At 71.9% G+C, this 55,846-nt stretch carries 50 protein-coding genes (2 of these 50 only partly in view); 20 read left to right on the top strand and 30 right to left on the bottom strand.

Annotated features, from left to right (window positions below):
• The 5 genes from AB0M76_RS17425 to AB0M76_RS17405 form a co-directional block, all read left to right on the top strand.
• Window positions 1–461, top strand: partial view of an urease subunit alpha gene (locus AB0M76_RS17425; RefSeq protein ID WP_365953639.1) — the final stretch only. 1,261 nt of this gene lie to the left of the window's left edge; 461 of the gene's 1,722 nt are visible here — the last part of the coding sequence; its start codon lies off the left edge, out of view; the stop codon is at window positions 459–461.
• Between the two features lie 30 nt (window positions 462–491).
• Window positions 492–1,166 (top strand): urease accessory UreF family protein, encoded by a 675-nt coding sequence (locus AB0M76_RS17420; RefSeq protein ID WP_365953638.1) that lies wholly within the window; start codon window positions 492–494, stop codon window positions 1,164–1,166.
• 52 nt (window positions 1,167–1,218) lie between these two features.
• Window positions 1,219–1,905: an urease accessory protein UreG gene (ureG, locus tag AB0M76_RS17415; RefSeq protein ID WP_365953637.1), complete on the top strand. Its 687-nt coding sequence runs from the start codon at window positions 1,219–1,221 to the stop codon at window positions 1,903–1,905.
• Window positions 1,906–2,015: 110 nt separating this feature from the next.
• Window positions 2,016–2,744 (top strand): urease accessory protein UreD, encoded by a 729-nt coding sequence (locus AB0M76_RS17410; RefSeq protein WP_365953921.1) that lies wholly within the window; start codon window positions 2,016–2,018, stop codon window positions 2,742–2,744.
• A gap of 255 nt (window positions 2,745–2,999) precedes the next feature.
• Window positions 3,000–4,601, top strand: coding sequence for an alpha/beta hydrolase (locus tag AB0M76_RS17405; protein WP_365953920.1), 1,602 nt, complete (start codon window positions 3,000–3,002; stop codon window positions 4,599–4,601).
• Between the two features lie 81 nt (window positions 4,602–4,682).
• Here the strand turns inward: AB0M76_RS17405 and AB0M76_RS17400 are convergent, their stop codons facing one another.
• The 6 genes from AB0M76_RS17400 to AB0M76_RS17375 form a co-directional block, all read right to left on the bottom strand.
• Window positions 4,683–5,393 (bottom strand): lysophospholipid acyltransferase family protein, encoded by a 711-nt coding sequence (locus AB0M76_RS17400; RefSeq protein WP_365953636.1) that lies wholly within the window; start codon window positions 5,391–5,393, stop codon window positions 4,683–4,685.
• A 235-nt stretch (window positions 5,394–5,628) separates the two neighbouring features.
• Window positions 5,629–5,787: a hypothetical protein gene (locus AB0M76_RS17395; protein WP_030300142.1), complete on the bottom strand. Its 159-nt coding sequence runs from the start codon at window positions 5,785–5,787 to the stop codon at window positions 5,629–5,631.
• Between the two features lie 32 nt (window positions 5,788–5,819).
• On the bottom strand, window positions 5,820–6,782 hold the full coding sequence (locus tag AB0M76_RS17390) for a cytochrome c oxidase assembly protein (RefSeq protein ID WP_365953635.1): 963 nt from the start codon (window positions 6,780–6,782) through the stop codon (window positions 5,820–5,822).
• A 108-nt stretch (window positions 6,783–6,890) separates the two neighbouring features.
• The gene (locus tag AB0M76_RS17385) at window positions 6,891–7,916 is read right to left on the bottom strand and encodes a 6-phosphofructokinase (RefSeq protein ID WP_365953634.1); all 1,026 of its coding nucleotides are present in this window, start codon (window positions 7,914–7,916) and stop codon (window positions 6,891–6,893) included.
• Between the two features lie 215 nt (window positions 7,917–8,131).
• Window positions 8,132–8,860, bottom strand: a complete 729-nt coding sequence (locus AB0M76_RS17380; RefSeq protein WP_365953633.1) for a glutamine amidotransferase — start codon at window positions 8,858–8,860, stop codon at window positions 8,132–8,134.
• A 28-nt stretch (window positions 8,861–8,888) separates the two neighbouring features.
• Window positions 8,889–10,127: a MurT ligase domain-containing protein gene (locus AB0M76_RS17375; RefSeq protein WP_266669266.1), complete on the bottom strand. Its 1,239-nt coding sequence runs from the start codon at window positions 10,125–10,127 to the stop codon at window positions 8,889–8,891.
• 123 nt (window positions 10,128–10,250) lie between these two features.
• On the opposite strand from AB0M76_RS17375, the gene def reads away from it, so the two are divergent.
• Window positions 10,251–10,814, top strand: coding sequence for a peptide deformylase (def, locus tag AB0M76_RS17370; RefSeq protein WP_365953632.1), 564 nt, complete (start codon window positions 10,251–10,253; stop codon window positions 10,812–10,814).
• A 34-nt stretch (window positions 10,815–10,848) separates the two neighbouring features.
• On the opposite strand, the gene AB0M76_RS17365 is transcribed toward def, so the two are convergent.
• Entirely contained in the window at window positions 10,849–11,493 is a 645-nt protein-coding gene (locus AB0M76_RS17365; protein WP_365953631.1) for a TetR family transcriptional regulator, read from the bottom strand.
• A gap of 192 nt (window positions 11,494–11,685) precedes the next feature.
• Between AB0M76_RS17365 and AB0M76_RS17360 the strand changes: the two genes are divergently transcribed.
• Window positions 11,686–12,915 (top strand): acyl-CoA dehydrogenase family protein, encoded by a 1,230-nt coding sequence (locus AB0M76_RS17360; RefSeq protein ID WP_266669272.1) that lies wholly within the window; start codon window positions 11,686–11,688, stop codon window positions 12,913–12,915.
• A 29-nt stretch (window positions 12,916–12,944) separates the two neighbouring features.
• Here AB0M76_RS17360 and AB0M76_RS17355 read toward each other — a convergent pair whose 3' ends face one another.
• Window positions 12,945–13,697, bottom strand: coding sequence for a hypothetical protein (locus tag AB0M76_RS17355; RefSeq protein WP_365953630.1), 753 nt, complete (start codon window positions 13,695–13,697; stop codon window positions 12,945–12,947).
• Between the two features lie 368 nt (window positions 13,698–14,065).
• Between AB0M76_RS17355 and AB0M76_RS17350 the strand changes: the two genes are divergently transcribed.
• Window positions 14,066–14,251: a DUF5999 family protein gene (locus tag AB0M76_RS17350; protein ID WP_030300124.1), complete on the top strand. Its 186-nt coding sequence runs from the start codon at window positions 14,066–14,068 to the stop codon at window positions 14,249–14,251.
• Window positions 14,252–14,395: 144 nt separating this feature from the next.
• Here AB0M76_RS17350 and AB0M76_RS17345 read toward each other — a convergent pair whose 3' ends face one another.
• Together AB0M76_RS17345 and AB0M76_RS17340 are read right to left on the bottom strand one after the other, a co-directional pair.
• On the bottom strand, window positions 14,396–16,498 hold the full coding sequence (locus tag AB0M76_RS17345) for an NB-ARC domain-containing protein (protein ID WP_365953629.1): 2,103 nt from the start codon (window positions 16,496–16,498) through the stop codon (window positions 14,396–14,398).
• Window positions 16,499–16,582: 84 nt separating this feature from the next.
• On the bottom strand, window positions 16,583–17,539 hold the full coding sequence (locus tag AB0M76_RS17340) for a fibronectin type III domain-containing protein (protein ID WP_365953628.1): 957 nt from the start codon (window positions 17,537–17,539) through the stop codon (window positions 16,583–16,585).
• Between the two features lie 347 nt (window positions 17,540–17,886).
• On the opposite strand from AB0M76_RS17340, the gene AB0M76_RS17335 reads away from it, so the two are divergent.
• The gene (locus AB0M76_RS17335) at window positions 17,887–18,081 is read left to right on the top strand and encodes a hypothetical protein (protein ID WP_053790200.1); all 195 of its coding nucleotides are present in this window, start codon (window positions 17,887–17,889) and stop codon (window positions 18,079–18,081) included.
• A gap of 215 nt (window positions 18,082–18,296) precedes the next feature.
• The gene (locus AB0M76_RS17330; RefSeq protein ID WP_365953919.1) at window positions 18,297–19,808 is read left to right on the top strand and encodes a hypothetical protein; all 1,512 of its coding nucleotides are present in this window, start codon (window positions 18,297–18,299) and stop codon (window positions 19,806–19,808) included.
• 42 nt (window positions 19,809–19,850) lie between these two features.
• Here AB0M76_RS17330 and AB0M76_RS17325 read toward each other — a convergent pair whose 3' ends face one another.
• From AB0M76_RS17325 to AB0M76_RS17315, 3 genes are all read right to left on the bottom strand, one after another.
• The gene (locus tag AB0M76_RS17325; RefSeq protein WP_365953627.1) at window positions 19,851–20,489 is read right to left on the bottom strand and encodes a cytochrome b/b6 domain-containing protein; all 639 of its coding nucleotides are present in this window, start codon (window positions 20,487–20,489) and stop codon (window positions 19,851–19,853) included.
• Window positions 20,473–21,138 carry a molybdopterin-dependent oxidoreductase gene (locus AB0M76_RS17320; protein ID WP_365953918.1) on the bottom strand — a complete coding sequence of 222 codons (666 nt, stop codon included), beginning with the start codon at window positions 21,136–21,138 and terminating at the stop codon, window positions 20,473–20,475. The genes AB0M76_RS17325 and AB0M76_RS17320 overlap by 17 nt, the downstream gene beginning before the upstream one ends.
• A 181-nt stretch (window positions 21,139–21,319) precedes the next feature.
• A complete protein-coding gene (locus tag AB0M76_RS17315; protein WP_365953626.1) occupies window positions 21,320–21,988 on the bottom strand; it encodes a DUF6445 family protein in 669 nt (222 codons plus the stop codon).
• 144 nt (window positions 21,989–22,132) lie between these two features.
• Between AB0M76_RS17315 and AB0M76_RS17310 the strand changes: the two genes are divergently transcribed.
• Window positions 22,133–22,804, top strand: a complete 672-nt coding sequence (locus AB0M76_RS17310) for a DUF2278 family protein (RefSeq protein WP_365953625.1) — start codon at window positions 22,133–22,135, stop codon at window positions 22,802–22,804.
• A gap of 396 nt (window positions 22,805–23,200) precedes the next feature.
• Here AB0M76_RS17310 and AB0M76_RS17305 read toward each other — a convergent pair whose 3' ends face one another.
• The gene (locus AB0M76_RS17305; protein ID WP_365953624.1) at window positions 23,201–23,602 is read right to left on the bottom strand and encodes an LPXTG cell wall anchor domain-containing protein; all 402 of its coding nucleotides are present in this window, start codon (window positions 23,600–23,602) and stop codon (window positions 23,201–23,203) included.
• A gap of 178 nt (window positions 23,603–23,780) precedes the next feature.
• Between AB0M76_RS17305 and AB0M76_RS17300 the strand changes: the two genes are divergently transcribed.
• The 3 genes from AB0M76_RS17300 (at window position 23,781) to AB0M76_RS17290 (ending at window position 26,493) form a co-directional block, all read left to right on the top strand.
• The gene (locus AB0M76_RS17300; protein WP_365953623.1) at window positions 23,781–25,028 is read left to right on the top strand and encodes a histidine kinase; all 1,248 of its coding nucleotides are present in this window, start codon (window positions 23,781–23,783) and stop codon (window positions 25,026–25,028) included.
• On the top strand, window positions 25,016–25,669 hold the full coding sequence (locus AB0M76_RS17295; RefSeq protein ID WP_266669289.1) for a response regulator transcription factor: 654 nt from the start codon (window positions 25,016–25,018) through the stop codon (window positions 25,667–25,669). Before AB0M76_RS17300 ends, AB0M76_RS17295 begins: the two co-directional genes overlap by 13 nt.
• 71 nt (window positions 25,670–25,740) lie before the next feature.
• Window positions 25,741–26,493, top strand: coding sequence for a hypothetical protein (locus AB0M76_RS17290; protein WP_365953622.1), 753 nt, complete (start codon window positions 25,741–25,743; stop codon window positions 26,491–26,493).
• A 64-nt stretch (window positions 26,494–26,557) separates the two neighbouring features.
• Here AB0M76_RS17290 and AB0M76_RS17285 read toward each other — a convergent pair whose 3' ends face one another.
• Entirely contained in the window at window positions 26,558–27,388 is an 831-nt protein-coding gene (locus tag AB0M76_RS17285; RefSeq protein ID WP_365953621.1) for a hypothetical protein, read from the bottom strand.
• Entirely contained in the window at window positions 27,388–28,665 is a 1,278-nt protein-coding gene (locus AB0M76_RS17280; protein ID WP_365953620.1) for a VWA domain-containing protein, read from the bottom strand. The genes AB0M76_RS17285 and AB0M76_RS17280 overlap by 1 nt, the downstream gene beginning before the upstream one ends.
• 151 nt (window positions 28,666–28,816) lie before the next feature.
• Between AB0M76_RS17280 and AB0M76_RS17275 the strand changes: the two genes are divergently transcribed.
• On the top strand, window positions 28,817–29,095 hold the full coding sequence (locus tag AB0M76_RS17275) for a hypothetical protein (RefSeq protein WP_365953619.1): 279 nt from the start codon (window positions 28,817–28,819) through the stop codon (window positions 29,093–29,095).
• Between the two features lie 83 nt (window positions 29,096–29,178).
• Here the strand turns inward: AB0M76_RS17275 and AB0M76_RS17270 are convergent, their stop codons facing one another.
• Complete coding sequence (locus AB0M76_RS17270; RefSeq protein WP_365953917.1) at window positions 29,179–32,676, bottom strand: M28 family peptidase; 3,498 nt, start codon at window positions 32,674–32,676, stop codon at window positions 29,179–29,181.
• A gap of 159 nt (window positions 32,677–32,835) precedes the next feature.
• On the opposite strand from AB0M76_RS17270, the gene AB0M76_RS17265 reads away from it, so the two are divergent.
• Window positions 32,836–33,795, top strand: coding sequence for a LysR family transcriptional regulator (locus AB0M76_RS17265; RefSeq protein WP_365953618.1), 960 nt, complete (start codon window positions 32,836–32,838; stop codon window positions 33,793–33,795).
• 40 nt (window positions 33,796–33,835) lie between these two features.
• Here AB0M76_RS17265 and AB0M76_RS17260 read toward each other — a convergent pair whose 3' ends face one another.
• From AB0M76_RS17260 to AB0M76_RS17245, 4 genes are all read right to left on the bottom strand, one after another.
• On the bottom strand, window positions 33,836–34,465 hold the full coding sequence (locus tag AB0M76_RS17260) for a TetR/AcrR family transcriptional regulator (RefSeq protein WP_365953617.1): 630 nt from the start codon (window positions 34,463–34,465) through the stop codon (window positions 33,836–33,838).
• Between the two features lie 100 nt (window positions 34,466–34,565).
• Window positions 34,566–36,629 carry a discoidin domain-containing protein gene (locus AB0M76_RS17255; protein WP_365953916.1) on the bottom strand — a complete coding sequence of 688 codons (2,064 nt, stop codon included), beginning with the start codon at window positions 36,627–36,629 and terminating at the stop codon, window positions 34,566–34,568.
• A gap of 288 nt (window positions 36,630–36,917) precedes the next feature.
• On the bottom strand, window positions 36,918–38,111 hold the full coding sequence (locus tag AB0M76_RS17250) for an aromatic amino acid transaminase (RefSeq protein ID WP_365953616.1): 1,194 nt from the start codon (window positions 38,109–38,111) through the stop codon (window positions 36,918–36,920).
• Complete coding sequence (locus AB0M76_RS17245; protein WP_365953615.1) at window positions 38,104–39,084, bottom strand: DMT family transporter; 981 nt, start codon at window positions 39,082–39,084, stop codon at window positions 38,104–38,106. The genes AB0M76_RS17250 and AB0M76_RS17245 overlap by 8 nt, the downstream gene beginning before the upstream one ends.
• A 127-nt stretch (window positions 39,085–39,211) precedes the next feature.
• On the opposite strand from AB0M76_RS17245, the gene AB0M76_RS17240 reads away from it, so the two are divergent.
• Window positions 39,212–39,670: an Lrp/AsnC family transcriptional regulator gene (locus tag AB0M76_RS17240; RefSeq protein WP_365953614.1), complete on the top strand. Its 459-nt coding sequence runs from the start codon at window positions 39,212–39,214 to the stop codon at window positions 39,668–39,670.
• Window positions 39,671–39,735: 65 nt separating this feature from the next.
• On the opposite strand, the gene AB0M76_RS17235 is transcribed toward AB0M76_RS17240, so the two are convergent.
• Window positions 39,736–40,161: a hypothetical protein gene (locus AB0M76_RS17235; protein WP_365953613.1), complete on the bottom strand. Its 426-nt coding sequence runs from the start codon at window positions 40,159–40,161 to the stop codon at window positions 39,736–39,738.
• A gap of 250 nt (window positions 40,162–40,411) precedes the next feature.
• Between AB0M76_RS17235 and AB0M76_RS17230 the strand changes: the two genes are divergently transcribed.
• Complete coding sequence (locus AB0M76_RS17230; protein WP_365953612.1) at window positions 40,412–41,431, top strand: serine/threonine-protein kinase; 1,020 nt, start codon at window positions 40,412–40,414, stop codon at window positions 41,429–41,431.
• A gap of 37 nt (window positions 41,432–41,468) precedes the next feature.
• On the opposite strand, the gene AB0M76_RS17225 is transcribed toward AB0M76_RS17230, so the two are convergent.
• The 5 genes from AB0M76_RS17225 to AB0M76_RS17205 all read right to left on the bottom strand — a co-directional run bounded on the left by AB0M76_RS17225 (window position 41,469) and on the right by AB0M76_RS17205 (window position 52,188).
• The gene (locus tag AB0M76_RS17225; protein ID WP_266669313.1) at window positions 41,469–41,699 is read right to left on the bottom strand and encodes a helix-turn-helix transcriptional regulator; all 231 of its coding nucleotides are present in this window, start codon (window positions 41,697–41,699) and stop codon (window positions 41,469–41,471) included.
• A gap of 207 nt (window positions 41,700–41,906) precedes the next feature.
• Window positions 41,907–44,342, bottom strand: coding sequence for a SpoIIE family protein phosphatase (locus tag AB0M76_RS17220; protein ID WP_365953611.1), 2,436 nt, complete (start codon window positions 44,340–44,342; stop codon window positions 41,907–41,909).
• Between the two features lie 129 nt (window positions 44,343–44,471).
• Window positions 44,472–45,188, bottom strand: a complete 717-nt coding sequence (locus AB0M76_RS17215) for a 4'-phosphopantetheinyl transferase superfamily protein (RefSeq protein ID WP_365953610.1) — start codon at window positions 45,186–45,188, stop codon at window positions 44,472–44,474.
• 11 nt (window positions 45,189–45,199) lie between these two features.
• A complete protein-coding gene (locus AB0M76_RS17210) occupies window positions 45,200–49,855 on the bottom strand; it encodes an aminotransferase class I/II-fold pyridoxal phosphate-dependent enzyme (protein WP_365953609.1) in 4,656 nt (1,551 codons plus the stop codon).
• Entirely contained in the window at window positions 49,852–52,188 is a 2,337-nt protein-coding gene (locus tag AB0M76_RS17205; RefSeq protein ID WP_365953608.1) for an MMPL family transporter, read from the bottom strand. The genes AB0M76_RS17210 and AB0M76_RS17205 overlap by 4 nt, the downstream gene beginning before the upstream one ends.
• 315 nt (window positions 52,189–52,503) lie before the next feature.
• Between AB0M76_RS17205 and AB0M76_RS17200 the strand changes: the two genes are divergently transcribed.
• Window positions 52,504–52,929: a hypothetical protein gene (locus AB0M76_RS17200; protein WP_365953607.1), complete on the top strand. Its 426-nt coding sequence runs from the start codon at window positions 52,504–52,506 to the stop codon at window positions 52,927–52,929.
• 81 nt (window positions 52,930–53,010) lie between these two features.
• Here the strand turns inward: AB0M76_RS17200 and AB0M76_RS17195 are convergent, their stop codons facing one another.
• Window positions 53,011–53,763: a hypothetical protein gene (locus AB0M76_RS17195; RefSeq protein ID WP_365953606.1), complete on the bottom strand. Its 753-nt coding sequence runs from the start codon at window positions 53,761–53,763 to the stop codon at window positions 53,011–53,013.
• 378 nt (window positions 53,764–54,141) lie between these two features.
• On the opposite strand from AB0M76_RS17195, the gene AB0M76_RS17190 reads away from it, so the two are divergent.
• Window positions 54,142–54,564, top strand: coding sequence for a hypothetical protein (locus AB0M76_RS17190; protein ID WP_365953605.1), 423 nt, complete (start codon window positions 54,142–54,144; stop codon window positions 54,562–54,564).
• Between the two features lie 78 nt (window positions 54,565–54,642).
• On the opposite strand, the gene AB0M76_RS17185 is transcribed toward AB0M76_RS17190, so the two are convergent.
• A complete protein-coding gene (locus AB0M76_RS17185; RefSeq protein WP_365953604.1) occupies window positions 54,643–55,119 on the bottom strand; it encodes a VOC family protein in 477 nt (158 codons plus the stop codon).
• A 201-nt stretch (window positions 55,120–55,320) separates the two neighbouring features.
• A protein-coding gene (locus AB0M76_RS17180) for a class I SAM-dependent methyltransferase (RefSeq protein ID WP_365953915.1) crosses the window boundary here: on the bottom strand, window positions 55,321–55,846 show its 3' portion. Its footprint extends 230 nt past the window's final position; the window shows 526 of its 756 coding nt (coding positions 231–756); its start codon lies beyond the right edge, outside the window; the stop codon is at window positions 55,321–55,323.

The following is a 55,846-nucleotide window of genomic DNA, read 5'->3' as shown; positions in this document are numbered from 1 at the left end:
AGGGCCTCGCGCGAGAGATCGGCTCGGTGGAGACCGGCAAGCTCGCCGACCTGGTGCTGTGGACTCCGGCCTTCTTCGGGGTCAAGCCCGAAGTCGTCATCAAGGGTGGCCAGATCGCGTACGCGCAGATGGGTGATGCGAACGCCTCCATCCCCACCCCGCAGCCGGTGCTGCCCCGCCCGATGTTCGGCGGCCACGGCCGGGCCCCCGGGCTGAACTCGGTCAACTTCACCGCGCAGGCCGCGCTCGACGACGGGCTGCCCGAACGGCTCGGACTCGGCAAGCAGTTCGTGGCCATAGAGAGCACCCGCAAGGTGAGTAAGGCGGACATGCGCAACAACGACGCCATGCCGAGGGTCGAGGTCGACGCCGACACCTTCACGGTCACCATCGACGGGGAGGCCGTGGAGCCCGCGCCCGCGGCGGAACTGCCCATGGCCCAGCGCTACTTCCTGTTCTGACATGGGGCCTCTTGCGACGGGCGCAGCCCGATGAGCCTCGCCGCACTGCTCGTGCTCGCCGACGGCCGCTTCCCCGCCGGCGGGCACGCCCACTCAGGCGGGGCCGAAGCCGCCTGCAAGGCCGGCCGGATCCACGACGCCGCCACCCTCGAGGAGTTCTGCCGCGGCCGGCTGCACACGGCCGGACTCGTCTCCGCCGCACTCGCGGCCGCCGCAGCCCTCGGGCTCGACCCGGCGGTCCTCGACACCGCCGCCGATGCCCGCACCCCGTCGCCCGCGCTGCGCACCGCGGCGCGGCGGCTGGGCCGGCAGCTGCTGCGGGCGGCCCGGGCCACCTGGCCCGCAGCCGAACTCGACGCGCTCGCCGCGGCCTTCCCGCGCGGGGCGCACCAGCCGGTGGTGCTCGGGCTCACCGCCCGGGCGGCCGGGCTCGGGCCGCTGGATGCCGCGCACGTGGCGGCGTACGAGAGCGTCGGCGGACCGGCGACCGCGACCGTGCGGCTGCTCGGCCTGGACCCGTTCGAGGCGAGCGGGGTCCTGGCCCGCCTCGCCCCCGAGCTCGACGCCGTCGCCGCCCGGGCCGCGCAGGCCGCGCACCGGGCCCGGTCGCAGGGCCCGGACGCGCTGCCCGCGGCCTCCTCGCCGCTGCTGGACATCGCGGCGGAGAGCCATGCGGCCTGGCCGGTACGGCTCTTCGCCTCGTGACCGCCTCCTCACCGCTTCCCGACCGCCGCCACGATTGACTCCGGAGACCCCCATGCACCTCGACCACGGCGTGACCTACCCCCAGCGTCACACCCACAGCGCCGAGCCGGTACGGGCGGACGGCTCGCGCCGCGCCCTGCGGATCGGCCTCGGCGGACCCGTCGGCTCCGGCAAGACGGCCACCGTCGCCGCCCTCTGCCGCGCCCTGCGCACCGAGCTGTCCATGGCCGTCGTCACCAACGACATCTACACCCGGGAGGACGCCGAGTTCCTGCTCCGCGAGGCCGTCCTGCCGCCCGAGCGGATCAGCGCGGTGGAGACCGGTGCCTGCCCGCACACCGCCATCCGCGACGACATCTCCGCCAATCTGGAGGCGGTCGAGGAGCTCGAGGAGACGGTCGGCCCGCTCGACTTGATCCTCGTCGAGTCCGGCGGCGACAACCTCACCGCCACTTTCTCCCGCGGCCTCGTCGACGCCCAGATCTTCGTCATCGACGTGGCGGGCGGCGACGACATCCCGCGCAAGGGCGGCCCCGGTGTCACCACCGCCGACCTGCTCGTCGTCAACAAGACCGACCTCGCCCCCTACGTGGGCTCCGACCTGGACCGGATGGCCCGCGACGCCGCCGAGCAGCGCGGCGAACTCCCCGTCGCCTTCCAGTCGCTGCGCGCGGAGGACGGCGTGGCGCCGGTGGCCGCATGGGTGCGCGAGCGGATCGCCGCCTGGGTCGCGCGGTGAGCCCTACGGCGGCCCCCGCGCCTCCGGCCGCCCCGCCGGCCCCGGCCCCGCCTGCGTCCGCTCCTCCTGCGCCCGCCCGTGCGCCGGCCGGTGTACGGGCCACCGCCCGGATCTCCGCCGTCGCCGACGGCCGCGGCGGTACCGCCCTGCCGCTGCTGGCCGGTGAGGGACCGCTCGCACTGCGCCGCACCCGGGGCACGGCCGCCGAGGCCGGCGTGATGCTGGTCGGCGCGATGAGCGCCCCGCTCGGCGGGGACCACCTCACGGTGGAGGCCGCCGCCGGACCCGGGGCCCGTCTCGCCCTGGCCTCGGCGGCCGCCACCCTGGCACTGCCCGGCCGCGGTGGCGAGCCCGCGCGGTACGACGTACGGCTGACCCTGGCCGAGGACGCGGCCGTACGGTGGCTGCCGGAGCCGCTGGTCTCCGTACGCGGCAGCGACCTGCGCGTGCACACCCGGGCCGAACTCGCCCCCACGGCCCGGCTGCTGCTGCGCGAGGAGCAGGTGCTGGGCCGGACGGGGGAGGAGCCGGGGCTGCTGCGCAGCAGGCTCGCCGTGACCCGGGGCGGGACCCAGCTCCTGGACCAGGAGCTGGCCTGCGGTCCGGGGGCGCCCGGGGGCTGGGACGGGCCGGCGGGGCTGGCGGGGCATCGGGCGCTCGGTCAGCTCCTGGTCGTGGACCCGGCATTCGCCGTGTCGCCGCCGGCCGCCGCGGTGCTCGGGGAGTTCGCGGCCGTCACTCCGCTGGCCGGTCCCGCCGTCCTCGTGACGGCTCTGGCGCCGGACGGGCTGCGGCTGCGCGAGCTACTCGACGCGGCGTGGCGCACGTACGGCTGGTAACTGCTGAGCAAACCTGGGACGAATGCGACACCGCTCAGCGGTACACGCCTTTCCGGTTATCGGGTTGGCAAAGAACGCGACCTTGGTCTGTTGTCAGGTGTAGGTCAGACGAAAGGATCCACCTGCAGAGACCGACTGCACCCGACCAACCCGGCCTCCTCCGGCCGGGCCTGACGCAGGGGGAACAACCACGTGATACGCACTGCAGCGCTGGGGAGCGCTGCCACTCTGATCACCGGAGCGCTGGCCGCGAGCATGCTGCTGGCCCCGCCGGCCGCCGCGGCTTCGTCCACCCAGAACACCCCGCTTCCGGAGGCGCTGGGCGTCCAGCTCGCCGCGGCCCGCGCCGCCGCCACCGGTGTCGAGTGGAAGGACTGCCCCGCCGACTGGGGCTTCGAGGCCCCGATCCAGTGTGGCTGGGTCAAGGTCCCGCTCGACTACTCGAAGCCGTTCGGCAAGACGATCGACCTCGCGGTCGACCGCGCCGTCAGCACCGGCACCAAGCAGGAGCGCCAGGGCGCGCTCCTCTACAACCCGGGCGGCCCCGGCGGTTCCGGCATGCGCTTCCCGCGCCGGGTCACCACCAAGTCCCCCCTCTGGGTGAACACCTCCAAGGCCTACGACTTCGTGGGCTTCGACCCCCGCGGTGTCGGCCACTCGGCGCCCATCTCCTGCATCGACCCGCAGGAGTTCGTCAAGGCTCCCAAGGCCGACCCGGTCCCGGACAGCAAGGCCGACAAGAACGCCCAGCGCAAGCTCGCCGCGGAGTACGCGGACGGCTGCAAGGAGCGCAGCGGCGACATGCTGCCGTACATGACCACGCCGAACATCGCGCGTGACCTGGACGTCATCCGTGCCGCCCTCGGCGAGAAGAAGCTGAACTTCATCGGCGTCTCCTACGGCACCTACATCGGCGGGGTCTACGCGACCCTGTTCCCGACCCACGTGCGCCGCATGATCGTCGACAGCGTCGTCAACCCGGCGCAGGAGAACATCTGGTACGAGGCGAACCTCGAGCAGGACGTCGCCTTCCAGATGCGCTGGAACGACTGGCAGGACTGGGTCGCCAAGAACGACAACGTCTTCCACATCGGCGACACCCGCGCCAAGGTCGAGGCCAAGTGGCAGGAGCTGCGCGCCAAGGCCAAGGCCAACCCGCTCGGCGGGGTCGTCGGCCCGGCCGAGCTCATCGGCTTCTTCCAGGGCGCCCCGTACTACGACTCCTCCTGGGTGCCCGTCGCCCAGGCGTTCAGCGCGTACGTGGCCGGTGACGAGAAGCCGCTGATCGAGGCGATCTCTCCGGACATGTCCGACATCAAGGGCAACATCGCCTCGGAGAACGGCAACGCGGTGTACACCGCGGTCGAGTGCGCCGACGCCAAGTGGCCGACCAGCTGGGCCAAGTGGGACAAGGACAACAGCAAGCTGCACGAGAAGTACCCGTTCCTGACCTGGTCCAACGCGTGGATGAACCTGCCCTGCGCGACCTGGAAGTCCAAGCAGAGCAAGCCGATCGAGGTCGGTGCCAAGCACGGCCTGGCCCCGGTCCTGATCGTCCAGTCCGAGCGTGACGCGGCCACGCCGTACGAGGGTGGCGTCGAGCTGCACCGCCGCCTCGCCGGCTCGCGCCTGATCACCGAGCAGAACGCCGGCTCGCACGGTGTCACCAGCCTGGTGAACCCCTGCATCAACACCCGGGTGGACGCCTACCTGCTCGAGGGCAAGGTCGACGCCACGGACGTGAAGTGCGGTCCGCACGCCACTCCGGTCGCCCCGGCCCCGGCCACCGCGAAGTCGCTCGCCACGGCCCCGGCGTCGGCTCTGCCGGCGCTCGAGGAACTGCCCGCTGTCCGCTAAGGCCTGCGGTGGCATGAAGCAGTACTGAGCACGGCCGGCAGAACACGGCACGGCACAGGACAGCACAGCACGGGAGAAGGCTCAGCACGTCTTGCGCCGGGCCTTCTTCCGCGCTTCCTCCTCCTCCGCCTTGACCTCGGCGGCGTACCGGTCGACGTACTCCTGGCCGGACAGCCCGAGGACGGCGTACATGATCTCGTCGGTGACGGCCCGCAGCACGGCCCGCTCGCCTTCCAGCCCGGCGTATCGCGAGAAGTCCAGCGGCTTGCCGAAGCGGATCGTCACGCGCCGGATGTTCGGGATCTTCTGCCCGGGCGGCTGGATCTCGAAGGTGCCGACCATCGCGCACGGTACGACGGGCACTCCGGACCCGAGCGCCATCGCGGCCACGCCCACCTTGCCCTTGTACAGCCGCCCGTCGTGGGAGCGCGTGCCCTCGGGGTAGATGCCCAGCAGCTCGCCCTTGGCCAGTACCCCGAGCCCCTCGCGCAGCGCGGCCTGTCCGGCGTCCTTGCCCGACCGGTCCACCGGGATCTGCCCGGCACTGCGGAAGAAGAACGCGGTCAGCCGCCCCTTCACCCCGGGACCGGTGAAGTACTCCGCCTTCGCGAGGAACGTGATCCGGCGTTTGAGGATGGCCGGCATCAGGAAGTGGTCGGAGAAGGACAGATGGTTGCCCGCGATGATCGCGGCCCCTTCCGGCGGGATGTTCTCCAGTCCCTCGATGCGCGGGCGGAACAGCAGCCGCAGCAGCGGACCGAGCAGCACGTGCTTGAGCAAGTGGTAGAACACCGGGGCATTTTCCCTTCACCTGGGCGTCAGGTCAGTGTGCCGTACACGGTGCCGGATGGGCATGGCGAACCAGGAAACCCGGAGGCGGACGCAGGCCGGCCGCGGCCGCGGCCGGCCTGCGACGGACGGGACCGGACCGGGCGGCGCCGGGAGCTCATGCGGAGGCCGGGGGCCGGTCGGGACCGGCCGCAAGACCCGGGCAGGGCGAGGGGGCCGGTACGGCGGGTGCGGCGGTTCAGGTCTTGCGGGACGCCGCCATGCCGGCGGTCAGCAGGCCGAGGACCACCCAGGCGAACCACAGCCAGCCGTTGCTGCCGAGGGCCACGGAGTACGTGGCGACGGCCACCAGAGCGGCGAAGGTCATGACGGCCATCGCCTTAACGGATCCGGTCATGCCCCATGGTCGCGCGCGAAGGTGCTCCTCCGCTACTGGCCACGCGCTTGGAGCGAGGCGAGATAGGAGTTGTACGCCTCCAGCTCCTGGTCGCCGTCGCGGTCCGCGGCCCGGTCCGCGCGCTTCGCCGCCCGCTGCTCGGAGTGGTACCACTGGTAGACCAGCGCGATCAGCACCAGTACCGACGGGATCTCGCTGAAGGCCCAGGCGATGCCGCCGCCCCACTGCTGGTCGAGCAGCGGGTCGATGCCGAGGGAGGCCGGCGGGTTCGCGTACGTCTTGATCATCGGCTCGCTCGCCATCATCACGGCGATGCCGAAGAAGGCGTGGAACGGCATGCCGGCGAAGAGCTCCAGCATCCGCATCACGTATCCGGGGCGGTGCGGGCCCGGGTCCACGCCCATGATCGGCCAGAAGAAGATCAGGCCGACGGCCAGGAAGTGCACCATCATGCCGATGTGCCCGGCCTTGCTCGCCATGAGGAAGTCGAAGAGCGGCGTGAAGTAGAGCGCGTAGAGGCTCGCGATGAACATCGGGATGGTGAACACCGGGTGGGTGATCACCTTCATGTAGCGGCTGTGCAGCAGCATCAGCAGCAGCTCGCGCGGTCCCTTGCGGCCGCGGGCGGCGGGCGGCAGCGCGCGCAGCGCCAGCGTCACCGGTGCGCCCAGCAGCAGCAGGATCGGCGAGAGCATGCTGATCACCATGTGCTGGACCATGTGCACGCTGAACATGACCATGCCGTAGTCGTTCAGCTTGGTGCACATCATGAGGGCGATGCTCAGCACGCCTGCGGTGAAGGCGATGGTCCGGCCCAGCGACCAGGCGTCCCCGCGCCGGCGCAGCCGCACCACACCCCACAGGTACAGGCCGAGTCCCACGAGCGAGCCGATCAGGAAGAAGGCGTCGAAGGAGAACTCCAGCCCGCGCCCGAGAGTGAACGGCGGCAGGTCCATGTCCATGTGCATGTCCATGCCGTGACCGCTGTGATCCATCTGTCCACTCCCTTGACCTGTGGTGCCCCACCACAGTAGTGCCGCCCCCGGACACGAACTCGTCCGGGGGCGGCCGCTACGGGGTAATGGCGTAGAAGGGGGGAAATATCACAGAACGTTCTGCGCCTCGTCGTACCGCTCCGCCGGGACCGTCTTGAGGGTCTGCACGGCGTCGGCGAGCGGGACCATCTCGATCTCGGTGCCGCGCAGGGCGGTCAGCATCCCGAACTCGCCGCGGTGCGCCGCCTCGACCGCGTGCCAGCCGAAGCGGGTGGCCAGGACCCGGTCGTACGCGGTGGGCGTACCGCCGCGCTGGACGTGGCCCAGGATGACCGGGCGGGCCTCCTTGCCCAGCCGCCGCTCCAGCTCGACCGCGAGCAGGTTGCCGATGCCGGCGAAGCGCTCGTGGCCGTACTGGTCGGTGCCGCCGTCCTGGAAGTCCATGGAGCCGGCGCGCGGCTTGGCGCCCTCGGCGACCACGACGATCGCGAACCGCTTGCCCGCGGAGAAGCGCTCGCCGACGATCGCCGTCAGCTCGTCGATGTCGAAGGGGCGCTCCGGGACGACGATCGCGTGCGCGCCGGCCGCCATGCCCGAGTGCAGGGCGATCCAGCCGGTGTGGCGGCCCATGACCTCCACGACCATCACGCGCTGGTGGGACTCGGCGGTGGTCTTCAGCCGGTCCAGGGCCTCGGTGGCGACCCCGACGGCGGTGTCGAAGCCGAAGGTGACGTCCGTCGAGGCGATGTCGTTGTCGATGGTCTTCGGGACGCCGACGATCGGCAGACCGGCCTGCGAGAGCAGGTTCGCGGCCTTCAGCGTGCCCTCGCCGCCGATCGGGATGATGGCGTCCAGGCCGAGGTCGGCAACGTGCCCGCGGGCCCGCTCGACGCCGTCGCGCAGGTGCGCGGGCTGTACCCGGGAGGAGCCGAGGATGGTGCCGCCGCGGGCGAGGATGCCGCCGACGGCGTCGAGGTCGAGCTTGCGGTAGTCCGCCTCCAGCAGGCCCTTCCAGCCGTCGTGGAAGCCGATCACTTCATCGCCGTGATCGACGACGGCGCGGTGCACGACGGAGCGGATGACGGCGTTGAGACCGGGGCAGTCGCCACCGGAAGTGAGCACACCAATGCGCATGGCAGGAACAGACCTTTGCAACGTGGGCCGACGACCGGACCACGTCGTCCGGTTGGAACTACGGCCACCCTACAAGCGGTGGAGAGGTGGACTGAACCATCCTCCACATGCTGGTCGTACTCGTCATACGAAACCACGTCGGCCCGGTTCCCCCAAGGGAAAACCGGGCCGAACACATGATTGCGGGGCCGCCCCGATGAGCGGCCTGCGCGGCGCTAAGCGGGCTGCGTCGCGGCGGCGATGCGCTCGGCGCGCAGCGCCTCGTACCACCGGTCGTCGATGGGCGGCAGCGCGTTCACGTCGAGGGCCAGCTTCAGCAGCAGGTCCGCGATCTGCGGGTTGCGGGCCATCACGGGGCCGTGCATGTAGGTGCCGAAGACCGTGTCGTTGTACGCGCCCTCGGTGCCGTCGCCCGTGCCGTTGCCGCGGCCCAGGCGGGTGCGGGCGAAGGGCTTCGCGGTCGGGCCGAGGTGTGTGACGCCCTGGTGGTTCTCGAAGCCCGTCAGCTGCGGCAGGTTCAGGCGAGGGTCGATGTCGGCGAGGACGTCGCCGACGCACCGCTCGCCGTCGCCGCGCACGGTGACCACGTCGAGCAGGCCCAGGCCCTCCTGGCGCTCGCCCATGTCGTTGACGAACTCGTTGCCGAGGATCTGGTAGCCGGCGCAGACGGAGAAGACGATCGCCCCGTTCGAGACGGCCCGCTCCAGACCGCCGTCGCGGAGCAGACGCTCCGCGGCGAGCCGCTGCGGCCGGTCCTCACCGCCGCCGATCAGGTAGATGTCGCCCGAGGTGGGGATGGGCTGGTCGCTGCGCACGTCCACGCGCTGCACGTCCAGGCCGCGCTGGCGCGCCCGGCGCTCCACCACGAGGGCGTTGCCCTGGTCTCCGTACGTGCTCAGCAGGTCGGGGTAGACCCACACCAGACGCAGGCTGTTGTCGCTCATGCTCTTGTGTCCTCTGGAGGTATGAGTACTAGTTGCCGACGCGGCGGCGCACGTCCTGGAAGGCGGTGTAGTTGGCGATCAGCTCGATCTGCCCGGGCGGCGCCAGCTGCACGGCCTCGTCGAGGGTCTCGCACACCCGGAAGTCCAGGCCCGCGACCTCGAGGCGGACGGCCAGGTCCAGCTTGCGGTCGCCGATCACGAAGATCGGGTGGCCGGCCAGGCGCGGGTAGTCCACGTCCCACAGCCAGGAGGTGTCGGTGCCGTCGGCGCCGCGCGCGTTCACCGAAAGGATCACCGGGGTCGGCGGCGGGTCGATCAGCGAAAACGTTTCGAGCCAGCCCGCCGGGTTCTTGGCGAGCAGCAGGCGCAGCTCACGGCCCTGGAAGTTGACCACGTCGTAGCGGCCGGCGACGGCCTGGACCTGGTACATCCGCTCCAGCGCGACCTGCGGCGGGACGCCGAAGACGGCGGCCACGGCGGCCGAGGTGGCGGCGTTCGCCTTGTTGGCGCGGCCGGGCAGCTGGAGGTGGATCGGCCAGGCGGAGCCGTGCGGGTCCAGCACGTGGTCCCCGGACAGCACCCAGCTCGGGGTGGGGCGCCGGAAGCCGCACTCGCCGCAGAACCAGTCGTCGCCGGGGCGCTGCATGACGCCACCGCAGGAGGGGCACGACCAGGCGTCGTCCTTCCACTCCTGGCCGGCGGCGACCCACACCACGTTCTGCGAGGAGGAGGCCGACCACACGATGAGCGGGTCGTCGCAGTTCGCGACGATGACGGCCTTGGAGCCCTGGAGCCCCTCGCGCCACTTCTCCGCGAGCATGCGGGTCTCGGCGGCGCGGTCCAGCTGGTCGCGGGAGAGGTTCAGCAGGGCGATCACCTTGGGGGTGACGTCCCGGGCCACCCCGGCGAGGTACTTCTCGTCCACCTCGATGACGCCGTACTTGGCGTCCGAGCCGCCCGCGAGGGCGGAGGTGATGCCGGCCGGCATGTTGGCGCCGAGGGCGTTGGAGACGACCGGACCGCTGGCCCGCAGGGCCTCGGCGATCAGCCGGGTCGTCGTGGTCTTGCCGTTCGTCGCGGAGACGAGGACGACGTCGAGATGCTGCGCGAGCGCTCCGAGAAGATCGGGGTCGAGTTTGAGTGCGACCTTGCCACCGATCACCGATCCGCTTCCGCGTCCCGCGGCCCGCGACACCGCCGCCGCGGCCTTGCCCGCCGTCACGGCCAGCTTGGCCCGCGGCGAAAGCGGCTCTGTGTTGCCTGCCATCGTCCCTTGTCCTCCTTGCGTCGGTCGGCCCCAGCCTATCCAGTACCGGCCGGGGCCTTGACCGCGGCGCCCCCAGGGCGCCGCAGATCTCCTCATATATTCGCCCGTCGTACCCTTACGGCCATGCGACAGCGCCCCATTCCCGGTACCACCGGCCTCGTCCGCACCATGAGCCTCCTGGGCGATCCGGTGCTCCACTCGGCCTGCGCGGAGGTCACCGAATTCGGCCCGGCCCTCGACCGGCTCATCGAGGACATGTTCGCGACGATGTACGCCGCAGAGGGCGTCGGCCTCGCCGCGAACCAGATCGGCCTCGGACAGCGGGTGTTCGTGTACGACTGCCCCGACGACGAGGACGTGCGCCACGTCGGGCACATCGTCAACCCGCGGCTGGTGGAGGCCGACGGGGACGAGTTCCGCGGCCCGGAGGGCTGCCTGTCGCTGCCGGGCCTGGAGGCGGGCACCGTCCGGTACGACCGCGCGGTCGTCGAAGGGGTCACCTCCGACGGCGCGCCGGTACGGATCGCCGGCACCGGGTTCTTCGCCCGCTGCCTCCAGCACGAGTGCGACCACCTCGACGGCACGGTCTATGCGGACCGCGTCACCGGGCTGCGCGCCCGGCGGCTGCGGCGGGCGATCCGCAAGGCGCCGTGGGGCGCGCGGGCCGCGGCGGCCGCGCAGAACTGAACCGGGGTCCCCGGCCGGGGACCCCGCTCGCTCCCTAGAAGCCCGGGCCGTCCAGGCGGTTGCCGGCCGTGGCCAGCCGGCCCCACAGCAGGTCGGTGAGTCCGGTGACCAACTCCGCGCGGTCACACGGGCGTTCGCCGAGCCACCAGTCGCCGGCGGCGTGCATCATGCCGACGATGCCGTGGCCCCAGATCCGGGCCAGGCGTTCGCCGCCGGGGCCGAGGTCAACGCGCTCGCCGATCACGTCGGCGAGTTCCTCGCCGAGCCGGCGCAGCAGCGGAGCCGAGTGCAGGCCCACGTCGAAGCCGCGCTCGGCGGCGTGCGAGTCCTCGGCCGGGTGCATCAGGAACCGGTACACCTGCGGGCGGGCCTCGATGGCCGTGAGATAGGTGTCGAGGGTGGACTCCACCCGGTTGCGGCGCTCGGCCGGGGCGTCGAGCGCGGCCCGCAGCGAGTCGAGCAGGGCGTCGGTGTGCCGTACGGCGAGGGCCTGGTAGAGCCCGGCCTTGTCGCCGAAGTGCCGGTAGAGGATCGGCTTGGTGATGCCGGCCTCCGCCGCGATGGCGTTCATGGAAGCCTTGGGGCCGTCCCGGAGGACGACCCGGTCGGCCGCTTCGAGCAGCTCCCGCCTGCGGCGCTCGGCCGCTCCCGGTTCGCCGGCCTGCTGAGTGGTCTCCATGACGTGTTTCTCTCCCCGCCCTTGCGATGGTGCGTGACGCCCACGCAACGTAACACCCCGCACACCCTCGCGAAGGAATCGGCTGTACCGCGGACGACTCTGCTTGACAGTCGCTACTCGCCGGTAACAGACTGTGGCCACCGTAAGGGTTACCGCTAGTAACGCACTGGTGGATGCACAGCTGGAGGGGACATGGCGGAGTTCACCATGGAGCTCAATGACGACCAGAAGCAGGTACAGGACTGGATCCACGGCTTCGCAGCCGACGTGATCCGGCCCGCAGCCGCGGAATGGGACGAGCGCGAAGAGACTCCGTGGCCCGTCATCCAGGAGGCCGCGAAGGTCGGCATCTACTCGCTCGACTTCTACGCCCAGCAGTTCTTCGACCCTACCGGCCTCGGCATCCCGATGGCCATGGAAGAACTGTTCTGGGGTGACGCGGGCATCGCCCTGTCGATCGTGGGCACCGGGCTCGCCGCCATCGGCGTCGTCGCGAACGGCACCGAGGAGCAGATCGGCACCTGGATCCCGCAGATGTACGGCACCCCGGACGACGTGAAGGTCGCCGCCTTCTGCTCCTCCGAGCCGGACGCCGGATCCGACGTCGGCTCGATGCGGACCCGGGCGGTCTACGACCAGGCCAAGGACGAGTGGGTGCTCAACGGCACCAAGACGTGGGCGACCAACGGCGGCATCGCCAACGTCCACATCGTCGTCGCCGTCGTCGACCCGGAGCTCGGCTCGAAGGGCCACGCCTCCTTCATCGTGCCGCCGAACACCCCGGGCCTGTCCCAGGGCCAGAAGTTCAAGAAGCACGGCATCCGCGCCTCGCACACCGCCGAGGTGGTCCTGGAGGACGTACGCGTGCCCGGCTCCTGCCTGCTCGGCGGCAAGGACAAGCTGGACGAGCGCCTCGCGCGGGCCCGCGAGCGGGCCAAGGCGGGCGGCGGCGAGCGCGTGAAGAACGCGGCCATGGCCACCTTCGAGGCCTCCCGCCCGGCGGTCGGCGCCATGGCCGTCGGCACCGCGCGCGCCGCGTACGAGGTCGCCCTCGACTACGCCAAGACCCGTACGCAGTTCGGCCGCCCGATCATCGACAACCAGGGCGTGGCCTTCCAGCTCGCCGACATGCGGACCTCCATCGACGCGGCCCGGCTGCTGGTGTGGCGGGCCTCCTGGATGGCGGTCGCGGGCAAGCCCTTCACTTCGGCGGAGGGCTCGATGTCGAAGCTGTTCGCGAGCGAGGTCGCCAAGAAGGTCACCGCCCAGGCGGTCCAGATCCTCGGCGGCAACGGCTTCACCCGCGAGTACCCGGTGGAGCGCATGCACCGCGACAGCGCGATCTACACCATCTTCGAGGGCACCAGCGAGATCCAGCGACTGGTGATCGCCCGCACGATCTCGCAGATGCCGATCCGCTAGCCGGCCGCCGTGCCTCACGTGTGAGTCCGTCAGTGCACGGGCGTGAGGCACAACGAGTGGGCGCCCTCGGCCCACTTGTCGGGGACGCTGATCAGGTCGCCGTCCGCGCAGTCCGCGCCGCCGGTGCCCCGCTGCTTGGTGACCAGGTACTTGGCCAGCGGGGAACCGCAGGCTTCCGGAACCAGCTTCTCGTTGCGCAGCTTGTCCGCGTCGCGCACGCACGTCCCGATGGCCGGGCCGGTCGGCAGCCCGTCGTCCCCGGCCATCAGGCCCAGCAGCACGAGGAGGGGCGGTGTGAAGGCGATGAGCACGGTCACCGCGAGGAAGATCAGTGCCGGCGGGCGGCGCCACAGCGGCTTGCCGGGGCTCAGCGAGGGCAGGATGCCGCCGACCGGGGGAGCGAGCCTGACGAAGCGCGCCCGCGCGCCGAGGTTCAGCAGCACGGTGACGGGTGTGATGAACACCGACAGCGGGCCCCACCAGCCCTGCCACAGCGTGTCCGCGGACATCCTGCGGTAGGTGGCGAGCCCGCAGTCGCGGCAGAACGGCCCCTCCTGACGCAGGAAGCGCATCAGCACCAGCATGCCCTGGTGCCCGCGCACGGTGGCCTGCACGGCCGGCTGGGCCCCGCACACGCGGCAGCCGTACGGGGCCTGCGGCACCGGCTGGTGGCCGTACGGGACCGCCTGCGGCGGCACGCCGTACGGGGAGTGGGGGACGCCCTGCTGCGGGCTGTACGGGTGGTACGGGCCGGCGCCGTGCTGCGGTGGCGGAGTGGCCACGGATCTCTCCTCGGGTCTCACGGGGTCTCGCGGTGATCAGCGGGCGGTCGGTGATCACCGGCACCCTAGCCCGCGCCGGCACGGCGGCAGCCGGGCGAGGGCTCGCGCCGCACGTGATCCCGGCCACGCCCGCTCCCGCCCTGAACACCCCTGCGGGGCGCGTCGGCGGCGTCCGCCAAGGGGCGTCGGGTGAACGATCCGGGTACCGGGCATGAGCGCATGGTGAGCGGGCATACACACCCTGAACTGGACCCTTGAAATGGGTTCCGTCCGGGGGCGGCGATCAGCAATACTCACCGCCACCGTGGATCGCGGATTTGACCGGGTGACCACCGGCCCTCCCGCCCCACTTTGCGAGGAGGTGCGCCATGTGCTCCCACCAGCCCCCCTGCCCGTCCGCCGACAGCGCCGATCACGACGCCGCCCGCACCGTGGCCTTCCACCCCGAACAGGGTTGGAGTCTGCTTTGCAACGGCCTGGTGATCTTCGACGATACCGGTGAGCTGCTCCCCGACGGCCGCGCGGTGGAACCCCGCCGCCCGGCCCTGGTCTGAGCGAGGAGGCCGCATGCGCCAGCAGCTGATCCGCAAGCCCGTCCCCAAGCCCGCACCCCGAGACCTGGACCTGCGCACACCGTCGGGCAGACCCCTCCCGTACTGACGGGAGCTCCGACGTTATGCGGCCCCACCGGCTGGAGTTCAGCCGGTGGACGCCGTAGTTCCACCCAGGAACGCGGCCTCGTAGGCCTCGTCGCCGATCGCCGCGCGAGCCTGCCGCTCGCCCCGGTCCCGCAGGGCCGTCAGCGAGGGTGAGCCCATCTGCGGCCGGCCGACCGTCCGCCACCAGGCGTGCCCGGTGCCCAGCAGCCGCGCCGCGAGTTCCCCGTCGCCCAGGGCCGCCACCGCCGCCGCGAGCATGTCCAGGCCGAGAGCTATCCCGAACCGGTCGCCGAGCAGCCGCTTGCCCGAGAGCATCGCCCGTACGTGGCGCGCCGCCTCCCCGTGGTGGCCGAGCCCGAGCGCCGAGACCGCCAGCACGTAGTCCGCGTACGCCCGCAGCCAGCGCTCGCCCAGCTCCGCGCACGCCTCGCGCAGCCGCCGCGCCTCCTCGGCGGCCTCCTCGAAGCGTTCCAGGTCGCACAGGGCGTAGCTGGTGGCCAGCCGGCACAGGAGCCAGCCCGGACCGCTGGTCCGGCCGCCGTGGCCGGCCCGCGCCCGGGGCCCCGCCAGCTCCAGCGCCCGTACGGGATCCCCGGGCATCAGCACCGACACCGCGTGCAGATAGGCCGCGCGCAGCTCCGGCTCGGGATCCGCCAGCCGGGCCGCCGCACGGGTGCACTCCGCGCCCAGCTGCCGGGCCGCGTCCATGTCCCCCTGGAGCAGGGCGGTCAGCCCGAGGGCCCACACGGCCTGGGCGTACGCGGCCCCCGTGCCCGGGGCCGTTTCCAGCGCCCGTTCCAGGAAGCCCCGGCCCTCGTGGACGTGCCCGCACGAGAACCAGAAGAACCACAGGGCCCCGGCCATCTCGAGCGCGGCCGCCGGATCGGCGCCGAGGAGGTGCTCCAGCGCCGTCCGCAGCTGCGCGTGCTCGGCGGACATCCTGCGGTACCAGTCCACCTGGTCCGGGCTCAGCCAGCCCCGGTCGGCCGCCTGGGAGAGCGCCGCGTACCAGTGCGCGTGCCGGTCGGCGACCGTCTGCACCTCGCCGAGCTCCGTCAGCCAGTCGTGGCCGTACTCGCGGATCGTGTCCAGCATCCGGTAGCGGGCTCCCGCCCCGCGCTCCTGGCTGCGCCGCACGACGGACTTCGCGACCAGCCCCGCCAGCACCCGCTCCACCCGGGAGGCGGGCAGCGGGCCGCCCGAGCACACCGCCCGGGCCGCGGCGACGTCGAAGTCCCCGGTGAAGACGGACAGCCGGGCCCACAGCAGCCGTTCCAGCGGCTCGCACAGCTCGTGGCTCCAGCCGATCGCGGTCCGCATCGTCCGGTGCCGGGGCTGGAGCACGGGCCGGGTGTCGGACAGCACGGCGAAGCGGGCGCAGAGGCGCTGCGCCATCTGCTCCAGCGTCCACAGCCTCAGCCGGGCGCCGGCGAGTTCAAGGGCCAGCGGGATCCCGTCGAGGCGCCGGCAGACCTCGGCCGCGAGTTCGGCCCGTTCGGGGTCCTCGAAGGCGGCCGCGGCCTGCGGGGTCGCGGCCACGGCGCGGGCGCGGAACAGGGCGAGGGCTTCGCTGTCGGGTCCCTCGAAGGGCAGCGGGCAGACCTCGACGACCTTCTCGCAGGGGCTGCCGAGCGGCTCCCGGGAGGTGACCAGCACCGTCAGTCCGGGTGCGGACTGGAGGAGTTCGCCCACGAGATGGCGGCACTCGGCCACCATGTGCTCGCAGGTGTCGAGGACGAGGAGCAGCTCCTTGTCGGCCACCCACGCGCACAGCTCCTCGTCGAGGGGGCGGGCGGAGTGGTCGGCCAGGCCGACGGCGTGGGCGACGGTCATGGTGAGCAGGCCGGGGTCGCGCAGCGGCGAGAGGTCCACCCACCAGACCCCGTCGGGCCGGTCCTGTTCGGGGTCGGTGGCGGCCCGCAGGGCGAGCCGTGACTTGCCGACGCCGCCCACCCCGGTGAGGGTGGTCAGCCTGCGGGAGCGCAAAAGGCAGTGAAGTGCGGCGAGTTCGTCCTCCCGGCCGATGAAGCCCGCCGGGTCGGGCGGCAGGTTACCGGGCAGGGCGCCGCGAGCCGGCTCGGGATCGCCGTCGGCCTCCGCGGAATCCGGCTCTTTTCTGTTGAACGCGTACTCACCGAACACGGATGTATTGTGCGCGATCTTCTTGTCCGGTCGTGCCGTTCGGTCCGTATTGCTGTCACGTTGCCGGGACATCGGCCGCCCGCCTCATGCCACGAGTACGATGCGCCGTTCCGCGGAGAACGCCCCCCAGTTGCCGTCGGGCAGCCGGGCGCGCAGCTTGAGCGTCCACTGCGTGCCGGCGGGCTCGGTCACCGTGAGCCGGTGCTCCACCCGGGCGGCCCCTGACGGGGGAAGCGCGCCCGCGCCGAACTGGATGACGGTCACGGGCCTCCCGTTGACGTGGAGTTCGTACTCGCCGGTCGGGCGGCCGGTGTCCGGGGCGGTCCAGGTCAGCGTGACGGCGCCGGGCGAGGCGGTCGCGGTGAACTCGGCGGGTGCGGTGCCCGGGCCCTGGCCGGCGGACGGCGGGGTGGTCACGTCCACCGCCGGGCCGTCGGGGGAGGAGTTGTCCGCGCCGTCGCGGGCGCGGACGGTGAAGGTGTAGACGGTGTCCGGCTGGAGGCCGGTCAGGGTGGTCGCGGTCTCGGCGGAGCCGGCCGTGTGGATCCGGATGCCGCCCTGGTAGACGTCGTAAGCGGTCACGCCGGTGTCGTCGGTCGCGGCAGCCCAGGACAGGGTGGCGGCCCGGGGCCCGTCGGCCCGGCCCGTGGTGCGGGCGGGGGTGGTGGGGGCCTGGCGGTCCTCGGCCTTGGCCGCCGGGGTGGCGGCTTCGGCGGACGCGCTCGGGGCGGAGGCGTTGCCGGCGGCGTCCCGGGCCCGGACGGTGAAGGCGTAGGCGGTCTGCGGGGTGAGGCCGGTGATGTCCACCATCGTCTTGTCGGCCGGGAGTTCGCGCACCAGCCGGCCCGCCTGGAACACCTGGTAGTTGGTCACCCCGTCGGCCGGGGACGCCGCCTGCCACATGACGTGCACGGAGGTGGCGCTGCCGGCCTGCGCGGTGATCCCGGCAGGGGCCGCCGGGGGCGTGGTGTCGGCCGCCGTGCAGGCGGCGAGCCCGGCGGCGGCCAGGCAGAGGGCGAGCAGGGGGGCGGTGCGTCGCACGGGGGGCCTTCCTCGGCATCCGCTTCCTCGTAAAGGTCTAGACATATATGGCACGGGTGCGGGCGGCGCGGCAATACCCGCGCGCGCCCGGGCCGCGCTCGGCGGTGTCTCGCCGCCGGACGATGTGACCGGGTTCGTGTTCCCTCGGGCGCCGCGCTCCCTGCGCGTCGAAGTCGGCGTCGTCGCGTCGGCCCGTCGCCCCGGCGGTGCGACCGTACGACCCGCTGGGAAGAGATCGTCAAGCACTGATCGCCCGTCACGGACGGTCAACACCCGTACGGCGGACACGGGTTTCGCCCGAAGGCACCCCCTCCTGCGCCACGATGGCGCCGCCTAAGGAGGTATCGATGGTGATTTCTCTCTCCGTGGTCGTGCTGCTCCTCGTCCTCGCGTGGATCTTCATGCGCAGCGGCGGCCTCAAGTTCTCCCATGCCCTCGTCTGCGCGCTGCTCGGCTTCTACCTCGCGAGCAGCAGCATGGCGGCAACCATCCACGACGGTCTGTCGGCCACCGCCCAAGTCGTCTCCGGCCTGCGCCCGTAGGCCGGCGGGCGGCGGCCGGTCCGGCTTGATCGACTGTTGCGCCTTCGTGAATCATCCGGCTCTTCCATGGACTCCTCATGCGGTGCGATCTAGCGTCTGGCGGCGGCGCGATGTCATACGCACTGTCAATAAAACTGAAGAGAACGGAGGAAGTCCGGATGTTCCGAAGAGCGCTGAACTGCGCCGTGGTCCCTGCCCTCATCGTGTTCACGGCGATGTACGGGATCTCCCCGGCGCAGGCCGAGGAGATACCCCAGGCCCCCGGCCACCGCCTGGTCAGCCACTACGACGGCGCCCCCGCGGCCGCCGTCCCGCTGCCCGGCGAGGCCCCGCCCCAGCACCCCTTCCTCGCGCCCAACGGCCGCAGCGGCATGCACTCCGATGCCGGGGGCAGCGCCACCTCCCCCTGGTCCGGGCCGCTCGGCCGGAACCCGCGGGTGAGCAGCGAGAAGATCGCGGCCCTGGGCGGTGAATGCGCCACCGCCACCTTCGACGCGGGCGGCAGGCTGGTCACGGTGTGCGGGACCTTCTCCGGCTTCAAGGTCAAGCTCCTCGATCCCCGTACGCTGGCCACACTCGCGGAACACCAGCTTCCGCAGCGTTCCTCGACGGTCGAGGCGATCACCTCCCTCGACTTCTCGAAGATCTTCAAGGACACCTCGGGCGGCGCCTACTTCTACCTCGACAACGAGGACCGGGCCGTCCTGGCCGACTCCCGCCAGCACATCCTGCGCCTCTCGCACACGCGTGCACCCGACGGCAGCTGGACGTTCGCCGTCGACGACGACTGGGACCTCACCGGCCAGGTCCCGCACGACTGCGTCACCTGGACCAACCTGCGGCCCAGCGGCACCTGCGACCCCGTCACCTCCGTGATGCCCGACTGGAACGGCCGCATCTGGTGGGTCACACGGCAGGGTCGCGTCGGAACCGTGGACCCGCAGACCTCGCAGATCCGCTCGATCCGGCTCCCGGGCGAGGAGATCCAGAACTCCTTCTCGGTCGCCGAGGACGGTGTGTCGATCGTCTCCGACCACGCGCTCTACAACTTCCGCGCCGCCGCCGACGGCACCCCCGAAGTGCAGTGGCGCCAGACGTACGACCGCGGTACGGGGACCAAACCCGGCTCCGTGAACCAGGGTTCGGGCACCACCCCGGACCTCTTCGGCAACGGCTACGTCGCCATCACCGACAACGCCGACGACCGGATGAACGTCCTGGTCTACCGGCGGGGCGTGGACGTGCCGGCCGACCGGCGGCTGGTCTGCAAGGTCCCGGTGTTCGGCAGCGGCGCCTCGACCACCGACAACTCCCTGATCACCTGGGGCAACAGCATCGTCGTCGAGAACAACTACGGCTACGAGAACCTCACCAGCCTGCTGCTCGGCAAGTCGGTCGTCGGCGGTGTCAGCCGGATCGACGTCCGGGCCGACGGCAGCGGCTGCGACACGGTGTGGCAGAGCGGCATCCGCGCGCCCTCCGTCGTCCCGAAGCTGTCCACCGCGAACGGGCTGCTCTACTTCTACGAGAAGGAGCCCAACGCCTGGGGGATCGACGCCTGGTACCTGACGGCGGTGGACTTCCGCACCGGAGAGCGCCGCTGGCGGCAGCTGACCGGCACCGGGCCCCTGTACGACAACAACTGGGCGCCGATCACCCTCGGCCCCGACGGCACCGCGTACGTCGGCGTCTTCAACGGCATCGTCGCGGTCCGCGACGGCGGCTGAGGCCGGGCCGGCCGACGGGCGATCCGTGTCGGCCGGCTCCTTTCAGTCTTCGGGTTGTCCGGGCTGCCACAGCGGGTGTTCGCGCTCGGCCCAGGCGCGGCCGACGGACCCCGTACGCAGCCCGCGCCGGGCCTCGGGATCGGCCAGGGCCTTGCCGATGTGCGCGGCGAGCACGAGGCCGACGGCGAGGGCCAGCCAGTCGTGGACGAAGGTGGCGGCCGTGCGCCGGACGACCGGGACGAGGCCGGTCCACCACATGAGCACGCCGGTGCCCGCCATCACCAGCACCGCCCCGGCCAGCCAGCCCGCGTACACCTTCTGTCCGGCGTTGAACTTCCCGGCGGGCCGCGCAGCCGTCCGGTCGCGCCGCAGGGTGGCCCGCAGCCAGACCCGGTCGTGCGGCCCGAACCGGCCCAGGCGCCGCAGGTCCGCCCGGAAGGCCCGCGAGGCGAGCCCCAGCAGGAACGGCACGACGAGCAGCAGCCCGGACCAGCCGTGCACGGTCACGACGAGGTGGCGGCGGCCGACGAGTTCGGCGAGCGGTGGCAGGTACAGGCAGGCGGCCGAGGCGATGCACAGGCCCATCAGCGCAGCGGTGGCCCGGTGGATCCACCGCTCGGCGCGGCTGAACCGGAAGACCCGCTCGGTGCGCTGCCGCACCGGATCAGACAGTCGGGGCATCGTCGCGTCCGTTCGACCGGCCGACCCAGGCGTCGACGTCGTAGCCGAGGCGCTCCCAGTACCCGGCTTCGACGTCACGGGTGAGGGTGATGCCGGAGAGCCACTTCGCCGATTTGTAGAAGTACATGGGGGCGACGTAAAGCCGGACCGGACCGCCGTGGGAGTGGGCCAGCGGCTTGTCCTGCATGCGCAGCGCCACCATGACGTCGTCCCGGCGGGCCTGGGGGAGCGTGAGGCTCTCGGTGTACGTGCCGTCGAAGCAGCTGAAGCGGATCGCCCGGGCCTCGGGACGCACCCCGGCGGCGTCGAGCAGCCGCGCCAGCGGCACCCCCTCGAAGGGGGTGCCGGGAACCCGCCAGCCGGTGACGCACTGGACGTCCCGTACGACCCGGGTCTGCGGGAGCTGCTGCAGTGCGTCGAGGGTGTACGCCATGGGGCGGTCGACCAGGCCGTCGACGGTGAGCCGGTAGTTCTCGGGGCCGCGGCGGGGGACGGAGGCGGCCACCGAGTAGTAGCGGAACCCGCCGCCGTTCGGCAGCAGGCCGGTGAGGCCGGTGGGGTCCTTGTCGGCGGCCGCGCCGAGGAGGGTCTCGAAACCGCCCTGGAGGTACGGGGCGCCGACCAGTCCGGCCGCGCCGAGCCCGACCATGCCGAGGACCAGGCGGCGGCCGACCGGCGCGCCCTGACCGTCGGGGTCGGGTGGGGGTGGTGCCGGTACGGGTGCAGGTGCTGGGCTCACGGGCCGATTCGACCACCGCCGGCGCCCCCGCACCAGGCCTGGCGGCAGTCCGTCAGACTTCCGTCACATCTTGCCCGCCGCCGAAGACCCCTTAGGCCTTCCAGAAGAAGACGGCCGTCATCCGCTTCTCCTCCAGGGTCTGCCCGAAGTAGCCGGTGGCGCTGTGGATCAGGTTCGCGGAGTAGAGCAGCAGCCGGTTGGCGCGGTGGGGGACCCGTACGTCCTCGGTGAAGGAGTCCGGGGACACGAAGCGGGTGCCCAGCGCGTCGACCAGGTTGTTGTGCGGTGCGATCACCTGGTTGCCGCCGAGGGCGCCGCCGGGCAGGCTCTGGCGGTAGAAGCTCGTCCCGCAGTCCTTCGGGACCTTCGGGTTGAGGTAGAGCACGGCGGCATAGCGGCAGAGGGTCCGCGAATCGGTGTGCGGGCGCGGCTCGGATTCGCCTTCGCCGACGACCTGGACACAGTTGTGGTTGAACGTGCCGCCGCCCGCGGGCCGTTCGGCCCAGATCCTCGGGGCGCCGGTCGACTTCCGCACCAGCCGTTCCACCAGGGCCAGTTCATCGGGCTCGAGACCCGGCATGGCCCGCAGCCCCGGCCAGCTCTCGGGCTTGTGCGGATAGCCCTCGGTCCAGTCGTCCTTGGCCAGGCAGCGCTCCCGTACGGCGTCCGGATCCGGCAGTACGTCGTCCAGTACCCAGTAGTCGCGCCCGCGGGTCGGCTTGCGGTACGGGAGGACCGGGAGGGGAGGAGGTAGGGGCATGGGAGGGACCGTAGCCACCGGGTCCGGTACGGCTCGCTCCGGAGACAGTCAACGTTCCGTCAAGTGTTCCCCATGGGCGCCGGGACGGCGCGGACACGCCCGGGGGCGCCCGTCGCCGGGCGGGGCGGGTGGTTCACTGGCGGCATGCCGCTCGAAAATTACGGAGTGCTGTCCGGAACCCTGCACCGCCACTTCCGCGACCGGCCCGACGACCAGGGCCGCTGGTTCCACGTCCACCTGGAGGTCGACACGCCCGCGGGCCGCTACGCGTGCGCCGTCGACGTGGACAGCAAGCAGTCCACGACCGGCGTGCAGTGGAAGGTCTTCACCCTGCACGCCTCGGTGCTCGACCCGGTCGCCTCGCCCGCACCCGGCTACCACGACCTCGCCCGGACGTCCGGATCGGGCGCGCTCGACTACGTACGGCACCCGGCGCTCGCGGACCGCCCCGGCTGTCTCCTCGGCGGACACCCGCCGCAGTGGTACCAGCGCATCCTGGACCGGCTGAACCCGCCCCGGCCCTGGATCTCCGGCTCCTACCTGGAGGCTTCCGAGGCGCTGGAGCCGGTCCTCGTCCCCGGCCGGCCGGTCCTGATCTTCGGCGAGCCCTTCGACGAGGGGCTCGGCATGCACAACATCCACCAGAACCAGGGCGACCCGTACGGCAGTCAGTGGTGGGCGGACAACGGCGTCTGGCAGGACGGGGCCACACTGACCCGGCGCCCGGACGGCCTCTTCGACGTGTTCGTCTCCCGGTTCTCCACGCAGAAGGAACCGACCGACGACGACGGCCACCCGGTCCAGGCGCAGCCCTAGCTTGATCTTCAACCTGTGCGGCGTGGGCGAGGGGTCGTGGACTTCTTCGCTTTCGGTTTCACGGTGTCTGTTCTGCGGACTGTGTGGACGTCGTGGCGGGGTGTGGGCCGGGTGTTCTTCCGGCCTGGCGGCCGTCCCGGGCCGGGGTGGGAGGGTTTCGAGCCGCAGCCGACTGGTGTCGGCCCGGCCATGGGCCACACCGGCGTAGAGCCCGCCATGGCCGCGGCGGTGTTCTCCCATCAGCGACAACTTGGCCAGTGACCTCACTGGACCGTTGCCGCACAGGACCGTGGCCGGAGCACATGATCCAGACGAAGGCCGCTTCCGTGTGCGGCGGTTACCGAACCGAGTGATCGAGTTCGACGCACCGTTCGGCATCACAGATTAAAGATCAAGCTAGGCGTGGTGCGGGCGGCGGGCCGCGATCGCCGCGCACGCTGCCGCGAGCGGCAGTTCCGCGCACACCGCCAGGGCCACGGCCGTCGCCCGGGCGCCGCCTGGAGCCGAGGTCGTCACGTCGAACCAGGCGTCCATCACCAGCAGCGCGGCCGTCGCCGCGGCCAGGGGCGCCGCGCGGGGGTCGTGCCGCCTCAGCAGCAGACCCGTACCGCTCAGTCCCGCAGCCAGCATGGCGTCCAGCCCGATCCAGGCGGTGGACCAGTTGGAGACCTCCGCGGTCTGCGGCAGCGTCTTCGCCAGCACCACCATCCAGGGCAGGAGCGCCACTCCGGCGCCGCTGAGCAGCGTGGCCAGCCGGAGAGTGGGGCGGGCCTGGAAGCGCGGGGCGACGAGGGTCATGGCGGTGGAGCTCCTTCCGGCCCCGGCGGTCCGTCCCCCGGGTACGGCGACCACTCTGGTCGCGCGGAGGATCGAAATCAGTAGCGGCACCGTCCGGACCGGGGGTGGCACTGGCTGCACCACCGGGCGGGCACCAGGGTGATGGCACGGCTCTGACCAGTGCGATTACCGTACGGGTATGGGACTTTCCGGGGCGCTGCGGCGTACCACCAGCTGGATCGCCGCCCACGCTCCCTGGTCGGCGTGGGCCTGGCGCAGCACCGCTTTCACCGTCGCCGGGATCCCGACGGCCCTGCCGGCCGTGTCCGTGTTCACGTGCACGGTCGTGGCGCCGGGCCGCGCGGCGGCCGCACTGCTCGTGATGCTGCTTCTGAGTCCACTGCTCACCCTGCTGCAACGCAGCCGGTTCCGGGAGCTGGTGGAGCTGGAGATACCCGCCGTCGGATACGCGCACCGGCCGCTGCGCCCGCGCGGGCTACTCGAACGGCTGCGCTCCGAGTCGACCTGGCGGCAGTACGGGTACCACCTGCTCGTCAGCCCGCTCGCCGGGGCCGGCGGGGCCCTGATCGTCCTCGCCTGGGCGTGCGGGGTCGCCGGGGCGAGCGTGTACGCCTGGTCGTGGCTGCTGCCGGTCGGGGACCGCGACCTGGGCTGGACCCAGGGCTACGACGTCGTCACCGTGCTCGGCGCTCTGCTGCTGCTGGCCACCCCCTGGCTGGCCGCCGCCCTGGCCCGGCTCGACGCCTTCGCCGCGGCCGCCCTCCTCGGACCCAACCGGGCCAGGGAGTTGGAGCGCCGCGTCGAGGACCTCGCCGAGAGCCGGGCCGGTGTCCTCGACGCCGCCGACCTCGAACGCCGCCGGATCGAACGGGACTTGCACGACGGTGCCCAGCAGCGGCTGGTCGCCATCGCCATGAACCTCGGCATCGCCCGCGCCACGCTCACCGACCTGCCGCCCGAGGCGAAGGCCGTGATCGACGAGGCCCACCGCGAGGCCAAGGAGGCCATCGAGGAACTCAACAGCCTGGTACGCGGCCTGCATCCGGCCGTCCTGGAGGACCGGGGACTCGACGCGGCCCTCTCCGGGATCGCAGCCCGGGCACCCCTGCCCGTCGAACTGACCGTGGAGCTGGCACACCGGCCCGGTCCCACCGTCGAGGCCGTCGCCTACTTCGTCGTCTCCGAAGCCCTCGCCAACGTCGCCAAGCACGCCAAGGCCTCCCGCTGCCGCGTGGAGGCCCGCCGGGACGCCGACCTGCTGCGCATCACCGTCACCGACGACGGGGTGGGCGGCGCGGACCCGGCCCGCGGCACCGGGCTGGTGGGCCTGCGTAAACGCGTAGGGTCGGTCGACGGAACCATCTTGATCAACAGCCCCCTCGGGGGCCCGACCGTCGTGACTGTGGAGCTGCCGTGCGGGCTGTGATCGCCGAGGATTCGGTGCTGCTGCGAATAGGGCTGGTCAAGGTCCTCGAAATGGCCGGATTCGAGGTGGCCGCCGAGACGGCGGACGCCGAGGCCCTGCTCGCCGCCGTCGCCGAACACCGGCCCGACCTCGCCCTGGTCGACGTCCGCATGCCGCCCGGCTTCACCGACGAGGGGGTGCGCGCCGCCCTGATGATCCGCCGACAGTGGCCCGGGACCTCGGTGCTGCTGCTCTCCCAGTACGTGGAGGAGCGCTACGCCGCCGATCTGCTGGCCAGCCGGACCGGGGGCATCGGATACCTGCTCAAGCAGCGGGTCGCCGACGTCGAGGAGTTCATCGACGCCCTCAAGCGGGTCGCGGCCGGCGGTACCGCGCTCGACCCGCAGGTCGTCTCGCAGCTGCTGCTGCGCCGCGGCGGGGGCATCGACCCGTTGGAGCGGCTCACCCCGCGCGAGCGGGAGGTGCTCTCGCTGATGGCCGAGGGGCGTTCCAATGCGGGGATCGCGGCCCAGCTCGTCATCAGCGAGAGCGCGGTCGCCAAGCACATCAACAACATCCTCGCCAAGCTCGATCTGCCGCAGGCCGACGGCGACCACCGGCGGGTGCTGGCGGTGCTGCGCTTCCTGGACGGGACCTCGTGAGCCGGGGCGGCGGCGGGGGTGGCGGGAGCGGCGACGCAGGCGGGTGGCGTCCGCGGCGGGTGGCGTGGCTCGTGGCCGCGGTCCTGAGCGCCGTGTTCGTCGTCGCCCCGGCCGCCTGGCAGGTCTGGGCGTACACGTCCACCGAGAGCGGGACGCTGAGCGGCGGCAGCGGCGAACGGCCGGTGGCCGCCGTGGAGATCGACGCGGGCGGCGCCGACGTGCGCGTCACGCCCCGCTCCGACCGGCAGGTGGTGTACCGGGCCGAGGCGCGCTGGTCGCTGACCGCTCCGAAGATCGAGGAGAGCTGGCTCGGCGACACCCTGAAGCTGACGCCGCGCTGCCCGGCGGTCGGGGCCGTGGTGGAATCCGGCCTCGGCTGCTCGGTCGACCTGGGCGTCACCGTGCCCGCCGGCATTCCGGTGAAGGTGACTGCGGGCTCCGGCACGGTGGACATCAGCGGGCTGGGCGGCGCCGTCGACGTCGAGGTCGGTGCCGGGCGGCTCCGGCTGACCGCGCTGCGCGGACCCCTGCGGGCGAGCGTCGGCTCAGGCTCGCTCGAAGCCTCGGGTCTCACCTCGCCGCAGGCCGACCTCCGGGCCGGGGCGGGCTCGGCCGTCGCCCGCTTCGTCGGCCCGCCGGAACAGGTCACCGCCCGGGCGGGCGCGGGCCACATCCGGCTCACCGTGCCCACGGCCACCCGGTTCCGGGTCACGGACCGGGTGGGGACGGGCCGCTGTGACGTCGCCCCCGGAATGCACGATCCCGCCGCGCCGGGCCGACTGGACATCTCGGCGGACTCGGGCCGCGCCGAGGCGGGCTACTGAACCCCGGGCCCGGAAGTCGGCCCCGGCGCGCGGCCACGGCGGGATGCCGTGGCCGCCGGGGCGGTCAGGCGCGGGGCGGGACCCCGGAGGGGCGGCCCCTGCCGCGGGTGAGGGAGTACCCGAAGATGCCGGCGAGGGCGCCGAGCAGTCCGCCCGCCGCGGTCCAGACCCAGCGGTCGGACCAGCGGCCGCCGGACCAGCCGTCGGCCGGCTCGCCGACGGCCGCGGGCTGCGGCTTCGCCGAACTCCCGGAGGCCGCCTGCGCGGTCTTGCCGATGCCGGGTACGAGCGGCGCCGCCAGGGCGCCGTCCACCGCGTAGGCGCCTCCCGTGTCCCGGGTGACGGCCTCGACCTCGGCCCGTACCGGAAGACCGAGGTCCTCCTCCGCCACGCCGACGACCGTCAGACGGACGTAGTAGCTGCCGGGCAGCGGGTCGTTGGCCCAGGGCTCGGCTCCCGGGCGGACGGTGCGCAGGGTGCAGGAGAGCTCGACCGAGGCGGCCTCCTTGGCCGCCGCGGCCTGCTGCGTGCCGTACGTGCACGCCTGGCGGCGGCGCAGCCCGTCGTAGACGTCGAGCTGCCAGGTCGAGGCGCCGTGCCGGTTCGCCGCCGGAGGCAGTTTCACCGTGGCCTTGACCGTGGCCCGCTGCCCCGAGTCCAGCGGGACCACCCAGTAGAGGTAGTCACCGGTGGATGCGTCGGCCGTGGCCCGCTGGCCGGGCCGGATCGCCGTGGCGGTACGGAACGCCGTACCCGCCTCGGTCGGCCCGGACGACTTGCCGCCGGGGCTCGGGCTCGCGCTCGCCGACGGGGTGTCCGCCGCGGCCGCGCCGGCCATGCCGAGCACACCGCCGACGGCGAGGGCAGCGGTGGTCAGTATGCGTACGGTACGCATCAGTTGGTCCTCCAGACCGAGATACGCCAGCGGGAGATCCAGCCCCACAGCAGACCGGCGACGAGACCGGCGAGCACCAGCACGCCGAGCAGCCACCAGCCGCGGCCGAGGCCGAACGCCGCCGCGTCGGAGGCCTCGTCGGGCCCGTCGACCAGGTCGATGGTGAGCTCGACGGGCAGGCCCGGCGTGGTCTTGACCGAGGCGGGCGCCGAGAAGGAGTTGCTGATCTGCAGGCAGACGGTCTCCGTTGCCGACGTGCCGTCCTCGTCGGCGTCGGAGTCGAGCTCGGCCTTCGGATAGCGCAGACCGGCCGAGATCATGTCGGTGCGTCCGTCGCCCGCCTCCGAGCCGCGGACGATCTCCCGCCCGTGCACGGTCGTCGCACGCAGCATGACGCCGTAGTCGTTGTTGACGGCCCGGTCGGCGGCGATGCTCACCGAAGCGCGCAGCTCCTGGCCGGGCTTGACGTCCACCCGGTACCAGCGGTGCTCGCCGAAGGTCTCACGGTCGGTGTACAGGCCCGCGCCAAGCTGAGGGGCGCCCGCGCACTGCTTGGCGCCCTCGGTCGCCACCGGGGTGACGACCGGGGTGGCCGCGCGGTCCACCAGCTGCTTGACGCGGCCGGAGAGCTCGGCGGTGTGCTGCACCGAGGTGTAGGTGCCGCCCGTGGCCTCGGCGATGCAGATCAGCTGGTTGCGCGTCTTGGCGTCCGGGACGAGCCCGAGCGTGTCGATGACCAGATGGATGCCCTGGGCAGCGATGTCCCGCGCCACCTCGCACGGGTCGAGCGGGGCGCAGGTGTCCTCGCCGTCCGTGATGAGCACGATCCGCCGGGTGGCGTCACCGCCCTTGAGGTCCTCGGCCGCGCCCAGCAGGGCCGGCCCGATGGGCGTCCAGCCGGTGGGGGCCAGGGTGGCCACCGCCGTCTTCGCCTCGGTCCGGTCGAGCTTGCCGACCGGGTAGAGCTGCTTGGTGTCCTTGCAGCCGAGCTGCCGGTCGTCACCGGGATAGGTGGCCCCCAGGGTCCGTATCCCGAGCTGTACCTCGTCCGGCGTGGCGTCCAGCACCTCGTTGAAGGCCTGCTTCGCCGCGGCCATCCGGGACTTTCCGTCGATGTCGGTCGCCCGCATCGAGCCGCTGACGTCGAGGACCAGCTCGACCTTGGGGGACTCCTTCGCCACCGGTTCGCCGGCAGCGGCATTCGCCGGGAAGAGCCCGACCGCCAGAGTGGCCAACAGGCCGCAGGCCCCGGCCGCCACCCATTTTCTTGTGATCATCGCCGGATCGTATTGAGGATCCACCCCCAAACCAAAACGCTCCGGGGAACCCGGCCCGCCCCGGCGCCGCCTTGGCCGACCTGCCGTCGGTGCCACCCGCGGTTACGCTGGACGGGGGGATGGTTCGCAGTGCCCCGACGGAGGCGACCTCATGAGACGACGCCATCATTTCCACATCGATCATGCGGGGCACTCCGTCAGCGCCACCGTCGAGACCGGCCACCACGTCGAGGTGGAGATCCTGGTCGACGGCAAGGAGACCGGCCACGGCACCACGCACCACGACCGGCCCGTCACCGTGCAGGTGGAACTGCCGACCGAGCCGCCGACGCCGGTGTCCGTCCGCGCGACACCCGGCCCGGGCCTCCCGCGCTGCGTCCTCGAGGCCCCGGACGCCGATCCCCAGGTCATGTCCCCGCGCCATTACTGACACCTGCCAGGGACGCGGCCGAGCGGCACGCCCCCCGGCCGTGAAGCCGGGGCACGTGCCGCTCGGGAGGGATCAGGCGGGCGTCAGCTCGCCTGGAGGGTGACGTCGTCCACGACGAAGGAGGTCTGGAGGGACTGGTCCTCCACGCCCTGGAACTTCAGGGTGACGGTCTGGCCGGCGAACCGGGACACGTCGTAGGTCTTGAGCACGTAGCCCGGGGCCGCGTCCAGGTTGGACAGGGTCTCCAGGGTCTGGCCGCCCACCGAGACGGTGAACCGGTCGTAGACCACGTTCTCGTTCTCGTCGGTGTCGATGTGCAGGTAGAAGGCGAGCCGCGCCGTGGCACAGTCGGCCGGGAGGGTCAGCGACTGCGAGGCGCTGTCCGTGTGGGAGGTCCCGTAGCCGGTCAGCCACGCCATGTACGAGCCGCTGTGCGAGACCTGGCCGGACTGGTTGGTGATGACCCCGGACGTGGCGGTCCACGGGCTGCTGCCGCTCTCGAAGCCGCCGTTGACGACGACCTGGCGCGGGGTGCACGTGCCCTGGCCGCCTCCGACGGTCAGCGTGTAGGTGGTGCTGTGGCCGACCGTGCCCGTGCCGGTGACGGTCAGGGTGTAGGTGCCCTGGGCGGTGCCCGCGCCGACCTGGACGGTGAGCGTCGAGGAGCTGCCGGACTGCACGGACGTCGGGCTGAGCGTCGCGGTCACGCCGGACGGGGCGCCGGAGACCGACAGGGCGAGCGTCTGGGGGCTGCCGCTCACGGTGGTGGTGTTCACCGTGGAGGTGACGCTGGTGCCCGGGTCGGCGGAGCCGGCGGCCGGGGAGGTGCTGATCGAGAAGTCCTGCGCCGGGGTGTCGCCGCCGACGGCCTGCTTCCAGATCGCGTAGGCGACCCCGTCGGCGCTGCGGTCCAGGACCGTCGCGTTGATGTTGTTGGTCGTGTCGCAGGAGCTGTGGTAGCAGGAGTCGTACGCCGCGTTCGCGGTGCCGCCCCACTTCGTGGCCTGTGCCGAGGTCTTGCGGGCGCTGGCTCCGGCCGCGTAGCCGGAGGTGGGGATGCCGCCCTGCTGGAAGGAGTAGTCGTCACTGCGGCCCTGGCCCTCGGTGTTCTCCTCGGGGGCGAGGTTCAGCGAGGCCCAGTACGCCTTCAGCGGCGCGGCGGTGGTGGAGTTGAGGTTGTTGATGAAGTAGCCGCCGTTGGGCGAGCCGACCATGTCGAAGTTGTAGTAGCCCTTGATGGCGGCCTTCTCGGCGCTGCTGAGCCGGCCCACGTAAAACTCCGAGCCGTTCAGGCCCTGCTCCTCGTCGGTCCACCAGGCGAACCTCACGTGCTTGGTCAGGGTGGGGTTCTTCTGCGCGAGGACGAGCGCGTTCTCCAGCAGGGTCGCGGAGCCCGAGCCGTTGTCGTTGATGCCCGGGCCCGCCGAGACGCTGTCGAGGTGGGAGCCGAACATGACGGTCTGGTCGGCCGGTCCGCCGGGCCAGTCCGCGATCAGGTTGTTGGACGGGTAGGTGCAGGAGGTGCAGTTCTGCTCGGTGACGGTGAAGCCTGCCGCCTGCAGCTTGCCCTTGATGTACGCCACGGACTGGGTGTAACCGGCACTGCCGGCCCGGCGGTTGCCACCGTTCTGCGAGGCGATGGTGTTCAGCTGGGCCAGGTGCGCCTGGACGTTGGCCACGTTGATGTCCGGCGGGTCGTTCTGGGGCGGCGTGCCGCCGACGTTCAGGGTGTAGTCGACGGTGTGCGCGAGGCTCGGGCCCTGGCCCTTGACCGTGACGGTGGAGGACCCCGGCGCCGCGTTGGAGGTGGCGGAGAGGGTCAGCGTCGAGGACTGGCCGGACTGCACGGTGGCCGGGTTGAACGAGGCGGTCACCCCGGACGGCAGGCCGGTGGCCGTGAGGGTCACCTGCTGTGCCTGGCCGGTGGTGGTGCTCGTGGCCACGGTGGTGGTGACCGACGCGCCCTGCTGGACGGTGCCCGACGCCGGGTTCAGCGCCATCGAGAAGTCGTCGTTCTGGCCGCTCGGGGTGCAGGTCGGGTCGCCGGACTGGGCGGGCACGCTGATCGCGTCCCAGGCGGCCTTGGTCCTGGTGAACAGGTTGCAGGTCGTCGGGTCGAGCGACTTGGCGGAGCTGAGGGTCGCCGTCCGGTACTTCTTGTAGGACATGCTGCTGGTCTTGAGGAGCATGCCGCCGTAGAAGATCTTGCCGGCGTTCTGCACGCCCACGCCGGTGACCGCGGACTGGTTGCAGGTGGGGCTGTTCGGCTTGCCGCCGCCCGGGCTGCTGCCCTCGGCCAGCAGGTAGAACCAGTGGTTCAGCGGGCCCGCGGCCTTGTGCACCTCGGTGCCGGGTATCGCGGAGCTGTAGCAGGCCGGGTCGTTGTTGACCGCCGGCGGGTTGTACATGTTCCGGATCGGACCGTTGCCCTGGAGGTTGATCATCTCGCCGACGGTGTAGTCCGGAGTGTCGTACGGGGCCGGCTCGTTGGCGTACGCCTCGGTCAGCGCGCCGAAGATGTCGCCGGTGGCCTCGCCGAGCCCGGACTCCTGGCCGCTGGTGCCGCCGGGGGTGTTGGAGTCGATGGCGTGCCCGTACTCGTGGCCCACCACGTCGATCCCGGCGATCCACTCGTTGGCGCTGTTGTGCCCGATGGTGACCGAGCTGCCGTCCCAGTACGCGTTGAGGTCGCCCAGGCCCACCTTGCCCGGGAAGCTGCTGCCGTTGCCGCTGACGCCGTTGCGGCCCAGCCACTGGCTCAGCATGTCCCACTGCTTCTGGGCGGCGAACATGAGGTCCGTGCAGCCGGTTTCCTTGGACGTCGCGTTGCCCGTGCCCCAGGAGTCGGAGGACTTCGTGAAAACGCTGCCGGTGCTGTAGTCCGCGCAGCTCAGCCCGGGGCGGTTCGGGTCGCGCAGCGAGAACGAGCCGCCCGAGGCGGTGGTGGAGATGGTGAGCGGGTTCGGGCCGTTCCACTTGCTGGTGCCGCTGCCGGCCACGACCTCGTCGTGGCGGTCGACGACCTTGCCGGTGCGGGCGTCGACGAAGACGTGCAGTTTGCTGGGCGCCGTCCTGGTGTTGCCGGAGAGGACGGTCTCCCAGGCCAGGACCGGCTTGTCGTCCTTGATCTTGACGACGAGGCGGCTGTCGAGCACCTTGTCGACCTTCGTGAGCTCCGCGCGCGAGGTGGCCTCGGCCGCCTTCGCGGTGACGGAGGGGGTGGTCGCCACGTCGATCACGGTGGAGGAGGCCGACTGGAGGGCGCGGACGTGCCCTGCGCCGTCGGCGAGGACGACCGCGTCGCCGCCGACGACCGGCAGGCCGCGGTAGCTGCGCTCGTAGGAGACGGAGTACAGGTCCTGCACCCAGGGGGTGACGAGGCGCCGGTCGTACTGCTGCTGGGGCGAGTTGACCAGGGTGTCGAGACCGCTGCGGACCGCCGCGTCGGCCGCGGCGACCGCGCGCTCGGCGGACTTGGCCTGAGGGGAGGGTGCGGACTGGGCCTGTGGTGAGGCGGACGCGGCGGTGGCCAGCGTGCCGGCGAGGCTCGCCGTCAGCGCCATGGCCGCCACGGAGGCCATCCATCTGGTGGGCTGCAAGAGTCCACTCCGATCGTGTGTGGGGGGTGCGGCTGGGTGTTGGCGCCGAGTATGGGCGTGGACATGGCGAGATTGGGACATCTCTGCGCGCATAAGACCCGCGTTATGGTGCCGTGGGGTCACGCTGCGTAAGCTGCCGGAATGCAGCTGGAGTTGAGGCATCTGCAAGCCGTGTGCCAGATAGCGGAGTCCGGCAGTCTCGGCGGCGCGGCCCGCCGGCTGGGGGTCTCCCAGCCCGCGCTCTCCGCGCAGCTGCGCCGGATCGAACGGGTCACGGGCGGCGAGCTCTTCGTCCGAGGCCGGCACGGGGTGGAGCCCACTCCGCTGGGCCAGTTCGTCCTGGCCAAGGCGCGCCGCGTGCTCACCGAGATGGAGACCCTCGGCGCCGAGACCCGCGCCATGGCGACCGATGCCCCGCTGCGGCTCGGCTGCATCCTGCTCGTCCTGATCGACGGCCTGCTCACGCGGACGGACCTGACCCTCGCCGGGCGGGAGATCACCGTGGACGTGGAGCACTCGGTGACCGCGCTCGTACGGATGCTCGGCGCCGGCCGGTACGACGTCATCGTCTACGGCGAGGTGAACGACCACGAGGTCGCACTGCCCCAGGGAGTCCTGGCCCGGACCCTGGTGCCCAAGGAGCCGTTCTGCATCCGGATGTCCACCCGGCACCTCCTGGCGGGGCGGGAGGCCCTGGACCTCGCCGAACTGGCCGACGAGCAGTGGATGACCCTGGTGGAGGACGACGACGGCGGCCCGGAAGCCCTGGTCGAGGCCTGCGCGAAGGCCGGCTTCGTCCCCTCCCTGCGCTACCGGATCACCGACCGCAAGATGCGCCACGACCTGGTGGCGGCGGGCCGTGCCATCTCACTCACCCAGCCCACGGCCCCCGCGGTGGAGGGCACGGTGATGCGCCCGCTGCTCGGCACCCCGATCACGGGCCGCATCCGCCTGGCCTGGAACCGCTCGTCGGTCTCCGCCGGACAGGCGGACACCCTCTACCGTGCGGCGGCCGGCGCGTACCTGGCCAACGTGGACAACAACCCCTTCCACCGCACCTGGTGGAACGCCCACCCGGAGTCCCACCCGGTCCTCGGGTGAGGGCCGGTCCCCTCGCCGGTGCCGTGCCGGGACCGGGCCCTCAGGCGGGGGCGGCGGCGGAGTGCGGCAGGAGCCGCTCGGCGTGGACCAGGCCCGCGACGTGGTCGGTGACCATGTCGAGGATCTCCACCGCCGCGGCGGCGTCGCCGAGCACGAGGAAGTTCAGGGTCAGCCCGTCCGTCATCGCCGCCAGATAGCGGGCCAGTACGGGGACGGGGACGCGGAGTTCGAACTCCATGCCGAGCCGGACCTGCTCGATGAGCTCGCCGTACGTCGCGCAGTACAGCTCGTACTGCCGCCGGGCCAGATGCTCGAACCCCGGCTCGCGCAGGGCGTACTGCGTGAGCTCGTACGTGAGCATGTGCTCGGCGGGATGGGCGCAGACGTGGTCCCAGTACGCCTGGAAGCCGGCCCGGACGGTCTCCCGGAGGGTGGTGCGGGGCCGGATCGCCTCCTTCACCACCGTCAGGTAGTGCTCGGTGATCGTCTCGATGACGGATTCGAGCAGCGCCTGCTTGGAGTCGAAGCAGTAGTGGAAGACGCTCAGCGACACGCCCGCCTCGGCGGCGATGGACCGGGTCGTCGTCCGGGGGACGCCGTCGCGGGTCATCGCGCGGATCGCGGCCTCGGTCAGCTGCCGGCGCCGCTGCGCCAACGGCATCCGTGCCATGCGGATTCGGTTCCCTTCCTTCGCGTACTGCGGCGGACGGCCGGGGCCGGCCGGATCGAACGATCCGATCCGGCCGGCCCCGGCCGCCGCCTCGGTGCCGTCAGCTGCTGTAGACGCCGACCTCGTGCAGGGAGTACCCCCACTGCGTGCCGCGCCCCGCCCCGTGGACGCGGACGTAGCGGGCGGGGACGCCGGAGAACTGCGCCGTGTCCAGGCCGCCGTCACCGGAGGTCGTGGACCACACCGTCTGCCAGTTCACGTCGTCCGTGGAGACCTCGATCCGGTACGACTTCCCGTACGCGCGCTCCCAGTCGAGGGTGACGCGCTTGACGAGGCCGGCGGACCCGAGGTCGATCCGGAGCCACTGGTCGTCGTTCCAGTCGCTCGCCCAGCGGGTGCTCGTGTTGCCGTCCACGGCCCGGCCGGGCGCGTAGCTGACGAACGGGTTCCACTCGGCGGAGCTGGCCGAGGAGGGCGCGCCCGCGGCGAGGTTCACCCCGGCCTTGTGCTGCTCGGAGGCCCCCCAGGTGCGCAGGTAGGACTCGGCGCCCTTGAAGAGGTCGTCCACGACCCCCTGGCCGCCGACGAGCCGGATGTCCTCGATCCAGTCGGGGACCAGGCCGTAGTGCGCGGCGCCGTCGGTGTTCAGGTCCCAGGTGCGCTGCCCGGTGGTCTGCTTGTCGATGACGGAGCCGCCGTCGGTGCTGCGGAACGGGTACTTCACCGGGTTCGGGGTGTCGGCGCCGCGCGGGCCAGGCCAGCCGCCGACCCCGTTCATGTCGGTGCCGTACCCGTAGCCCACGTGGTACTTGTCGCGCAGCGCGTCCGTACGCTTGGCCTCCGCGCTGAACCCCTCGGCGCCGTTCATGTACTGGGCGGCGAACCCGCCGAGCTTGTAGAGGCGCTCGGTCCAGCCCAGGTCCATCCAGCTGTGCGAGGAGATCACGCCCGGGTAGGACTCGGACTCGAGGATGTCGAAGGCCCGGCCCGCGGCCTTGACGCTCATGTGGTCGACTTCGAGCATCATCTTGCGTTTCATCATGCCGCGCACGGCGTACTCGCCGAGGTCGGTGAGACCGCGGGTGTTGCACTGCGCGCCGGCCGCGTACGAGGGGACGGACACGCCCGCCGGCAGTTCCTTCTGCGCCGAGGGCGCAGCGGCCAGGCCGATCGGGTTGTCGTGTTGCGGGCCGGTGCACTGCTCGGTCTTCCAGAAGGTGCCGGTCGACAGGAACTGGCCCACGTTGATCGCCGTGCCCAGGGCCCCCTCGTCGAAGCGGACCCCGCACAGGGCGTTGTCGAACTTGTGGCAGAGGAACATGCTGCGGACGCCGATCCGGTGCAACTCGTCGAGGCCGCGGTCGATGTCCTCCTTGCTGCACTGGGAGATGTCCAGGATCTGCTTGCAGCCGAACGGCTCGGAGGTCTCCACGCCCAGGACCACGGCCAGCTTGCCCTGCTGGATGACGTCGCGGGCCTGCGCGGAGTCCGTGACGATCCGGAACCAGCCCTTGCCCGGGCCGCCGTACATCTTGTCGATGTAGGCCTGCATGTCGTAGGTCTTCTGCGCCTCGAGGCGGATGGCGGTCATCTCGTCGCAGCTGCGGTCCTTGAAGAAGTAGACCGAGCAGATCACCCCGTTGGTGACGAGGTCGTTGACGAGGACGCGCTGGCCGCCGCGCCAGGCCCGCTCGATCCAGGCGTAGTAGTTCTGCTGGTGGGTCAGCGAGTCGTGGGCGGGCCAGTCCTTGAACGTCGGCCAGCCGTTGGGATCGTGCTTGCCGTCCCCGCCCTTGGTGATGAAGTCGAAGATCGCGAGTGTGCCGTCGGGGTAGTGCTCCGGGCAGTCCTTGAGCGCGTCGGCGACCCCGAGGTCGGAGAACGCCTTGCCGCAGATGAGCCGGCCGCCGAAGCCCTCGTTGGACATGATGTGGTCGTGGGCGTCGACGAAGCCCCGCACCTGTCCCTGGGCGTCGGTGCCTTTGAAGGGCTCGCCCGTCACGTTGATCTGGGAGTCGGGCGCGGGCCGTGCGGTGGGGTTCCACCAGCCGGGCTCGCCTTCGGCGGCGGCGCCGGGCGCGGGGCCGAGGGCCATGGCCACCATGGCGAAGAGCAGGACGAGCAGCGCGAGGGGCCTGCGCCTGGTGCGGGGGGCTCGGGTCATGGTCATCACTCACGTCATCGGGAGGCGGATGGCGCGGTCGAGGACGCAGACCGTCGGAGAGAGCCGGTGAATTGTCATGTCCCGCGCAGACAGTGCGATGAGAATCGCGACTGGCGCGAGCAGAGTCAAGAGTCCGGGACAGATGACCTGATGGAATGTCAGGTGTGATGCGAGGTGTGTGAGGGAGGCCGGGGGCCGGGCTCGGGTGCCGCCGTCGACCGGGGTGACGGCCCGGTGGCACCCGTCAGCGGGCGCCGGAACCCGGCGCGCCGCTACGGATCGCGGGCGCTACTCGGCGCCCTCGCCGAGTACCGCCGCGATGCCCTGCGCGAGGCAGGGGATCCGGTGCGTCGGGATTCCGGCGATGTTGATCCGCCCCGCGGTCGTCCCGTAGATCGCGAACCCGCTGCGCAGCCGCAGCATCTGACGCGGTGTGAGCGGCAGCATAGAGAACATCCCCTTCTGCCGCGCCAGGACGTCGGCCTGCGCGTTCCAGCCCAGCGCGGTCAGCTCGGAGGTCAGGCCCTTCCGGTTGTCCTCGATCCGGGCCCGCATCCCGTCCAGCTCCGCGCGCCACAGGGCCCGCAGCCCGTCGTCCTCGAGGATCGCCGTCACCACCGCGGCGCCGTGCTCCGGAGGCATCGAGTAGAGGGTGCGCGCCGCGTTCTGCAGGGCCGTCTCCACGTGCCGCAGCGACTGGCGCGACGCACCCAGCACGACCGCGCAGCCGGTCCTGTCGCTGTAGAGCCCGAAGTTCTTCGAACAGCTGATGGCGACCAGCATCTCCGGCACCCGCTCCGCGAGCAGCCGTGTGGCCGCCAGATCGGACTCCAGACCGTCGCCGAGCCCGTGGTACGCGAGGTCCACGAACGGCACCCAGCCGGCCCGCTCGGCCAGCCCGGCCACCGCCTCCCAGTCCTGCGCCGAGGGGTCGACGCCGGTGGGGTTGTGGCAGCAGCCCTGGAGCAGGACGACGTCGTCGCGCCGCGCCTGCCCGAGGTCGCGCAGCATGCCGGCCGTGTCGAAGCGGCCCCCGGCATCGAGCCAGCCGTACGTCCGCACGGTCAGCCCGGCGGCCTCCAGGATGGGCCGGTGGTTGACGTACGCGGGGTCGCTGATCCAGACCGTCGTACCCGGCCGGGTACGGCAGATCAGATCGGCCAGCAGCCGCAGCGCGCCGCTGCCCGCGACCGTCTGGACGGCCACGGCCCGCTCGGCCGCCCCGCCCGAGCCCAGGACCAGCGACAGCATCGCCCGGTTGAAGCCGGCGTTGCCGGAGAGCCCCCGGTACTCCTTGGACGCGGAGCGCTCCGCCAGGCGTATCTCGGCCTCGCGGACGGCCGCCATGACCGGGGTGCCGCCCGTCTGGTCGCGGTAGACGCCGAGGACGAGGTTCAGGCGCTCGGGCCGCGCGTCGGCGCCGTACGCCTCGGTCAGGTCCCATAGCGGGTCGACGGGCGGCGGCAGGAGGAGCTCAAGCATGGACGGGAACCTCGGGCTGGGGGCGGGTACGGGTACGGGGGCGCCGGTTGGCGAGGGCGACGCCCGCGGTGATGAGGGGGACGCCGACGAGCACGGCCACGGTCGGCGACTCGTCGAGCAGGGGAATGGCGAGCAGCACCACGGCGACCGGGCTGAGGCTGCCCATGGTGGAGCTGCGCTCCGCGCCGAGGCTGCGGATGGCGAAGGCGTACAGCAGGCCGGCGCACAGGCCGACGCCCAGCCCCTGCACCACCAGGAACAGGGCGATGTCGCTGCCGGCCGCCGAGGCCAGGCCGGTGGGCAGCACCCCGGTCAGCACCAGCAGGGCCATCACCGCGAACGAGGGAAGGCACAGCAGGCCGATCGATCCGACGGGATCGAGGTCCACCTCCTTCAGCCCGACGGTGTACAGGGCCCACAGCCCACTGGCGACGAGCAGGACGCCGGCGCCCGCCAGCACCTGCGTGTTCAGCGGGACCACGTACCGCCAGACCAGCGCGACCACGCCGACCGCGATCAGCCCGAGCCCCGCTGCCTGCGTGCCCCGGGGCGCGCCGCGGCCGCCGGCGACCATGAGCGCGGAGACGAACAGCGGGACCATCCCGGGGACGATCGAGCCGACGAACGCCGCCGAGGTCAGGGAGCCGCCGTACATCGCGGCCAGGAAGAACGGCACCCCCGCCCCGCAGGCGATCTTGAGCGCGGCGGCCGGACGCACGGCGGCGATCCGCCGGCGCCGCCGCCACAGCGCGGGCGCCAGGACGAGGAGCGGGACGCCGAAGCGCAGCAGGGCCGCGTCGGCGGGCAGCAGGGAGGAGGTGCTCAGGGCCCGGGCGCTGAGCGCGAAGGCGGCCCAGATCAGGACGGTCACCACCAGTGCCAGCGTGCCCTGCGCCTGCGGGGAGAGCCCGAAGCGGCCTGTGGCGCGGGCCGGTGGGGGCGCCGTCGTGGGCCCGGCGTTCGTGGTGACCAAGGGGGCTCCTCCAGCCTCAGGGGCCGGATCCGGCCATGGAGCAACGCTAGATCTTTTGCCGGGGCAGCCGATTGCCAGTTCTGCCTCCCAGGCATACGTTTGAGGCAGAATCTGCCAAGGAGTGGTGATGGACGCAGTCGATCTGCAGATCATCCGTGAGTTGCAGGCCGACGGACGGCTGTCCAACCAGGACCTCGCCGACCGGGTCCGGCTGTCCCCGTCGCCTTGCCTGCGCCGGGTGCGGCGCCTGGAGGAGGCCGGCCTGATCCGCGGCTACACGGCCACGGTCGACCAGGTCGCCTTCGGCCTGCCGATCACCGTCTTCGTCCGGATACGGCTGGATCGGCACACGATGGAGGCGGTCAGGGTCTTCGAGGAGCACGTCGCGGTCATCGAGCACATCCAGGACTGCTACCTGATGGCCGGAAGCAGCGACTACCTGCTCCGGGTGGTCATCGAGAGCCTGGAGGCGTACGAGGCCCTGGTGCGCCACCGGATCCACGCGATCCCCGGCATCGCGTCGATCGAGTCGAGTTTCGCATTCGGCAGCGTGAAACAGTCACGGGTCTATCCGAGCCCCGCCTGACATGCGGACGCCGGAGAGGCTGTGGGCCTCTCCGGCGTCCGCGGTGCGGGGGCGATTACCTGCCCTCAATTGCCGAGCTTCTGCTTCAGGTTCTCCTTGAGCTGCAGCTTGATGTTCTGCTTGTTCACCTGGCCGCCCTTGCCCGTGCCGTCGCCGCCGACGGCGGTGGCGTCGCCGGTGTTGACGGCGTCGGCGCTGGCGTTGCCGCCGGTGGCGTTGCCGGTCTTGATCTCGCACTTGCCCTTGCAGTTGCCGACGCCCGTGTCGGCGCTGCCGCCGGTGGCCTCGCCACCGACCGTGGTGTTCTCGGCGTTGGCGTCGCCGCCGGTACCGATTCCGTCGGCGCTGTCGTCCTGGAGAAGGTTGACGGCCTGCTGCGGGGCCGCGGTCGGTGCGGCCATGGCGGTCGCCGGCAGTGCGATGCCACCACCGACCAGCGCAACGGAAGCTCCGGCAAGGAAGATGCGACGGGTCCAAAAACGCTCAGACATGAGAATTCTCCATTCGGAATAAGAAAAGGCTGGTAAACCGTCTCCGGGAGATCCCCGGTGAGGGCGTACTTCAAATAAACCCGCCTGGAGAACATGCGTCACGTCACTCGAACACGTGGCTTGACGCAGAGAATCGATCTTGATAGGCCGGGCGCTCGTGTGGATAGCTGGATAGAATTCCCGGTAGGTATAGAGCGGCCCGTCGCCTCGGCGAGCCGTCGCCAGGTCGGCCGGGTGAGGGTGGTGCCTGATGGGCACGGCATCGGACTTGAGCCTCTACGCGGGCCGACCCTCCGGCCTGATCGGGAAGCAGATCGCGGGTTACCGGGTCGAGCGCATGATCGGCCGCGGCGGCATGGCCGTCGTCTACTGCGCGCGGGACCTGAACCTGGACCGCATGGTGGCGCTCAAGCTGATCGCCCCGGAGCGCGCCCGCGACGAAACCTTCCGGCGCCGTTTCACCCGGGAATCACGTGTCGCCGCGTCGATCGACCACCCGCACATCGTGCCGATCTTCGAAGCCGGTGAGACCGACGGCGTCCTGTACCTCGCCATGCGCTACGTCTCCGGCCTGGACCTGCGGGCCATGCTGGACCGGGACGGTCCGCTCCCCGTGGCGACCGCCGTCCGCATCGCAGCGCAGGTGGCGTCGGCCCTCGATGCGGCCCATGAGCACGACTTGGTGCACCGGGACGTCAAGCCCGGCAACATCCTGATCGCCCCGGGCACCGACAGCGAGCACCCCGAACACGTCTACCTCACGGACTTCGGACTGACGAAGAATGCGCGGTCGGCCACCGGAATCACCACCACGGGAGAGTTCCTCGGCACGCTCGGCTACATGGCCCCGGAACAGATCTCCGGCCGGTCGCTGGACGGCAGGTGCGATCTCTACAGCCTCGCCTGCGTCGTGTACGAGACCCTCGCGGGCGGGCCGCCCTTCGAGCGCGACGAGGACGCGGCGCTGCTGTGGGCGCACCAGTACGACCCCCCGCCTCCCCTGACCGAGCGGCGGCCGGGAATCCCGCCCGCCGCCGACGACGTCCTGGCCAAGGCCCTGGCGAAGATCCCCGAGGACCGCTACGACTCCTGCCTGGAGTTCGTCGCGGCCCTGCGCGTCGCCACCGCGACCGGCGTCCCCCGGCTCGCCGAACCGCCGACCGGGCCGGACGTACGGCCGGCCGGGCCCGAAGCGGAGGACCCGGTGCAGACACCGGATCCTCCGGCCTGGGCCCGGCCGGTCTTCGCACGCCCGTCCGGCGCGCTGTAGGCAATTGCGCCCTGTACGAGCGGGTTGCTGCGGGGGGTCACAGTCCGAGGGAGATGGCCAGTCGGGTCAGTTCGGCGGTGCTGTTGATGCCCAGCTTGGCGCGGATGCGGCGGAGGTAGGCGTCGACGGTGTGCTTGGAGAGTCCCATGTGGCGGGCCGTCTGCAGGTAGGTGCGGCCGGCGGCGATGTGGCCCAGTGCCTCCTGCTCGCGGGGGGCGAGGGCAAGGGCGGTGGTCTCGGTCTGCGGGGTGGTGAGGGTGAGGCTCATGGGATTTCCCTCCGACGGATCGGATCGGTCATCTCTGCTCGCGCCCTCGGAAGCAGGTGGACATGTAGCTGAATGTCCGGTTTGTCCTGCTTAAAATCCTGCGCTCGCACCTTCACGACGGTGTCCGCCGACTGTCACAGGCGTGTGACAGGGCCCGTCTTCCCATACACGCGAACATGCCGCACCACCACGGAGTGCTCGGCGTCCTCAGAACCCGATGAGGGACTGCTCGGCCCAGATGGTCTTGCCGACCGGGGCGTGCCGGGTGCCCCAGCGCTGGGCGAGCTGGGCGACCAGCAGCAGGCCCCGCCCTCCCTCGTCGAAGGTCCGGGCACGCCGCATGTGCGGGGCCGTACTGCTCGTGTCGGAGACCTCGCAGATCAGGGTGCTGTTCTCGTGGATCAGCCGCAGCTGGATGGGCGGCTCGCCGTAGCGGATGGCATTGGTGACCAGCTCGCTGACCAGGAGCTCGGTGACGAAGGAGGCCTCCTCGAGCCCCCAGGCCGTCAGCTGGTCGGTGGTGCTCCGTCGGGCGTGGGCGACGACGGCCGGGTCGGAGGTCAGGTCCCAGACGACGACCTTGTCGGAGTGCAGGGCCCGCGTCCGGGCGACGAGCAGGGCGACGTCGTCATCGGGACGGTGGGTCAGCATGGCAGTCAGTACGCGGTCGCACACCGTCTCCAGCGTGGTGGCGGGACGGGTGAGGGCCGCGAACATGTTGTCCAGGGACTCGTCGATGTCGCGCTCGCGGGCTTGCAGCAGGCCGTTGGTGTAAAGGGCGAGGACGCTGCCCTCGGGAAGCTCCACCTCGACGGTCTCGAAGGGCAGGCCTCCCAGGCCCAGCGGCGGCCCGGCCGGGACGTCGAGGAGGTACACGGAGCCGTCGGGGGAGACCACGGCGGGCGGGGGATGGCCGGCCCGGGCGACGGTGCAGCGGCAGGTGACCGGATCGTAGACCACGTACAGGCAGGTGGTGCCGATACCCCCCGCGGCTTCCCCTACGGCGCCCCCGTCGGCCTCGTCGGCGGACAGGTGGATGATGAGGTCGTCGAGGTGGGTGAGCAGTTCGTCGGGCGGCAGGTCGACGTCGGCCAGGGTACGGACCGCGGTGCGCAGCCGGCCCATGGTGGCGGCGGCGCGGATGCCGTGGCCGACGACGTCGCCCACGACCAGGGCCACCCGTGCGCCGGACAGCTGGATCACGTCGAACCAGTCGCCGCCCAGGCCGGCCGCGGTACCTGCGGGCAGATAGCGGGAGGCGATCTCCAGTGCCGCCTGGGTGGGCAGCGTGTGCGGCAGCAGGCTGCGCTGCAGGGTCATCGTGGAGGTGTGCTCCCGGGAGGATCCTCGCGCCTCGTGGATGCTGACGGCCGCCCTGGTCGCGAGCTCCTCGGCCAGCCGCAGGTCGTCCGGCTGGAAGGGGTCACTGCGCCGGTGACGCCCGAAGACGGCCACGCCGAGGGTGACACCGCCGGCCCGCAGCGGCACCACCATCACGGAGTGGGTCCCGTACTCGCTGATCCATGCGGCGGCCCTCTCGTCCTCGGCCACCCATTGGGCGAGGGCCGGGTCGGTCGGCCCGTACACGGCGCCGCGCCCTGTGGCCAGACACTCGGCGGGCGGTGACAGCGGCGGATAACTGGTCGTCCCGCCGACCGCGACCTTGGACTCCGGGTTTCCTTCGAGGACCGACCGTACAGCGGTACGGCACACGGTGACCGGCCCCGATGCGGGGCCGGCGGCCGGCTCGTCACCGCGCGGGGGAGGGTCCAGCAGGTCGACGAACGCGAAATCGGCCAGCCGGGGGACGGCGACGTCGGCCACCTCCTGCGTGGTACGGGTGTTGTCCTGGGCGGTGCCGATGCGGGCGTCCGCGACGTCCGGCACGAGGATCCGCTGCCGGTCACCCTCGCTCGCGGTCCTCGCGTGCGCGGCCAAGGACACGGCGCGCACCCGGCCGTCCGGGTCGCACAACGGGGCCAGTGAGGTCGCCCAGCCGTGCTCCGTGCCCACCCCCGTGGAACGGACGAAGGAGTCCAGGTACTGCGGCTCACCGGTCTCCAGGACGAGGCGCATCCTCCGCTCGGTCTCGTCGCTCACGGGGTCGGGCGAGATTTCCGGCAGCCGCAGCCCGCGCATCTCGGCTTCCGTGAGGGACAGCGTGCGCTCCATGCCGGCATTCGCCCGGACCAGCCGCAGGTCCGCATCGAAGACCGCCAGGAAGCAGGGGGACTGGGTGAACGCCCATTCCTTCAGCGGTTCGCCCCAGGGCGTGCCGGGCCCGCTCGTGACGGCGGACACCACGAGCCACTGGGCGGTCCCGCCGGTGGACGTCCGGCGGTGCGCGAGCAGTTCCAGTTCCACCCTTCGGCCGTCCCGGTGCCGCAGCGCCACGGTGCCGCTCCACCGCTCCTGGCCGGCCGGGATCCGGGCCGTATCGCTCCCGAGGCCGTCGGCGAGCAGCTCGGCGGCGGGCCCCCCCACGACCTCGGACGGCGCGTACCCCAGCAGCCGACGGGCGTCGTCGCTCCACTCCGTCACGATGCCCTGCTCGCTGATGGTGGCCGTGGCCGTGTATGCCGACTCGCGGGAGGCGTTCGTTTCCTCCGGCCGCTCACCAGGAAAGCTGGGAAGTTGCTCCATCGCCGCTCATCTCGCCCTCGCTAGTTCCTCTGCCGCCGTCCCACGGCAACCCCTGCACGGCCAGGCGCTCCACTGACAAGCATGATCCGGCGGGGCTGGGAGCACCAACGCAGTGCTGCCAGGGGGCGCTCAGTCGGCCGGCCCCGAGGAGAGGGCCGGCGGGACGCTCGGCGCCGGGGCGGGGTGCGCGAGGACAAGGGCGAGGACTGCGTCTCCCGCCTGCCACAGCATCGCGCGGCGCCGTCCGGCGAGTAGGGGAGGCTCAAGGCCGGTGATCCGGACGCGGCGCGGAGCGTCACCGAAGATTCCGCTGCGGTCGGCCTTGACCGCGGCTTCCTTGAGCGCCCAGGCGCCGGCCAGGACATCGGGCCGGTCCGTCCCGATGAGGGCGAGTTCTGCGGGGGAGAAGGCGTGGTCCCCGACACGGCGGACCGCGGCCGCCGATTCCGTCTCGCACAGGTCGACTCCGACCGGTTCCGGCGCGAGGGCCGCGGCGACGTGACTGGCGGTGTGGCTGATGGAGACGTTCACGGCCGGCATGGGGCTGCCGCCGACGACGACGTACGGACTGCCGTCGTCACGCGGGAGGATCTCCACGTCGTCCTCCGGCGCGCCGACGGCTTCGCCGACCAGGCGCTTGGCGAGCACGCGGCCGGCCACCCACTCGGCCTGCCGCCATGCCGGCATTGCATGGACCACGCGTCGTTCGGCCGGTGAGAGGTGCGGCGGGAGAAGCGGTGACACAGGCGCTGCCTGCCACCGGCCGGGGCGGTGGGCCACGACGAGGCCGGCTCCGCCCCATCGGTGCACGTGGCCCGGCGCGATCGGCGGGAAGGTGGTGTCCATGGCAGCGGGGGTCAGGCGGCCATGGCCTGGTCCAGGTGCCGCAGCTCGTACTCCAGCGCGGTCACGGCGTGACGGATCTGGTCGGAGGTGTGGTCACAGGTGATGAAGAAGCGCAGCCGGGCCATTTCCTCGGGTACGGCCGGGTGGAGGATGGGATTGACGCTGATGCCCTGCTGGAACATGGCCTCGGCGAGTCGCAGGGTCTTCATCGAGTCCCCGACGATGCACGGGACCACCGGGGTGTCCTTACTGTCCCCGACGTCGATGCCCGCATCGCGCGCGAGGCGGACGAACAGCGCGGCGTTCTCCGCGAGACGCGCCACGCGCTGCGGCTCGGCCCGCAGCATTCGCAGCGCCGTCAGCGACGCGGCGGTGTCGGCCGGGGTCATGCCGGCGCTGTAGACGAAGCCCGGAACGGTGTAGCGCAGGTACTCGACGACCGAGCGGCTCCCGGCGACGTAGCCGCCGCAGCTCGCCAGCGCCTTGGACAGCGTGCCCGACCACAGGTCGACGGCCGAGCGGTCGGTGCCGCAGTACTCGCCGATGCCGCGCCCGGTCGCGCCGATCGTCCCGATGCTGTGCGCCTCGTCGATCATCAGCAGCGCGCCGTGCCGTCGCTTGACCTCGACGAGGGCGGACAGGTCGGCGATGTCGCCGTCCATGCTGTACACGCCCTCGATGACGACGAGGACCCGCCGGTACTGGTGGCGGACCTGGCCGAGGATCGCGTCGAGGGCGGCGGCGTCGTTGTGGGGGAACGGCCGCCGGGTCGCGCCGGAGAGCTTGCACCCCTGCAGGATGCTGTCGTGGGCGAGGGAGTCGTGGATGACGAGGTCCCCGGGGCCGACGAGGTGCCCGATCACGGTGACGTTGGTGGCGTGCCCATTGGCCAGGGTGATCGCGGCTTCGCATCCGAGCAGGTCGGCGAGTTCCGTCTCGAGCTCCAGGTGGAGCGGACGGCTGCCGGACAGCAGCCGGCTGGCGGACACGGACGTGCCGCAGCGTGCGATCGCCTCCTGGGCCGCCTCGGTCACCTGAGGGTGCGTGGCCATGCCCAGGTAGTTGTAGCTGGAGAACGAGACGAGTTCCCGGCCGTCGATGACGGTCGTGTCCGTGATGCCGCCTTCGTGAACGAGGAAGTACGGATTCGACAGCCCCATCCGGGCGAGCGCGGCGAAACGCTCACCGTGGGCGGCGACCTCCGGGAAGCACTCGATCCGCGTCTGCTCCGCGGGCAGCGGGGCGGTGGCCGGTGCGGACGGTGCGGACGGTGCGGCCGCGGGCAGGTCGGCGGGCGGCGGCGCCGGGGCTTCGTCGCCGTGGTCGGCGCGCTGTACGGGGACGGCCGCCGGTGCGGCGTCCGTGGAGCCGCCCGAGATCAGCGCGGCGATCCTCCCGGCGGTCGGCCGGTCGGCAGCCCTTTCGTCGAACGTCCACTGCGGCCACTCCCGATGGAGGGAGGTGAACAGATCGGTCAGCATGAGCGAGTCGAAGCCGAGATCGTCGATCAGCAGCTGGTCGCTCCGCAGATGACCCACCGGGAACGCACTGATCCGGGCCACGTGCGCGAGCACGGCGTCGGTGACCTCGTCGATGCCCCGGGCCGGCGAAGGTTCCTCATCGGCGGGGATGGCCGGGGCAGTGGGTACGGGTGCGGCCGTGGCCGGGGCGGCGACCGGCGCGGCGGGGTGCTGCACGGGGAGCGTCTCGGTGAGGCGGCCGAGCAGCGTCACCTGCTGGCGGACCAGCTGGAGCAGTTCGTTCACCGGGTCGTTCACCGGCTTGTTCACGGGGTTGCTCACGGGGGTGTTCATCGAGCTCTCCTGGGGCGGTGCGGGCTGGGGCGGGAGGACGGCGGCGGGGGAGTCCTGCGGCGCGGGGCGCTTGCCCCGAACCCAGTAGGACTGGGTGTCGAGCCTGGCCACCGGCAGGTCCAGCAGACGGCGGGCCTCCTCGGGAACCAGGGCGCGCGGGTCGACCGGGGCGCCCAGGACCGCGAGCCGGGCGAGGGCCCGGACGAACCCGCGTCCGCCGTCCGGAGCGACCTCTGCGGCGGCGACGGCGTGGACGTCGTCGTGGCCAGTGAGGTTGCGGCGTACCGAGGTGAGCAGCGAGCTGCCGCCGGTCACCTGGAGGAAGACGCGGGCCCCCTGGTCGTAGGCGGTCCGGACGGCATCGCCGAAGCGGACCGGCGCGGACGCGTGCCGGGCCCACAGCTCACGCAGCCGGTCGGCGTCGGTGCAGACCGCCGCGTCCACGGACGACACGAACGGCAGGGCGGGGCTCCCGAGGCGCCGGTCGGCGAGGTACGCGCTCAAGGCTTCGTCGGCGGCGGCGAACCGCGGCGAGTGGAAGGCGCCCGACACCTCGAGAGGCAGCGTGACGACCCCGGCCTCGGCACACGTGCGCCGCAGGATGGCGAGCCCCCGCAGCGAGCCGCTGACCACGAGCTGCCGCGGCTGGTTGAAGCAGGCGAGCCACACGTCGCCGATGCCGGTCATGAGCCGGCGGCAGGTCTCCTCGTCGCTCTGCACGGCGAGCATCCCGCCCCGGGAGCCGGTCTCGGCCCGTCGGAGGGCTGCGCCGCGGTGGCCCAGCAGCCGGACGGTGGCCTCGTCGGTGAGGGCTCCGGCCGCGGCGGCCGCGGCGAACTCCCCGACGCTGTGGCCCAGGGTGAGGTCGGGCGCGAGGCCGCAGTCGGCAAGGAGGTGGGTGGCGGCGATCTGGACGGTGCCGAGCAGCGGCTGACACACGTCGGTGGCGGCGAGCCGCTGCCTGAGCTCCTGGTCGTCGCCCTCGCCGGCCGCCGCCTCGCCGTACAGCAGATCGGTGAGGTCGAAGCCGATGTTCCGACGGGCCACGGCGCTGAGGGCGTCGACGGTGGTCCGGAACCCGGTGAACCTCTCGTAGAGGTCCTGCATCATGCCCGGCCGCTGACTGCCCTGCCCGGGGAAGAGGAATGCGATGCGGCGCTGGGCGGGCGGCAGGGGAGCGTCGGCGGCGAAGGCGCCGTCGCCGAGGTCGCCGCGGGCGCCGTCGGCGAGCCGGCGGCGGGCCTCGCGCAGCCGCCGGAGGAATTCGTCCGTGTCGGCGGCGACGACCGCGAGCCGGGCGGTCAGCGGCTCACGCGCGCCCAGGGTGTGGGCCACGGCTGCCACCGGCGGGCGGTCCGCCGTGTCGAGTGCGTCGAGAACGTCGCCGATGTGCTCGTCCAGCAGCTCAGGGTTGCCGGCCGAGAGCAGGACCAGCTGGGGTCCGCCGGCTTCGGTCCGTTCGGCGGGGTGGCCGACGGCAGGGGCGGGCTGCTCCTCCAGAACCACGTGGACGTTGGTGCCGCCGAAACCGAACGAGCTGACGGCGGCGCGCCGCGGGGTGCCCGTGGCCCGAAAGGGCCGTGCGGTGTCGGCGAAGCGCAGGCCCGCGGCGGCGATGCCCAGGTCCGGATGGGGGGTGGTCTCCGGCTGCGGCACGATCGTGCGGTGGTGGACGACCAGGGCTGTCTTGATCAGCCCCGCGATGCCCGCCGCGGACAGCGAGTGCCCGATGAGGGCCTTGCCCGCCGCGAGGTAGCACAGTGCGGGGTCGTCGTCGGGGAACTCGGTGCGCAGTCGGCGCAGCGCCTCGACCTCGGCACGGTCACCGATGGCGGTACCGGTGCCGTGGGCCTCGATGAACCCCACGGACGAGGGGGGAACCCCGGCGTCGTCGTATGCCCGGCGCATAGCGCGCAGCTGGCCTTCGGGGGTGGGGGTCAGCGGTCCGGGAGACGCGCCGTCGTTGGCCGAGCCGATGCCCTTGATCACCGCGTAGATGCGGTCGCCGTCGGCGAGGGCGTCCGCGAGCGGGCGTATGACGACGGCGCCGGAGCCCTCGCCGAGGACGAAGCCGTCGGCCGCCTCGTCGAACGGGCGGCAGACCCCGGTCGCGGACAGTGCGCGGAGCTTGGAGAAGCCGACCAGGCTGTCGGGGGTGAGGCTGAGGTACACGCCGCCGACGACGGCGATGCGGCAGGTGCCCTGGCCCAGCTGCGCGATCGCCTGGTCGAGGGCTACCAGTGAGCCGGAGCAGGCGGCGTCGACGGCGAAACTGGGGCCGCCGAGGTCGAACTGCCGGCTGACCGTGCCCGCCGCCATGTTGAGGAGGCTCCCGGGCAGCGTGAAGCTCTGGACGGTGCCGAGCCGTGCTGCCTGTTCCCTGGCGGCGTCGAGGCCGCCGGGGTGGTCGGCTGCGGGCGACTCGTCTGCCAGGGCGAGGACCCGGAGGGGGGCCGCCATGAGGTCCTTGTAGTCGGACACCGATATGCCGAGGAAGACGCCGGTGTTCTCGCGGTCGAAGTCGCCACGGCCCAGCCCCGCGTCGTCGAGGGCCTCGCGGGTGACGTCGAGCATCAGCCGGTGCTGGGGGTCCATGGCCCGGGCGCGGGCCGGGGGCACCCCGTAGTGCAGCGCGGCGAAACGGTCCACGGCATCCAGGAAGGCGACCTGGTCGGTGTACGCGGCATGGGGGGCTGAGGTGTCGCCGGGCTCGTGGAAGGTCCCGTGGTTCCAGCGTTCCGCAGGGACGGCGGAGAACTGGCGTTCCCCGCTCAGCAGGAGCTTCCAGTAGGCGCGGATGTCGGGGGCGCCGGGGAAGCGGCAGCCGAGTCCGGTGATGGCGATGTCGGTCATGACGGGTCTTCTTCCATTTCGTGGTGCCCCGGGCGGACTGCGACCAAGGCGGTGGGGACGGGGTCTGCACCATGGGATTCGGCGGTGCGAGGGGGTGGGGGCAGGTGAGGCGGCGAGGACCGCGGGGCACCCCTGTCGGCCGTGGCCGCGGGAGCCCGGGCCGCCGGATGCGGCACCTTGCGCCTGATGGGCCACGGCGCCCACCAGTTCAGGCCGCCGGCCAGGCGCATGAGCGCCGGTACGAGGACGCCCCGCACGAGCGTGGCGTCGAGGAGGACGCCGAGGCCTGCGCCGATTCCGAAGAACTGCAGGAGCGAGACCTGGGAGGTGCCGAAGCTCAGGAGCGTGAACGCGAGGAGGGAACCGGCGGTCGTGACGATGCCGCCCGTGTGGGCTATGCCCGAGACGATCGAGTCGGTGTTGTCCTGCCCGGCCTCGTGCGCCTCCTTGATGCGCGCGAGGACGAACACCTCGTAGTCCACCGAGAGCCCGAAGACGATGCAGAACAGCAGCACCGGCATGGTCGTACTGAGTGGTCCGGGCGTGAAGTGGAGCATGTGCTGCAGGTGGCCCGTCTGGAAGACCCACACCATCGCGCCGAGGACGGCAGCGAGGCTCAGGGCGTTCAGCGCGATGGCCTTCAGCGGCAGCAGCAGGCTGCGCGTGAAGCCGAGCAGCAGCACGAACGTGGTGAGGGTGATCAGGGAGAGCGCCAGCGGAAGCCGGTCTCCCACCGTGGCCTTGGCATCGACCAGGACCGCGCTCGGTCCGCCGACGAGAACATGGGCGCCCGCCGGGGCGGGAGTCGCGCGGACGGCGTGCACGAGCTGCTGGGCGGCGCGCGACTGGGGATCCACCTGCGGTACCACGGAGAGCTGGGCCGGGCCGTCGCCGGCGGGCCGGGCCGCAGATCCGGCGGAGCCGGAGACCGCTGCCCTCGCACCGTGCCGGAAGCTGCCCTCGGGCCCCACGACCTGGGCGACCTGTCGGAGTACGGACAGCCGGCGGGCGTAGTCCTCCCGTGCCGGCGGGGACGCCATACCCGTCATGACGACCGTGAGCGCGCTCGGACCGTTCATGTCGAACGCACCGCGCACCAGGTCCCCGGTCTGACGGCTGGACGAGCTCACGGGCAGCGCCCGCTCGTCGGGGGTGGCGAAACCGGCGTGGGCGAACGGCCCGGCGAGCACCACGAGCAGACCGATCACCGGCAGCGCCGCGATCAGCGGGCGGCGTACGACGATCTGCGCCAGGCCCCGCCAGAAGCGTGACTCCGAGCCGGCGTGGGCCCGGCGGCGCCACGGCACGGCCAAGGCGTTCACCCGCTTTCCGAGCAGCGCGAGCAGAGCCGGCAACACGGTGACGGCGCTCACCGCCGCGATCGCCACCACGGCGATGCCCGCGTAGGCGAAGGAGCGCAGGAAGTACGGCGGGAACACCAGCAGCGTCGCGAGCGCGGCGGAGACCGTAGCGGCACTGAAGAGGATCGTGTGGCCCGCGGTGCGCACGGTCCGTATCGCGGCGCTGCGCGGACCGTGTCCGTCGGCGAGCTCCTCGCGGAACCGGGAGACGACCAGCAGCCCGTAGTCGATGCCGAGCCCCAGACCGAGCGCGGTGGTGAGGTTCAGCGCGAACACGGACACGTCGGTGACGGCGCCGAGCACGCTCAGGACCAGCAGCGTCCCGGCGATGGCCAGCACCCCGATCAGCAGGGGCAGAGCGGCGGCCACCACACTTCCGAACACCAGGACCAGCAGGATCAGGGTTCCCGGCAGCACGACGGACTCGGCGCGCTTCAGGTCGGACTCCGAGAGGTCCTGGAGCTCGGCGTCGATGAGGGCCGGGCCTCCCGCGTGCACCGTGAGGGCCGTCGTGCCGGCCGTCGGGGTGGTCAGCTCCTTGCTCAGCTGCTTGACCCGCGTTCCGAGCTCTTCCCCCTCGCCGTCCACGTGCGCGACGAGCATGGCCGCGTTGCCGTCCCGGCTGCGCAGCTCCGCCGCGTTGCCGGTCCAGTACGAGGCCACGGCGCTCACGTGCGGTTGCGTACGAAGGCGTCCGGTCAGGGTCTCGCCCGCGCTCCGGGCTGCCGGGTCGTCGACGGAGCCGGGGGCGCGGGCCTGCGCGACGACGACCAGGTTGGGGGACGCCCCCAGGTGCTCGGCCGCCACGCGGGCGGCGCGGCTGGATTCCGATCGAGGATCGTCGTACCCCTGCGTCTTCAGCCGGCCGGTCGCCTCTGCACCGAACACGGCGGACAGCACGAGGAAAACGAGCGCGGCAAAGAGGATGAGCCGTGGTCGGCGGGTCACGAAGACCCCTGCGCGGCGGGACATGAATGCCTCCGGTCCGGATGGTGTTTCGCTCCTGCTCTTGAGCAGGACGGTCGATTTCCACCGTGCCGGGAGGAGGGGATGGGGCCATAGCCCCGGCTATTCGTCACTTGACAGGAGCCGCTTCGCACAGGGTCGGCCGGAAGAGTTCACCCGGGCACGGCGCAGCCTTCTATCAAGATCGATTCCGGGCGTCAAGTCACGTGTTCGAGTGGCGTGACGCACGTTCTCGCGTCGGGTTTATTTGAAGTACGCCCTCACCGGGAATCTCCCGAAGACGGTTTACCAGCCTTTTCTTATTCCGAATGGAGAATTACCATGTTCGAGCTCTTCACGACCCGTCGTATCGTTCTGGCCGGAGCTTCCCTGGCACTGGTCGGTGGTGGCATCGCACTGCCGGCGACCGCCATGGCCGCACCGACCGCGGCCCCGCAGCAGGCCGTCAACCTTCTCCAGGACGACAGCGCCGACGGAATCGGTACCGGCGGCGACGCCAACGCCGAGAACACCACGGTCGGCGGTGAGGCCACCGGCGGCAGCGCCGACACGGGCGTCGGCAACTGCAAGGGCAAGTGCGAGATCAAGACCGGCAACGCCACCGGCGGCAACGCCAGCGCCGACGCCGTCAACACCGGCGACGCCACCGCCGTCGGCGGCGATGGCAAGGGTACGGGCGGCCAGGTGAACAAGCAGAACATCAAGCTGCAGCTCAAGGAGAACCTGAAGCAGAAGCTCGGCAATTGAGGGCAGGAAATCGAGCCCACACCACAGACGCCGGAGAGGCCCGCAGCCTCTCCGGCGTCCGTTTCGTGCTTCTGCGGCCTGTCAGCCGTTGCCGCCCGTGGCCGTCGCGTCACCGGTCACGGCCGTTGCATTGCCGCTGTTGAGGGCGTCGGCGCTGGCGGCGCCGCCCGTCGCGGCACCCGTGGTGATGGTGCACCTGCCGATGCAGGTGCCGACGCCGGAGTTGGCGTTGCCGCCGGTGGCGGTACCGCCGACGGTGGTGTTCGCGGCACTGGCATTGCCGCTGACGGCGCTGGCGTCACCCCCCGTGCCCTTGTCGCTGTCACCCATGGCCCGCGTGCCCTGCCCGACCGAGTTCGTGGCGTCGAACGTGCCGCTCAGGACCTCACCGCTCACGGCGGTGTTGACGCTGTCCTGGCAGAGGCCGCTGCACACGTTGAAGGCGCCGTCGCCCACGGCGGTGTTGGTGCTGGTGTCGCAGAGGCCCACGCACTCGTTGAACGCGCCGGCCCCCACGGTCGTATTGGTGCTGCCGTCGCACAGTCCCCGGCACACGCCGGAGGAACCGTCGCCCACGGCCGTGTTGGTGCTGTCGTGGCAGATCCCCTCGCACACGCCGGAGGTGCCGTTGCCTGCGGCGGTGTTGCTGCTGTCGTGGCAGAGCCCCCTGCACACGCTCGGTGCACTGCCGGTTGCGGCGGTGGTGATGCTGGCGTAGCCGTACTGAGGGGATGCCGGTGCGGCCATCGCGGTCGCCGGCAGGGCCACGACGCCGGTCAGTGCCACGGAAGCCGCGGCCAGCACGATACGACGGGTCCAGGAACGCTCGTTCATCGGAATTCTCCGGGATTCTTGTGCGAGGTCTTCGCCTGTGGCCAAGCAGGCGGGCGCTGAGGCTGCCGGTCGGATACGCCCGGTGCTGTGCAGACGCCGGGGATCCCTGGGCTTATGCGAGGTCGACGTTAGCGTGTGGGTCATGCCGTGAGCAGGATCTGGCGACGCGCGGCGTGTTCCCGCCGCTTCCTGTTATCAAGATCGGTTCTCGGCGTCAAGTCACGTGTTCGAGTGGCGTGACGCACGTGCTCCCGCAGGGTTTATTTGAAGTGCGCCCTCACCGAGGAACTGCCCCCGAGAACATGAAGCCGGAACGTATCCCCGGACCTTTCCGCGGGGCGGAATGCGAACCCTTTTGACACCGAATGGAGAATTCCCATGTCTGAGCGTTTCTGGACTCGTCGTATCGTCCTGGCCGGAGCTTCCGTGGCGCTGATCGGCGGCGGTGTCGCGCTGCCGGCGACCGCGATGGCCGCGCCGACCGCCGCCCCGCAGCAGGCCGTCACGCTCCCCCAGGACAGTGCCGACGGCATCGGCGTCGGCGGCAACGCCAATGCCGAGAACACGACCGTCGGCGGTACCGCCCGGGGCGGCGGCGCCTATGCCGGCGTCGGCAACTGCGAGGGCGGGTGCACGGTCACCACCGGTGCCGCCCGCGGCGGTAACGCCAGCGCCGACGCCGTCAACACCGGCGACGCCACCGCCGTGGGCGGGAACGGCACCGGCACCGGCGGCACCGTCACCACGCAGGACATCAAGCAGGAGGTCCTGCAGAACCTGAAGGCGAAGCTCGCCCACTGAGGGCCGACAGCCCCCACAGCCCCACGTACGGACGACGGAGAGGCCCGCAGCCTCTCCGGCGTCCGCATGTCCGGTGGTTCAGCCACCGTCCTGCATGGACTCCAGGGCCTCCTTGGCCCGCTTCTCCATCTCCGCCGGAGGGATGTCCTCCACGTGCGTGGCGATGTTCCAGCGATGGCCGAAGGGGTCCTCGAACTGCCCGGTGCGGTCGCCGTAGAACTCGTCCTTGACCGCCGACACCTCCGTGGCGCCGCGGGCGAGGGCCTTGGCGAAGACGGCGTCGACGTCGTCGACGTACACGTGCAGGGTGATGGGCGTGCCGCCCACCGACTTCGGCGAGCGGAATCCGATCTCCGGGTACTCGTCGGCGAGCATGATGACCGAGTTGCCCAGCCCCAGCTCGGCGTGGCCGATCCTGCCGTCGGGCGCCGGCATCCTCATCCGCTCGGTCGCACCGAGCACGGACACGTAGAAGTCGATCGCGGCTGCGGCTCCGCCGATACAGAGGTACGGCGTGACCCGCGGGTATCCCTCGGGAATGGGTTTGACGGCCACCGGGCTCCCGCCCTTCCGAACAGTGGCGATCACCGCCGACCGCCGTCTGCGGCCACTGATATCCCGATCCCGCAGAGCATGCTCCGGCGCCGCGCGGCACCTCCGCACCGGTTGCCCCGAAGGGCCCACGGCCGAGTCGTCAGGTGGCCTGATCCCGGGGCCGTACGCAGGAGAGGGGCGGCCGCGTCGGGCCGGCGGGGGTCAGCGGACCGCGACCACCACGTGGCTGTTGCCGAACTGCCAGACGGTGCCGACGTGCTCGAAGCCCGCCTCGCGCAGCAGTGCGAGGTGGTCGGTGAGGGTCAGGTCGTTGCCCTCGCACCGCGGGTGGGTGCGCCGGTCGCGGGTGGCGAGGAGGGGCGTCAGCTCGGGGTCGGCCCGCACTCCCGACCACCACGACTCCCAGTCCTCGTGCGCCAGGGCCTGCTGGCGCTCGGCGCGCCGCCGGCCGATGTCGACGGCGAGCTCGTGGACCTTGGGGGAGTCCGGTTCCAGATGGTCGCCGTTGACGAGGACTCCGCCGGGCCGGATGCACTCGGCCAGCTCCTCGTACGTCCGCCGCAGGGTGTCCTCGCCGAGGTAGTGCAGGGCCGTCGTCGAGACGGCGGCGTCCACCGGGCGGTCCAGCGCGAGCCTGTCGAGCCAGCCCGGCTCCCCGATCGAGGCCTCGGCGAAGCGCAGGGCCGCTCCGTGGTGCGCCCGCCCCAGTTCCAGCAGCAGCGGATCG

The organism is Streptomyces sp. NPDC051364 (assembly GCF_040682115.1).
In the GTDB taxonomy this organism is placed as follows: Bacteria; Actinomycetota; Actinomycetes; order Streptomycetales; family Streptomycetaceae; genus Streptomyces.
Note: the sequence above shows the minus strand (reverse complement) of the source record. Positions and strands in the feature narration are given on the sequence as shown.

What these genes read in the sequence shown, in the direction of transcription:
- AB0M76_RS17420 (WP_365953638.1), top strand. Translation starts at nt 492, where the DNA reads ATGAGCCTCGCCGCACTGCTCGTGCTCGCCGACGGCCGCTTCCCCGCC.
- ureG (WP_365953637.1), top strand. Translation starts at nt 1,219, where the DNA reads ATGCACCTCGACCACGGCGTGACCTACCCCCAGCGTCACACCCACAGC.
- AB0M76_RS17405 (WP_365953920.1), top strand. Translation starts at nt 3,000, where the DNA reads ATGCTGCTGGCCCCGCCGGCCGCCGCGGCTTCGTCCACCCAGAACACC.
- AB0M76_RS17395 (WP_030300142.1), bottom strand. Translation starts at nt 5,787, where the DNA reads ATGACCGGATCCGTTAAGGCGATGGCCGTCATGACCTTCGCCGCTCTG.
- AB0M76_RS17390 (WP_365953635.1), bottom strand. Translation starts at nt 6,782, where the DNA reads ATGGATCACAGCGGTCACGGCATGGACATGCACATGGACATGGACCTG.
- AB0M76_RS17385 (WP_365953634.1), bottom strand. Translation starts at nt 7,916, where the DNA reads ATGCGCATTGGTGTGCTCACTTCCGGTGGCGACTGCCCCGGTCTCAAC.
- AB0M76_RS17380 (WP_365953633.1), bottom strand. Translation starts at nt 8,860, where the DNA reads ATGAGCGACAACAGCCTGCGTCTGGTGTGGGTCTACCCCGACCTGCTG.
- AB0M76_RS17375 (WP_266669266.1), bottom strand. Translation starts at nt 10,127, where the DNA reads ATGGCAGGCAACACAGAGCCGCTTTCGCCGCGGGCCAAGCTGGCCGTG.
- def (WP_365953632.1), top strand. Translation starts at nt 10,251, where the DNA reads ATGCGACAGCGCCCCATTCCCGGTACCACCGGCCTCGTCCGCACCATG.
- AB0M76_RS17365 (WP_365953631.1), bottom strand. Translation starts at nt 11,493, where the DNA reads ATGGAGACCACTCAGCAGGCCGGCGAACCGGGAGCGGCCGAGCGCCGC.
- AB0M76_RS17360 (WP_266669272.1), top strand. Translation starts at nt 11,686, where the DNA reads ATGGCGGAGTTCACCATGGAGCTCAATGACGACCAGAAGCAGGTACAG.
- AB0M76_RS17350 (WP_030300124.1), top strand. Translation starts at nt 14,066, where the DNA reads ATGTGCTCCCACCAGCCCCCCTGCCCGTCCGCCGACAGCGCCGATCAC.
- AB0M76_RS17335 (WP_053790200.1), top strand. Translation starts at nt 17,887, where the DNA reads ATGGTGATTTCTCTCTCCGTGGTCGTGCTGCTCCTCGTCCTCGCGTGG.
- AB0M76_RS17330 (WP_365953919.1), top strand. Translation starts at nt 18,297, where the DNA reads ATGTACGGGATCTCCCCGGCGCAGGCCGAGGAGATACCCCAGGCCCCC.
- AB0M76_RS17325 (WP_365953627.1), bottom strand. Translation starts at nt 20,489, where the DNA reads ATGCCCCGACTGTCTGATCCGGTGCGGCAGCGCACCGAGCGGGTCTTC.
- AB0M76_RS17320 (WP_365953918.1), bottom strand. Translation starts at nt 21,138, where the DNA reads ATGGTCGGGCTCGGCGCGGCCGGACTGGTCGGCGCCCCGTACCTCCAG.
- AB0M76_RS17315 (WP_365953626.1), bottom strand. Translation starts at nt 21,988, where the DNA reads ATGCCCCTACCTCCTCCCCTCCCGGTCCTCCCGTACCGCAAGCCGACC.
- AB0M76_RS17310 (WP_365953625.1), top strand. Translation starts at nt 22,133, where the DNA reads ATGCCGCTCGAAAATTACGGAGTGCTGTCCGGAACCCTGCACCGCCAC.
- AB0M76_RS17305 (WP_365953624.1), bottom strand. Translation starts at nt 23,602, where the DNA reads ATGACCCTCGTCGCCCCGCGCTTCCAGGCCCGCCCCACTCTCCGGCTG.
- AB0M76_RS17300 (WP_365953623.1), top strand. Translation starts at nt 23,781, where the DNA reads ATGGGACTTTCCGGGGCGCTGCGGCGTACCACCAGCTGGATCGCCGCC.
- AB0M76_RS17285 (WP_365953621.1), bottom strand. Translation starts at nt 27,388, where the DNA reads ATGCGTACCGTACGCATACTGACCACCGCTGCCCTCGCCGTCGGCGGT.
- AB0M76_RS17280 (WP_365953620.1), bottom strand. Translation starts at nt 28,665, where the DNA reads ATGATCACAAGAAAATGGGTGGCGGCCGGGGCCTGCGGCCTGTTGGCC.
- AB0M76_RS17275 (WP_365953619.1), top strand. Translation starts at nt 28,817, where the DNA reads ATGAGACGACGCCATCATTTCCACATCGATCATGCGGGGCACTCCGTC.
- AB0M76_RS17270 (WP_365953917.1), bottom strand. Translation starts at nt 32,676, where the DNA reads ATGGCCTCCGTGGCGGCCATGGCGCTGACGGCGAGCCTCGCCGGCACG.
- AB0M76_RS17265 (WP_365953618.1), top strand. Translation starts at nt 32,836, where the DNA reads ATGCAGCTGGAGTTGAGGCATCTGCAAGCCGTGTGCCAGATAGCGGAG.
- AB0M76_RS17260 (WP_365953617.1), bottom strand. Translation starts at nt 34,465, where the DNA reads ATGGCACGGATGCCGTTGGCGCAGCGGCGCCGGCAGCTGACCGAGGCC.
- AB0M76_RS17255 (WP_365953916.1), bottom strand. Translation starts at nt 36,629, where the DNA reads ATGACCCGAGCCCCCCGCACCAGGCGCAGGCCCCTCGCGCTGCTCGTC.
- AB0M76_RS17250 (WP_365953616.1), bottom strand. Translation starts at nt 38,111, where the DNA reads ATGCTTGAGCTCCTCCTGCCGCCGCCCGTCGACCCGCTATGGGACCTG.
- AB0M76_RS17240 (WP_365953614.1), top strand. Translation starts at nt 39,212, where the DNA reads ATGGACGCAGTCGATCTGCAGATCATCCGTGAGTTGCAGGCCGACGGA.
- AB0M76_RS17235 (WP_365953613.1), bottom strand. Translation starts at nt 40,161, where the DNA reads ATGTCTGAGCGTTTTTGGACCCGTCGCATCTTCCTTGCCGGAGCTTCC.
- AB0M76_RS17230 (WP_365953612.1), top strand. Translation starts at nt 40,412, where the DNA reads ATGGGCACGGCATCGGACTTGAGCCTCTACGCGGGCCGACCCTCCGGC.
- AB0M76_RS17225 (WP_266669313.1), bottom strand. Translation starts at nt 41,699, where the DNA reads ATGAGCCTCACCCTCACCACCCCGCAGACCGAGACCACCGCCCTTGCC.
- AB0M76_RS17220 (WP_365953611.1), bottom strand. Translation starts at nt 44,342, where the DNA reads ATGGAGCAACTTCCCAGCTTTCCTGGTGAGCGGCCGGAGGAAACGAAC.
- AB0M76_RS17215 (WP_365953610.1), bottom strand. Translation starts at nt 45,188, where the DNA reads ATGGACACCACCTTCCCGCCGATCGCGCCGGGCCACGTGCACCGATGG.
- AB0M76_RS17210 (WP_365953609.1), bottom strand. Translation starts at nt 49,855, where the DNA reads ATGACCGACATCGCCATCACCGGACTCGGCTGCCGCTTCCCCGGCGCC.
- AB0M76_RS17205 (WP_365953608.1), bottom strand. Translation starts at nt 52,188, where the DNA reads ATGTCCCGCCGCGCAGGGGTCTTCGTGACCCGCCGACCACGGCTCATC.
- AB0M76_RS17200 (WP_365953607.1), top strand. Translation starts at nt 52,504, where the DNA reads ATGTTCGAGCTCTTCACGACCCGTCGTATCGTTCTGGCCGGAGCTTCC.
- AB0M76_RS17195 (WP_365953606.1), bottom strand. Translation starts at nt 53,763, where the DNA reads ATGAACGAGCGTTCCTGGACCCGTCGTATCGTGCTGGCCGCGGCTTCC.
- AB0M76_RS17190 (WP_365953605.1), top strand. Translation starts at nt 54,142, where the DNA reads ATGTCTGAGCGTTTCTGGACTCGTCGTATCGTCCTGGCCGGAGCTTCC.